This window comes from Consotaella salsifontis (assembly GCF_900167365.1).
Taxonomy (GTDB): Bacteria; Pseudomonadota; Alphaproteobacteria; order Rhizobiales; family Rhizobiaceae; genus Consotaella; species Consotaella salsifontis.
The window spans coordinates 57,672-113,873 of the sequence record NZ_FUXL01000011.1 but is presented as its reverse complement, the minus strand read 5'-3'; the positions used below and the strand labels follow the sequence as shown (position 1 = coordinate 113,873).

At 65.8% G+C, this 56,202-nt stretch carries 55 protein-coding genes, 1 tRNA gene and 1 riboswitch (2 of these 57 running past the window's edge); of the genes, 23 read left to right on the top strand and 33 right to left on the bottom strand.

Annotated elements, in window-relative coordinates; genetic code table 11:
* From B5D38_RS15650 to B5D38_RS15620, 7 genes are all read left to right on the top strand, one after another.
* Positions 1-678: the 3' portion of a cyclopropane fatty acid synthase gene (locus tag B5D38_RS15650; RefSeq protein WP_078709372.1), read on the top strand. It extends 594 nt beyond the left edge of the window; 678 of the gene's 1,272 nt are visible here — the last part of the coding sequence; the start codon falls outside the window, past its left edge; its stop codon occupies positions 676-678.
* Between the two features lie 194 nt (positions 679-872).
* Positions 873-2,360, top strand: a complete 1,488-nt coding sequence (locus tag B5D38_RS15645; RefSeq protein ID WP_078709371.1) for a replicative DNA helicase — start codon at positions 873-875, stop codon at positions 2,358-2,360.
* A 64-nt stretch (positions 2,361-2,424) separates the two neighbouring features.
* Complete coding sequence (gene alr / locus B5D38_RS15640; RefSeq protein ID WP_078709370.1) at positions 2,425-3,567, top strand: alanine racemase; 1,143 nt, start codon at positions 2,425-2,427, stop codon at positions 3,565-3,567.
* An 11-nt stretch (positions 3,568-3,578) separates the two neighbouring features.
* The gene (gene radA, locus B5D38_RS15635) at positions 3,579-4,955 is read left to right on the top strand and encodes a DNA repair protein RadA (RefSeq protein ID WP_078709369.1); all 1,377 of its coding nucleotides are present in this window, start codon (positions 3,579-3,581) and stop codon (positions 4,953-4,955) included.
* A 72-nt stretch (positions 4,956-5,027) separates the two neighbouring features.
* Positions 5,028-5,657: a CvpA family protein gene (locus B5D38_RS15630; protein ID WP_078709368.1), complete on the top strand. Its 630-nt coding sequence runs from the start codon at positions 5,028-5,030 to the stop codon at positions 5,655-5,657.
* Between the two features lie 204 nt (positions 5,658-5,861).
* The gene (purF, locus tag B5D38_RS15625) at positions 5,862-7,319 is read left to right on the top strand and encodes an amidophosphoribosyltransferase (RefSeq protein ID WP_078709367.1); all 1,458 of its coding nucleotides are present in this window, start codon (positions 5,862-5,864) and stop codon (positions 7,317-7,319) included.
* A gap of 2 nt (positions 7,320-7,321) precedes the next feature.
* Positions 7,322-8,062, top strand: coding sequence for an SDR family NAD(P)-dependent oxidoreductase (locus B5D38_RS15620; RefSeq protein WP_078709366.1), 741 nt, complete (start codon positions 7,322-7,324; stop codon positions 8,060-8,062).
* A 69-nt stretch (positions 8,063-8,131) separates the two neighbouring features.
* Here the strand turns inward: B5D38_RS15620 and B5D38_RS15615 are convergent, their stop codons facing one another.
* The 5 genes from B5D38_RS15615 to B5D38_RS15595 all read right to left on the bottom strand — a co-directional run bounded on the left by B5D38_RS15615 (position 8,132) and on the right by B5D38_RS15595 (position 13,800).
* Positions 8,132-8,701 (bottom strand): pyridoxamine 5'-phosphate oxidase family protein, encoded by a 570-nt coding sequence (locus B5D38_RS15615; RefSeq protein ID WP_078709365.1) that lies wholly within the window; start codon positions 8,699-8,701, stop codon positions 8,132-8,134.
* Between the two features lie 45 nt (positions 8,702-8,746).
* Entirely contained in the window at positions 8,747-9,571 is an 825-nt protein-coding gene (locus B5D38_RS15610; protein ID WP_078709397.1) for a CDP-alcohol phosphatidyltransferase family protein, read from the bottom strand.
* Complete coding sequence (locus B5D38_RS15605; RefSeq protein ID WP_078709396.1) at positions 9,571-10,269, bottom strand: phosphatidylserine decarboxylase; 699 nt, start codon at positions 10,267-10,269, stop codon at positions 9,571-9,573. Before B5D38_RS15605 ends, B5D38_RS15610 begins: the two co-directional genes overlap by 1 nt.
* 51 nt (positions 10,270-10,320) lie before the next feature.
* Positions 10,321-12,216, bottom strand: coding sequence for an ABCB family ABC transporter ATP-binding protein/permease (locus tag B5D38_RS15600; RefSeq protein WP_078709364.1), 1,896 nt, complete (start codon positions 12,214-12,216; stop codon positions 10,321-10,323).
* Between the two features lie 84 nt (positions 12,217-12,300).
* A complete protein-coding gene (locus tag B5D38_RS15595) occupies positions 12,301-13,800 on the bottom strand; it encodes a LysM peptidoglycan-binding domain-containing protein (protein WP_116002777.1) in 1,500 nt (499 codons plus the stop codon).
* Between the two features lie 329 nt (positions 13,801-14,129).
* On the opposite strand from B5D38_RS15595, the gene B5D38_RS15590 reads away from it, so the two are divergent.
* Positions 14,130-14,220: transfer RNA gene (locus tag B5D38_RS15590), tRNA-Ser, on the top strand.
* A 94-nt stretch (positions 14,221-14,314) separates the two neighbouring features.
* Here the strand turns inward: B5D38_RS15590 and B5D38_RS15585 are convergent.
* The 17 genes from B5D38_RS15585 to B5D38_RS15505 form a co-directional block, all read right to left on the bottom strand.
* The gene (locus B5D38_RS15585; RefSeq protein WP_078709362.1) at positions 14,315-14,758 is read right to left on the bottom strand and encodes a hypothetical protein; all 444 of its coding nucleotides are present in this window, start codon (positions 14,756-14,758) and stop codon (positions 14,315-14,317) included.
* Positions 14,755-15,345, bottom strand: a complete 591-nt coding sequence (locus tag B5D38_RS15580) for a hypothetical protein (RefSeq protein WP_078709361.1) — start codon at positions 15,343-15,345, stop codon at positions 14,755-14,757. Before B5D38_RS15580 ends, B5D38_RS15585 begins: the two co-directional genes overlap by 4 nt.
* 2 nt (positions 15,346-15,347) lie before the next feature.
* Positions 15,348-16,409 (bottom strand): phage portal protein, encoded by a 1,062-nt coding sequence (locus B5D38_RS15575; protein WP_245319268.1) that lies wholly within the window; start codon positions 16,407-16,409, stop codon positions 15,348-15,350.
* Between the two features lie 34 nt (positions 16,410-16,443).
* Complete coding sequence (locus tag B5D38_RS15570; protein ID WP_078709359.1) at positions 16,444-16,977, bottom strand: hypothetical protein; 534 nt, start codon at positions 16,975-16,977, stop codon at positions 16,444-16,446.
* A complete protein-coding gene (locus B5D38_RS15565; protein WP_078709358.1) occupies positions 16,977-17,591 on the bottom strand; it encodes an HK97 family phage prohead protease in 615 nt (204 codons plus the stop codon). Before B5D38_RS15565 ends, B5D38_RS15570 begins: the two co-directional genes overlap by 1 nt.
* A gap of 1 nt (position 17,592) precedes the next feature.
* Positions 17,593-18,870 (bottom strand): phage major capsid protein, encoded by a 1,278-nt coding sequence (locus B5D38_RS15560; protein WP_078709357.1) that lies wholly within the window; start codon positions 18,868-18,870, stop codon positions 17,593-17,595.
* Entirely contained in the window at positions 18,855-19,169 is a 315-nt protein-coding gene (locus tag B5D38_RS15555; protein ID WP_078709356.1) for an HNH endonuclease, read from the bottom strand. Before B5D38_RS15555 ends, B5D38_RS15560 begins: the two co-directional genes overlap by 16 nt.
* On the bottom strand, positions 19,160-20,674 hold the full coding sequence (locus B5D38_RS15550) for a terminase large subunit domain-containing protein (protein WP_078709355.1): 1,515 nt from the start codon (positions 20,672-20,674) through the stop codon (positions 19,160-19,162). The genes B5D38_RS15555 and B5D38_RS15550 overlap by 10 nt, the downstream gene beginning before the upstream one ends.
* A gap of 94 nt (positions 20,675-20,768) precedes the next feature.
* A complete protein-coding gene (locus B5D38_RS15545; RefSeq protein WP_078709354.1) occupies positions 20,769-21,128 on the bottom strand; it encodes a hypothetical protein in 360 nt (119 codons plus the stop codon).
* Positions 21,129-21,202: 74 nt separating this feature from the next.
* Positions 21,203-21,928: a helix-turn-helix domain-containing protein gene (locus B5D38_RS15540; protein ID WP_078709353.1), complete on the bottom strand. Its 726-nt coding sequence runs from the start codon at positions 21,926-21,928 to the stop codon at positions 21,203-21,205.
* Complete coding sequence (locus tag B5D38_RS15535) at positions 21,925-22,170, bottom strand: hypothetical protein (protein ID WP_078709352.1); 246 nt, start codon at positions 22,168-22,170, stop codon at positions 21,925-21,927. Before B5D38_RS15535 ends, B5D38_RS15540 begins: the two co-directional genes overlap by 4 nt.
* A complete protein-coding gene (locus B5D38_RS15530; RefSeq protein WP_078709351.1) occupies positions 22,167-22,565 on the bottom strand; it encodes a hypothetical protein in 399 nt (132 codons plus the stop codon). Before B5D38_RS15530 ends, B5D38_RS15535 begins: the two co-directional genes overlap by 4 nt.
* Positions 22,562-22,918 carry a hypothetical protein gene (locus tag B5D38_RS22585; RefSeq protein ID WP_245319266.1) on the bottom strand — a complete coding sequence of 119 codons (357 nt, stop codon included), beginning with the start codon at positions 22,916-22,918 and terminating at the stop codon, positions 22,562-22,564. Before B5D38_RS22585 ends, B5D38_RS15530 begins: the two co-directional genes overlap by 4 nt.
* Positions 22,915-23,118 carry a helix-turn-helix transcriptional regulator gene (locus B5D38_RS15520; RefSeq protein ID WP_078709349.1) on the bottom strand — a complete coding sequence of 68 codons (204 nt, stop codon included), beginning with the start codon at positions 23,116-23,118 and terminating at the stop codon, positions 22,915-22,917. The genes B5D38_RS22585 and B5D38_RS15520 overlap by 4 nt, the downstream gene beginning before the upstream one ends.
* Positions 23,119-23,212: 94 nt before the next feature.
* On the bottom strand, positions 23,213-23,956 hold the full coding sequence (locus B5D38_RS15515; RefSeq protein ID WP_078709348.1) for a transcriptional regulator domain-containing protein: 744 nt from the start codon (positions 23,954-23,956) through the stop codon (positions 23,213-23,215).
* Positions 23,953-25,161 (bottom strand): tyrosine-type recombinase/integrase, encoded by a 1,209-nt coding sequence (locus B5D38_RS15510; RefSeq protein ID WP_078709347.1) that lies wholly within the window; start codon positions 25,159-25,161, stop codon positions 23,953-23,955. The genes B5D38_RS15515 and B5D38_RS15510 overlap by 4 nt, the downstream gene beginning before the upstream one ends.
* 189 nt (positions 25,162-25,350) lie before the next feature.
* Positions 25,351-26,385, bottom strand: a complete 1,035-nt coding sequence (locus B5D38_RS15505) for a LacI family DNA-binding transcriptional regulator (protein ID WP_078709346.1) — start codon at positions 26,383-26,385, stop codon at positions 25,351-25,353.
* A 255-nt stretch (positions 26,386-26,640) separates the two neighbouring features.
* On the opposite strand from B5D38_RS15505, the gene B5D38_RS15500 reads away from it, so the two are divergent.
* From B5D38_RS15500 to yicI, 5 genes are all read left to right on the top strand, one after another.
* On the top strand, positions 26,641-27,867 hold the full coding sequence (locus B5D38_RS15500; protein WP_078709345.1) for an ABC transporter substrate-binding protein: 1,227 nt from the start codon (positions 26,641-26,643) through the stop codon (positions 27,865-27,867).
* Positions 27,868-27,970: 103 nt separating this feature from the next.
* Positions 27,971-28,873, top strand: coding sequence for a carbohydrate ABC transporter permease (locus tag B5D38_RS15495; protein ID WP_078709344.1), 903 nt, complete (start codon positions 27,971-27,973; stop codon positions 28,871-28,873).
* Positions 28,870-29,694, top strand: a complete 825-nt coding sequence (locus B5D38_RS15490; RefSeq protein WP_078709343.1) for a carbohydrate ABC transporter permease — start codon at positions 28,870-28,872, stop codon at positions 29,692-29,694. The genes B5D38_RS15495 and B5D38_RS15490 overlap by 4 nt, the downstream gene beginning before the upstream one ends.
* Positions 29,691-30,758, top strand: a complete 1,068-nt coding sequence (locus tag B5D38_RS15485) for an ABC transporter ATP-binding protein (protein WP_078709342.1) — start codon at positions 29,691-29,693, stop codon at positions 30,756-30,758. Before B5D38_RS15490 ends, B5D38_RS15485 begins: the two co-directional genes overlap by 4 nt.
* Positions 30,759-30,953: 195 nt before the next feature.
* On the top strand, positions 30,954-33,272 hold the full coding sequence (gene yicI / locus B5D38_RS15475; RefSeq protein WP_078709340.1) for an alpha-xylosidase: 2,319 nt from the start codon (positions 30,954-30,956) through the stop codon (positions 33,270-33,272).
* 191 nt (positions 33,273-33,463) lie between these two features.
* Here yicI and cysQ read toward each other — a convergent pair whose 3' ends face one another.
* On the bottom strand, positions 33,464-34,291 hold the full coding sequence (gene cysQ / locus B5D38_RS15470; RefSeq protein ID WP_078709339.1) for a 3'(2'),5'-bisphosphate nucleotidase CysQ: 828 nt from the start codon (positions 34,289-34,291) through the stop codon (positions 33,464-33,466).
* A gap of 201 nt (positions 34,292-34,492) precedes the next feature.
* Complete coding sequence (locus B5D38_RS15465) at positions 34,493-34,813, bottom strand: hypothetical protein (RefSeq protein WP_078709338.1); 321 nt, start codon at positions 34,811-34,813, stop codon at positions 34,493-34,495.
* A gap of 428 nt (positions 34,814-35,241) precedes the next feature.
* Here B5D38_RS15465 and B5D38_RS15460 point away from each other — a divergent pair, with 428 nt between their 5' ends.
* On the top strand, positions 35,242-36,018 hold the full coding sequence (locus tag B5D38_RS15460; RefSeq protein ID WP_078709337.1) for an adenosylcobinamide-GDP ribazoletransferase: 777 nt from the start codon (positions 35,242-35,244) through the stop codon (positions 36,016-36,018).
* On the opposite strand, the gene cbiB is transcribed toward B5D38_RS15460, so the two are convergent.
* From cbiB to B5D38_RS15445, 3 genes are read right to left on the bottom strand one after another with little or no spacing between them, the layout of a single operon-like run.
* Positions 36,019-36,993 carry an adenosylcobinamide-phosphate synthase CbiB gene (gene cbiB, locus B5D38_RS15455; RefSeq protein WP_078709336.1) on the bottom strand — a complete coding sequence of 325 codons (975 nt, stop codon included), beginning with the start codon at positions 36,991-36,993 and terminating at the stop codon, positions 36,019-36,021.
* Complete coding sequence (cobD, locus tag B5D38_RS15450) at positions 36,990-38,006, bottom strand: threonine-phosphate decarboxylase CobD (RefSeq protein ID WP_078709335.1); 1,017 nt, start codon at positions 38,004-38,006, stop codon at positions 36,990-36,992. Before cobD ends, cbiB begins: the two co-directional genes overlap by 4 nt.
* The gene (locus B5D38_RS15445; RefSeq protein WP_078709334.1) at positions 38,003-39,298 is read right to left on the bottom strand and encodes a cobyrinic acid a,c-diamide synthase CobB; all 1,296 of its coding nucleotides are present in this window, start codon (positions 39,296-39,298) and stop codon (positions 38,003-38,005) included. Before B5D38_RS15445 ends, cobD begins: the two co-directional genes overlap by 4 nt.
* 59 nt (positions 39,299-39,357) lie before the next feature.
* Here B5D38_RS15445 and B5D38_RS15440 point away from each other — a divergent pair, with 59 nt between their 5' ends.
* Both B5D38_RS15440 and B5D38_RS15435 read left to right on the top strand, forming a co-directional pair.
* Positions 39,358-40,473: a cobalt-precorrin-5B (C(1))-methyltransferase gene (locus B5D38_RS15440; protein ID WP_078709333.1), complete on the top strand. Its 1,116-nt coding sequence runs from the start codon at positions 39,358-39,360 to the stop codon at positions 40,471-40,473.
* The gene (locus tag B5D38_RS15435) at positions 40,460-41,206 is read left to right on the top strand and encodes a cobalt-precorrin-6A reductase (protein ID WP_078709395.1); all 747 of its coding nucleotides are present in this window, start codon (positions 40,460-40,462) and stop codon (positions 41,204-41,206) included. Before B5D38_RS15440 ends, B5D38_RS15435 begins: the two co-directional genes overlap by 14 nt.
* Before the next feature lie 12 nt (positions 41,207-41,218).
* Here the strand turns inward: B5D38_RS15435 and cobM are convergent, their stop codons facing one another.
* Genes cobM through B5D38_RS15405 form a run of 6 tightly spaced genes read right to left on the bottom strand, consistent with a single transcriptional unit; the run spans position 41,219 to position 47,438 of the window.
* The gene (cobM, locus tag B5D38_RS15430; RefSeq protein ID WP_078709332.1) at positions 41,219-41,989 is read right to left on the bottom strand and encodes a precorrin-4 C(11)-methyltransferase; all 771 of its coding nucleotides are present in this window, start codon (positions 41,987-41,989) and stop codon (positions 41,219-41,221) included.
* A complete protein-coding gene (cobJ, locus tag B5D38_RS15425) occupies positions 41,986-43,797 on the bottom strand; it encodes a precorrin-3B C(17)-methyltransferase (RefSeq protein ID WP_078709331.1) in 1,812 nt (603 codons plus the stop codon). The genes cobM and cobJ overlap by 4 nt, the downstream gene beginning before the upstream one ends.
* Entirely contained in the window at positions 43,794-44,486 is a 693-nt protein-coding gene (cobI, locus tag B5D38_RS15420) for a precorrin-2 C(20)-methyltransferase (protein ID WP_078709330.1), read from the bottom strand. The genes cobJ and cobI overlap by 4 nt, the downstream gene beginning before the upstream one ends.
* Positions 44,483-45,697 carry a precorrin-6y C5,15-methyltransferase (decarboxylating) subunit CbiE gene (gene cbiE / locus B5D38_RS15415; RefSeq protein ID WP_078709329.1) on the bottom strand — a complete coding sequence of 405 codons (1,215 nt, stop codon included), beginning with the start codon at positions 45,695-45,697 and terminating at the stop codon, positions 44,483-44,485. Before cbiE ends, cobI begins: the two co-directional genes overlap by 4 nt.
* Entirely contained in the window at positions 45,694-46,368 is a 675-nt protein-coding gene (locus B5D38_RS15410) for a precorrin-8X methylmutase (RefSeq protein ID WP_078709328.1), read from the bottom strand. Before B5D38_RS15410 ends, cbiE begins: the two co-directional genes overlap by 4 nt.
* Positions 46,365-47,438 carry a sirohydrochlorin chelatase gene (locus tag B5D38_RS15405; protein ID WP_078709327.1) on the bottom strand — a complete coding sequence of 358 codons (1,074 nt, stop codon included), beginning with the start codon at positions 47,436-47,438 and terminating at the stop codon, positions 46,365-46,367. The genes B5D38_RS15410 and B5D38_RS15405 overlap by 4 nt, the downstream gene beginning before the upstream one ends.
* 335 nt (positions 47,439-47,773) lie before the next feature.
* Between B5D38_RS15405 and B5D38_RS15400 the strand changes: the two genes are divergently transcribed.
* From B5D38_RS15400 to B5D38_RS15370, 7 genes are all read left to right on the top strand, one after another.
* Positions 47,774-48,085, top strand: coding sequence for an MTH1187 family thiamine-binding protein (locus B5D38_RS15400; RefSeq protein ID WP_078709326.1), 312 nt, complete (start codon positions 47,774-47,776; stop codon positions 48,083-48,085).
* Between the two features lie 47 nt (positions 48,086-48,132).
* A complete protein-coding gene (gene cysG / locus B5D38_RS15395; protein ID WP_078709325.1) occupies positions 48,133-49,677 on the top strand; it encodes a siroheme synthase CysG in 1,545 nt (514 codons plus the stop codon).
* 63 nt (positions 49,678-49,740) lie between these two features.
* Positions 49,741-49,996, top strand: a riboswitch (cobalamin riboswitch).
* Positions 49,997-50,110: 114 nt separating this feature from the next.
* Positions 50,111-50,641 carry a bifunctional adenosylcobinamide kinase/adenosylcobinamide-phosphate guanylyltransferase gene (gene cobU / locus B5D38_RS15390; RefSeq protein WP_078709324.1) on the top strand — a complete coding sequence of 177 codons (531 nt, stop codon included), beginning with the start codon at positions 50,111-50,113 and terminating at the stop codon, positions 50,639-50,641.
* Between the two features lie 2 nt (positions 50,642-50,643).
* Positions 50,644-51,717: a cobalamin biosynthesis protein CobW gene (gene cobW, locus B5D38_RS15385; protein ID WP_078709323.1), complete on the top strand. Its 1,074-nt coding sequence runs from the start codon at positions 50,644-50,646 to the stop codon at positions 51,715-51,717.
* Positions 51,718-51,725: 8 nt separating this feature from the next.
* On the top strand, positions 51,726-55,490 hold the full coding sequence (cobN, locus tag B5D38_RS15380; RefSeq protein ID WP_078709322.1) for a cobaltochelatase subunit CobN: 3,765 nt from the start codon (positions 51,726-51,728) through the stop codon (positions 55,488-55,490).
* Positions 55,487-56,116 (top strand): cob(I)yrinic acid a,c-diamide adenosyltransferase, encoded by a 630-nt coding sequence (gene cobO, locus B5D38_RS15375; RefSeq protein ID WP_078709321.1) that lies wholly within the window; start codon positions 55,487-55,489, stop codon positions 56,114-56,116. Before cobN ends, cobO begins: the two co-directional genes overlap by 4 nt.
* Positions 56,117-56,130: 14 nt before the next feature.
* Positions 56,131-56,202, top strand: the beginning of a protein-coding gene (locus B5D38_RS15370; protein ID WP_078709320.1) for a cobyric acid synthase. 1,386 nt of this gene lie beyond the right edge of the window; 72 of the gene's 1,458 nt are visible here — the first part of the coding sequence; its start codon is at positions 56,131-56,133; its stop codon lies beyond the right edge, outside the window.

Here is a 56,202-nt window from a genome sequence, read left to right as displayed (position 1 = left end):
GCGGACGTGACCGGCGTCACGCTGTCCGACGAGCAGTTCCGCGTCGCGAACCGGCGCGCGGCCGAGGCCGGCCTCGGCGAACACGCGCGCTTCAAGATCGAGGATTACCGCGCGATCACGAGCCCGTTCGATCGTATCGTCTCCGTCGGCATGTTCGAGCATGTCGGCCGCGACTTCTACGACGAGTATTTCGGCCAAGTGGCGCGCCTTTTGAAGGAAGACGGCGTCGCCGTCGTCCATTCCATCGGCCAATTCGATCCGCCGTCGAACACCAATGCGTTCATCGCCAAGTATATTTTCCCCGGCGGCTACATTCCCGCCCTGTCGGAGGTTCTGCCGGCCATCGAGCGCGCGGGGCTCATGGTCACCGATCTCGAGATCCTGCGCCTGCACTACGCCGAGACGCTTCTGGAATGGCGCAAGCGGTTCCTGGCTCATTGGGACGAGGCCAAGGCGATCTATGACGAGCGCTTCTGCCGAATGTGGGAGTTCTATCTCGCCGCGTCCGAAAGCGCCTTCCGCTGGCAGGGGCTGATGGTCTTCCAGGTGCAGCTCGCCAAGCGGGTCGACACGGTGCCACTGACACGCGGCTACATGATGAAGGCGGAGGACGATCTGCGGGCGGTCGATTCGGGGGTGCGCGAGCCGGAGATCAGGATCTGCCACGCGGCCGAGTAGGCTGAGGCATCCACCGAGGCGACAGGTGGCGCCGTTATCCCCGCTGTTAACAGCGGCGCCTGTGACTTCCGGTGGATGACTTCGGGTCGGAGCACGGCTGCCACATTGGGCATCCTGGATGTCGCCATCGTGGCTTGATCGCGTTCGCCCGTCCTATATGACGGTCCCGTTCATCGACGAGGAGACGAGCCGTCATGGCGGATGCGGCGCGCAAAATGGAAGAGGAGGCCACGCTTTATCGCGAGGCCCCCAACAATATCGAAGCGGAGCAGGCGCTCCTCGGCGCCATCCTCGTCAACAACGACGCCTATTACGTCGTTCATGATTTTCTGAAGCCGGATCACTTTTTCGAGCCGCTTCATCGGGAAATCTTCGCCAAGACGAGCGAGATGATCCGGATGGGCAAGATCGCCAATCCGGTGACGATGAAGACGTTCCTGCCGGCGGCCGACCGCGTCGGCGACTTGACCGTCGCGCAATACCTTGCCCGCCTCGCGGCCGAGGCAACGACCATCATCAATGCCGGCGACTATGGTCGGGCGATCTATGATCTGGCGCTCCGCCGCTCGCTGATCCGCATCGGCGAGGACATGGTCAACATCGCCTACGACGCGCCGCTGGACATGGAGCCCAAGTCGCAAATCGAGGATGCGGAGCGGCGGCTGTTCGAGCTGGCGGAAACCGGCCGCTACGATGGCGGCTTCCAGTCCTTCACCGACGCGCTGACCCTCGCCGTCCAGATGGCCACGGCGGCCAAGGACAGGGACGGCGGACTGTCGGGCGTATCCACGGGCATCAATGCCATGGACGCGCGCATGGGCGGGTTGCAGTCGTCGGACCTGATTATCCTCGCCGGCCGCCCCGCCATGGGCAAAACCTCGCTGGCCACCAACATCGCCTTCAACATCGCCAGCGCCTATGAGCCGGCGCAGCAGGCGGACGGCAGCTTCACGGCGAAAAACGGCGGCGTCGTCGGCTTCTTCAGCCTCGAAATGTCGGCCGAACAGCTCGCCACCCGTATCATCTCAGAGCAGACGGAAATCTCTTCCTCCAAGATTCGTCGCGGCGAGATCAACGATTCGGAGCTGGTGAAGCTCATCGCGTGTTCCGAGACGATGCAGAAGATTCCGCTCTACATCGACCAGACCGGCGGCATCTCCATCGCCCAGCTCGCCGCGCGTGCCCGTCGCCTCAAGCGTCAGCGCGGACTCGATGTCATGGTGATCGACTACGTGCAGCTGATGCAGGGTTCGTCCAAGGCCTCGGCGCAGAACCGCGTGCAGGAAATTACTGAGATTACCACCGGCCTCAAGGCTCTTGCCAAGGAGCTGAACGTGCCGATCATCGCGCTCTCCCAGCTTTCGCGACAGGTGGAAGCGCGCGAGGACAAGCGCCCGCAGCTCTCGGACCTTCGCGAATCAGGCTCGATCGAGCAGGACGCCGACGTCGTGCTCTTCGTCTATCGCGAGGAGTATTATCTCCAGAGCCGCGAGCCGAAGTTCGGCACCGACGAACACCTGAAGTGGGAAGCGGAGATGAACGAGGCGCGCGGCAAGGCCGAGGTGATCATCGCCAAGCAGCGCCACGGCCCCACCGGCTCGGCAAAGCTGGCGTTCCAGGCGGAGTACACGCGGTTCACCGATCTTGCCGAGGAAGCCTATCTGCCGGAGCGCTTTGAATGAGGACCGATCAGGTCTAGCTTCGGCGCTTCGAGCCCCAAGTCCGAATTTCGAATCGAAGCCCTCAATGTCCGAGACAGTCCTCTCCGCCGCGGCCGCCGACCGCTCCCGCATGCCTTTCGTCGCCATTGATAGCGATGCGCTGAAGGCCAACTGGCGGCTGCTCGCTTCTCGCGCGCCCGGCGCGCGCACCGGCGCCGCCGTCAAGGCGAATGGCTACGGGCTGGGCGCGGTTCCCGTGGCGAAGGCTCTCTTCGAGGAAGGTTGCCGAGACTTCTTCGTCGCCTGGGCGAGCGAGGGCGCTGCGCTGCGCCAGGAGATCGGCCCCGATGGGCGCATCTTCGTTCTGCAGGGGCTCGATCGCCCTGCCGCCCGGCTTTGCCGCGAGGTTAAGCTCTTCCCGATCCTCGCCAATCCAGACGACGTGGCGCTGTGGGTCGAGAGCGAAACCGGCGCCCCCTCGCCCGCCGGGCTGCAGCTCGAAACCGGCATGAACCGCCTCGGCGTCGAGGAGGCGGATGCGCGGCGCATTGCGGGGCTGACGGCGGACGGCCGCCTGCGCCTCGTCCTCGTCATGAGCCACCTCGCGTCGGCGGACGTGCCGGGCTCACGCCAGAGCCGCGATCAGCTTACGCGCTTCGCCGAGCTATCCGCGCTCTTTCCCGGCGTTGAGCGCTCTCTCGCCAATTCGGCCGGCGTCTTCCTGGGCTCCGATTTCCACTTCAATGTCACGCGTCCGGGCATCGCACTTTACGGGGGCGAAGCGGGCATGGCCGATCAAGGCGCGATCCGCACGGTTGCAACCCTGACCGCCCACGTGCTCCAGGTCCGCACCGCGAAGACGGGAGAGGCCGCCGGCTATGGCGCCGCCGCCGAGCTTTCCCGCAACACCCGCATTGCCACGGTCGGGCTTGGCTATGCCGATGGCTTTCACCGCGCCGCGTCGGGCGCCGGCACGGCCATCCGTCAGCTCGCGGAAGGTCCTTCCGTCTTCGTCGCCGGCCGCCGCGCGCCGATTCTCGGACGCATCTCCATGGATTTGACGCTGATCGACGTCACCGGCCTTCCCGAAGGAGCGGTAAAGCCCGGAGACCCGGTGGAGTTCTTCGGGCAGAACATCTCGATCGATGCCGTTGCCCGCTCGGCCGGCACCATTTCCTACGAGTTGCTGACCGGGCTCGGCACCCGTGTCACGCGCGTCTGGCGCTGAGGGGGATCGGTTTGGCGCGCGGAAAGACCTCCTTCATCTGCCAAAACTGCGGCTCCGTCTATGCCCGATGGCAGGGCCGGTGCGATGCCTGCGGCGAGTGGAACACCATCGTCGAGGAAAGCAGCACCGGTGGTATCGGCGGTGGCCCGCAGCGCACCAAGCGAAAGGGCAAGCCCGCGGCGCTCCTGCCCCTGGCGGGCGAGAGCGAGGAGGCGCCCCGCATCGTCACGGGAATCGATGAGTTCGACAGGGCGACTGGCGGCGGCATCGTGCGCGGCTCGGCGCTGCTCGTCGGCGGCGATCCCGGCATCGGAAAGTCGACGCTGCTGATGCAGGTCTCGGCCGCGCTCGCCCGCCGCAAGCAGTCGGTGATCTACGTCTCGGGCGAAGAGGCGGTGGCGCAGGTCCGGCTGCGGGCGCAGCGCCTCGGCGCGGGCGACACCGGCGTGATGCTGATGGCGGAAACCAATGTCGAGGACATTCTAGCGACGCTGGACACAGGCCGTCGGCCGGACCTTCTCGTCGTCGATTCGATCCAGACGCTCTGGACCGACATGGCCGAATCGGCGCCCGGCACCGTCACCCAGGTCCGCAGCTCCGTTCAGGCGGTCATCCGCTATGCCAAGGCGAGTGGTGCTGCCGTCATCCTCGTGGGCCACGTCACCAAGGAAGGCCAGATCGCCGGCCCGCGCGTGGTCGAGCACATGGTCGACGGCGTCCTCTATTTCGAGGGCGAGGCAGGCCACCACTTCCGCATCCTGCGCACGGTGAAGAACCGCTTCGGTCCGACCGACGAGATCGGCGTTTTCGAGATGTCGGACATCGGGCTGCGCGAGGTGCAGAACCCTTCCGAGCTTTTCCTGGGCGAGCGCAATTCGAGCGCGCCGGGCGCGGCCGTTTTCGCGGGCATCGAGGGCACGCGCCCTGTCCTGGTCGAGATCCAGGCGCTGGTCGCCCCGACGTCTCTCGGCACCCCCCGGCGCGCGGTCGTCGGATGGGATTCGGCGCGCTTGGCCATGGTGCTTGCCGTGCTCGAGGCTCATTGCGGCATCCGACTCGGGCAGCATGACGTCTATTTGAACGTGGCCGGCGGGTTTCGAATCGTTGAACCGGCCGCCGATCTCGCGGTCGCGGCGGCGCTCGTCTCCTCGCTCAGCGGACTTGCCCTTCCGAGCGACAGCGTCTATTTCGGCGAGATCAGCCTCTCGGGGGGCATTCGTGCCGTCGCACACGGAGGTCAGCGTCTCAAGGAAGCGGCAAAACTTGGCTTCCGGCGCGCTGTCCTTCCAGCTGCCGGCCTCGATTTGCCGAAGGATATGGACGTTGCCGCCCAGGCGGTCGAAGCCCTGCCGGCACTGGTGGCGAGCATCGCGGGCAGTGCCGCGTGAAGCTCTTGATTTTCGGCGGCCGTGCGAGTGTAACCGTGCGGTGAAGCAACGTCAGACGAGGTTTCTCGGCGAATGACCGTCACTTTGCTCGATGCGATCCTCATCGCGATCATGTTGGTCTCGGGCCTTCTCGCGATGGTGCGCGGTTTCTCGCGCGAGGTGCTGTCGGTGGTCTCGTGGCTGGCGGCCGCGGCTGCGGCCTTCGTCTTCTACGAGCCCGTGACGCCCTTCGTCGCGCGCTATATCAGCAACGGCACGGTGGCGATGGCCGTCGCGGCGCTCTCGGTCTTCCTGATCACGCTGATCATCGTCTCTTTCATCACGCTGCGGATCGCCGACTTCATCATCGACAGCCGCATCGGCGCGCTCGACCGGGCGCTCGGCTTTCTCTTCGGCGCGGCGCGGGGACTTCTCCTCGTCGTCGTCGCCATGCTGTTCTTTAATTGGCTGGTTCCGGAAAACCAGCCGACCTGGATCGCAAACGCGCAGTCCAAGCCCATGCTCGACGACCTCGGCCAGCAACTGGTGGCCGCGCTTCCGGAAAACCCGGAAAAGGCGATTCTCGGCCATATCCGTGGCGGCGAAGAAGGCGAGCCGAGCACGGTGGAAGGCGCCATCGAAAACGGAGCGGCGATCGACGCCGCGCCGGGCAATGCGCCCGACAGCGAGCCCGACAACTCGGCCGAACCGCCGTCCGATTGACCACTTGGCGGAACGGCCGAGCACTTGCTGATGACGTAAACCGGGCGGGCCCCGGGCATCAGGTGCAGGCCGCCGACAAAGTTGCCGTCTTTTCGCCTTTTCCCCCCATGGAGAAGGAGCGAAAGCCTTGGTTTTTCTTCAGGAATTGCCAAGTGGTGTCCGCAATGATGGTAGAGCGCCCTGCGGCGCGCGAATGGTGAGCTGATGGACGAGACGCCTTTTGGCGACGCCGACTCCCTTCACGAGGAGTGCGGCGTTTTTGGAATTTTCAGACGGACCGACGCGTCGGCTCTCGTCACCCTCGGCCTTCATGCGCTTCAGCATCGGGGACAGGAAGCGGCGGGCATCGTCTCCTTCGACGGCGCCCAGTTCCACATCGAGCGCCACGCCGGGCTTATCGGCGACAACTTCACCAAGCAGGCGGTTCTGGAACGCCTGCCTGGTGATTGCGCTATCGGCCACACCCGCTATTCCACCACCGGCGGCGGCGGCCTGCGCAACGTGCAGCCCTTCTTTGCCGAGCTTTCTGCCGGCGGGTTCGCCGTCGCGCACAACGGCAACATCACCAATGCCCGCACCGTTCAGCGCGATCTTCAGCGTCGCGGCTCGATCTTCTCCTCCACCTCCGACACGGAAACGATCCTGCATCTCGTGGCGACGTCAGGAGCCCGGCGCTTCGTCGACAAGTTCATCGATGCGGTGTCGCGCCTCGAAGGTGCCTTCTCGCTCGTCGGCATGTCGCCCAAGAAGATGGTCGGGGTGCGCGATCCGCTGGGCATCCGCCCCCTGGTGCTCGGCGACCTAGAAGGCTCGCCGATCCTCGCGTCTGAAACCTGCGCCCTCGATATCATCGGCGCCGACTTCGTGCGCGATATCGAGCCCGGCGAGGTGGTCGTGGTGACGGAAGACGGCATCGAGAGCCTGTTTCCATTCCAGGCGCGGCGCCCCCGCTTCTGCATTTTCGAATACGTTTATTTCGCCCGGCCCGATTCCATCGTCGAGGGTCGCAACGTCTATGAGATTCGAAAGCGCATCGGCGCGGAGCTCGCGCGGGAAAGCGGCGTCGAGGCGGATCTCGTGGTTCCGGTGCCCGATTCGGGCGTTCCGGCGGCCATCGGTTACGCTCAGGCGGCGAATCTGCCCTTTGAACTCGGCATCATTCGTAACCACTATGTCGGGCGCACCTTCATTCAGCCGAGCGATGCCATCCGCCATATGGGCGTCAAGCTGAAACACAACGCCAACCGCGAGGTGCTGGAAGGCAAGCGCATCGTTCTGGTGGACGACTCGATCGTGCGCGGCACCACTTCGCAGAAGATCGTGCGCATGGTGCGCGAGGCGGGCGCGAGCGAGGTCCATATGCGCATCGCCAGCCCGCCGACCCGCGCCAGCTGCTTCTACGGCGTCGACACGCCCGAGCAGTCCAAGCTTCTCGCCTCGCACATGAGCGTGGAGGAGATGGCGGAGTTCATTCACGTGGATTCCCTCGCCTTCCTGACGATCGACGGGCTCTATCGCGCCGCCGGAGAGCCCGAGCGCCATCATCTGCAACCGCAGTTCTGCGATGCCTGCTTCACGGGCGACTATCCGACATCGCTCACGGACCACGACGCGAACGGCGACAAGGATCGCGAACTGCCGCTCCTGGGAGGGATCGTTTAGTCATGACCGGACGCCTCGACGGTAGAACCGCCCTTGTCACCGGCGCCTCACGCGGTATCGGTTTTCAGCTCGCGCGGCTTCTCGCCGCCGAGGGCGCGCATGTGATTGCGGTGGCGCGCACCGTGGGTGGGCTCGAGGACCTCGACGACCTCATCAAGGGCGACGGCGGCAGCGCGACGCTGGTGCCGCTCGACCTCAAGGACATGGGCGGGATCGACCGGCTCGGCGGCGCCATCGCGGAGCGCTGGGGAAAGCTCGACATCTTCGTCGGCAATGCCGGGCGGCTCGGCGTTCTGGCGCCCATCGGCCACATCGAGGCGAAGACCTTCGAGGAGGCGATGACGGTCAATGTCACCTCCACATGGCGGATGATCCGCTCGCTCGATCCGCTGCTTCGCCGCTCGGACGCCGGCCGCGCCATCATCATGTCTTCCGGTGCCGCGCATTCCTGCAAGGCGTTCTGGTCGCTCTACGCGGCCAGCAAGGCGGCTGTCGAGGCGCTCGCCCGCTCCTGGGCGGCGGAGACCGAGAACCTGCCGCTCAGGGTGAATTCGGTCAATCCTGGCGCAACACGCACGGCCATGCGCGCGCAGGCCATGCCCGGCGAGGACCCCAAGACTTTGCCGACGGCAAAGGAAGTTGCGGAGAAGATCCTGCCTCTCGCCCTTCCCGACCTTACCGAGACCGGACGCGTTTTCGACGTGCGGCAGAACCGATTTCTCAACTACCACATGCCGGATTGATACCGGCAGGCGTCGTTCGACGATCAATCGAGCGGCGCTTGAGTCTTCTGCAGAACCGAATCCGAACGCTCAGGTGAAAAGATCGGCGGCTTCCGGCATTCCCGTCGGCAGACCGTCGAGACTGACCGAGTTCTTCTCGCGCCGGTATTCGACCAGCCCTTCCTCACCCTTCTTCTCAGCCCAGCGGGTCAGGGTTGGCCGTTCCCCGACATAGTCGAAGAGCGGCACGCCGAAGCCGCAGGACGTGAGCACCAGCTCGACATCGAGCAAGACGATCTGCCGCGCGCCGACAGGCGCCTTGCCGTCGTAATGCTCCGCAAGAAACGCCTCGAAGGCTTCCGAGCCATGGAAGGCGCTTCGCCCCCGACCGTAGAGCCGCAGGATGAGCGGCGCGCCCTCGAACGCGCAGAACATGATGGTGAGGCGGCCATCCGCCTTGAGATGGGCCGAGGTTTCGCTGCCGCTTCCCGTCAGGTCGAGATAGGCGACGCTCCGGTCCGACAGAACGTGAAAGTGCTCCGTCGAGCGCGGCGAGATGTTGATCCGGCTCCCTTCGGCGGCGGACGCCGCGAAGAACATCCTCTGCCGCCGGATGAACTCCCGCCGGCTCTCGTCAATGGTCTCGAAGCGTTTGGCCATCCCTGCCCTTCCCTGATTTTTGCGCCGATCCCGCCCCGCAGTCGGTCAGTAGCCGTGCTCGTGCTCGTGTTCGCGCTCGCGCCGGGCGCGCTCGCGATAGGACCGGACAGAGAAGACGATGGAGATGAAATAGGCGACTGCCGTCGCCGCCAGCGTCTGCCAGAGGAAGCTCATGAGCAACGCGACGTAGAGCACGACGAGCAGAATGAGCGGAACCACCACGTCGCGCCTCAGGCGGATGCCGACGCTCTTGCCGGAAAAGGTCGGCAGGCGGCTCACCATCAACAGACCGATGAAGACGATATAGAGAGCCGAGAGCGTCGCCGTCGCCGGATAATAACCAAGGTCGACGCCCATGAAGCTGAGATACATGGGCAGCATCGCCAGCCCCGCCCCCGCCGGCGCGGGCACACCGACAAAGTAGCCGGTGTGCCATTTCGGCTGGTGCGGATCGTCGAGCATGGTGTTGAACCGCGCCAGACGCAGGGCGCAGGCGGTGGCGTAGAGGAGCGCCGCGATCCAGCCGAGCGACCCCGCCTCCTTTAGCGTGTGGGCGTAGAGCAGCAGACCCGGCGCGATGCCGAAATTGACGATGTCGGCGAGCGAATCCATCTCGGCGCCAAAGCGGCTCTGCCCCTTCAGCAGGCGCGCGATGCGGCCATCGATGCCGTCGAGGGCTGCGGCGCCGAGAACCATGGCGACGGCGATCTCAAAGCGCCCCTCAAAGGCAAGCCGGACGCCCGTCATGCCGGCGCAGATGGCGAGCAGCGTGATGAGATTGGGGATGATGCTGCGGAACGGGATGCGGCGGCGGGCGGACGCGCCCTCGTCCTCGCCGTCGAACGGCGCGAAGGGAGAAGGGCCGGCCATCAGTCGCGCCGCGCGGGCCACGAAACAAGGCCCTCCCCGAATTCCGCGATGACGGTCTCGCCGGCAAATGCGTTCTGGCCTTCGGCGACTCGCGCGACCGCGCCATCAGGTAAATAGACATCGAGGCGCGAGCCGAAGCGGATCAGGCCGAAACGCTCGCCCGCCTCGAGCCGGTCGCCGCTGGCGGACCAGCACACGATACGCCGGGCAATGAGCCCCGCGATCTGAACGACGCCAATCTCTCCCCTCGCCGTTTCCAAAACCAGCGAGTTGCGCTCGTTGTCCTCGCTGGCCTTGTCGAGCTCGGCGTTCCGGAACTGGCCCGCGCGATAAATGATGCGGCTGATCTTTCCGCGCACGGGGCTGCGGTTCACATGGCAGGAGAACACGTCCATGAAGATCGAAATCCGCAGCATCGGCTCGTCGCCGAGATCCAGCTCTCGCGGCGGCAGGACATGACCGACCAGGGAGACGCGGCCGTCGGCCGGGCTCATCACGAGGTGTTCTGCGAGCGGCGTCACCCTTTGGGGGTCGCGGAAGAAATACGCGCACCACAGCGTCAGGATGAATCCGATCCAGAACAGCGGCTGCCACAGGAAGCCGAGCACCACCGACACCACGAAGAAGCCGGCGACGAAAGGCCACCCCGCCCGGTGAACCGGGGCCAGAGCGTTTCGAATGGATGCGAAGATATGCATGGTGTCAGGCATCTCCCTTGCCGGCCTGGACGGGATGAGCGCGCCCCGCGATCAGTTGACTTCCGCCGGCTTGCGCCGTTCGATAGCACCAATCGCATCGGTTTCGCGAGCCCGACGCAGCGCCTCTTCCGCTTCGCTCGCCTCGCGCTGCATCGCCCACATCTCCGCGTAGAGGCCGCCAAGCTCCAAAAGGGTTCGATGATCCCCGCGCTCGACGATCTCGCCGGCCTTGAGCACGATGATCTCGTTGGCATTGACGATGGTGGACAGGCGGTGGGCGATGGTCAGCGTCGTGCGGTTCCTCGACACCAGATCGAGCGCCGACTGAATCTCCTGCTCCGTGTGGGTATCGAGCGCCGACGTCGCCTCGTCCAGCACCAGAATTGGCGGCGCCTTGAGGATGGTGCGAGCGATGGCGACGCGCTGCTTCTCGCCGCCAGAGAGCTTCAGCCCGCGCTCCCCGACCATGGTGTCGAAGCCCAAAGGCAGCGTTTCGATGAAGTCCGAAATCTGCGCCAGTTCGGCGGCTCGCCGCACCTCCTCGTCGCTGGCGTCGGTCCGGCCATAGCGGATATTGTAGGCGATGGTATCGTTGAACAGCACCGTATCCTGCGGCACGATGCCGACCCTCGCGCGCACGCTCTCCTGCGCGACATCGGCGAGATTCTGCCCGTCGACGAGGATGCGCCCGGCGGTGACGTCGTAGAAGCGGAAAAGCAGACGCGAGATGGTCGACTTGCCCGCGCCGGACGGCCCGACAATGGCCACCGAATGGCCCGGCGGCACCTCGAAGGAGATGCCCTTCAGGATCTCACGCTCGGGATCATAGCCGAATCGGACGTCCTCGAAACGAATGGCGCCATCCGTTACCACGAGGTCCGGCGCACCGTCCTTGTCCTTGACCTCCTGCTCGACGTCGAGGAGCGCGAACATCTGCTCGATATCCGTCAGTCCCTGTCGGATCTCTCGATAGATCGAGCCGATGAAATTGAGCGGGATCGAGAGCTGCATCAGCAGCGCGTTGATGAAGACGAAATCGCCGAGGGTCTGCGTGCCCGCTCGAACCTCCAGCGCCGACATCACCATGACCGCCGCCATCCCTAGGCCGAAGATCGCGCCCTGGCCGAAATTGAGCCAGCCGAGCGAGGTCCAGATGCGGATGGCCGCAGCCTCGTAGCGCGCCATGGCACCGTCGAAGCGCTCGACCTCCATCCGCTCATTGCCGAAATACTTGACCGTCTCGAAGTTGAGCAGCGAGTCGATGACCTTGGTGCCTGCATCGTTATCGGAGTCGTTCATCTCGCGGCGGATGGCGATACGCCAGTTGCTGGCCGCCACCGTGAACCAGAGATAAAGGCCGACCGTGACGGCAACGACGACGAAATAGGAGAAGCCGTAGGCAAGGACGAAGATGACCGCGGTGAGCGCGAACTCCAGCAATGTCGGCAGGGTGTTGAGGATGGTGAAGCGGACGATCGCCTCGATCCCCTTGGTGCCGCGATCGATGATGCGCGACAGCCCGCCGGTGCGCCGCTCCAGATGAAAGCGCAGCGACAGCCGGTGCATATGGACGAAGGTCCGGCGGCCGAGCTGGCGCACCGCATGCTGCCCCACACGGGCGAACAGCGCGTCGCGAAGCTGGTTGAGAGCGACCGCGACGACGCGCGCGAAATTATAGGCGACGACCAGCGTCACCGCGCCGGTGATGGCCAAGGGGAGCCAATCGCGCGCCGAATGGGTGCCGTTGAGCGCGTCCGTAGCCCATTTATAGAAGTAGGGGATAAGAACGGTCAGCACCTTGGCGAGCACCAGGAAGACCGAGGCCCACAGCACCCGAGCCTTGAGGTCCGGTCGATCGTCCGGCCACATATAGGGCCAGAGATTTCGCAGCGTGGTGAATGTGCCTCCGCTGTCAGCCGAGACCGTCTTGCGCGGTGGTTTGGTCAATGCCTGCTTCCGTCGACAAAACGGCTTTGGGCGAAGCAGGACCGCTCCGCCTCAAAGCCGCGCCAAAAAGATGTTTGAGTGGCCTCAGTTCACTGCGGCCGCGCGATCTTTCGCTTCCCCCTCGTCCACGGGAAGGCGAAACACCTGGCCGGGGAAGATGCGGTCCGGATCGCGGATCTGATCCCCATTGGCCACATAGATCACGGTATAGCGCCTGCCAAGGCCGTAGGTGTCGCGCGAGATAGCCCAGAGCGTGTCACCCTTGCGAATGATCACGCGTCCGTCCTGGGGCACAAGGGGCGGCTGGCGCAGCACCGCGATGGACTGAGCCGCATCGGAAACCTGCTCGTCCGGCTGGGTCGACGCCCGGTCGTCGCCGCTCGACATGCCGGGCGCCACGGCTGCCGTGTCATGTTCGTTAGGACGGTTGAAGACCACCTCGACGCGAGCGGCGACGGCGCCGTCCTGCCCGATCTGGTCAGCGCGCACCAAATGGTTGCCAACGGGAACGGCAGTCCGTCCGGCAACGAGGAAGCGCCGCTTGGAAGAGGTATGATCCTCGCCCAGCAAGCCGTTGTCGAGATAGACGCGGACGGTCGAGCCATCCTCTGCTGCCCCGGCGACGAACATCTTGTCGCCTTCCACCTCCACCGCCTCCACCATCAGGACGGCGTTGGCCGCGGCAGCATGGGCAGATGCGGGATTGTTGGCAGATCCAGGATTGGACGTCGGCGTTACCAGCGTCGCCGCGCCGATATCCGCGACAGCGGAGTCGGCCGCGCCCTTGGCCAGAGGCGCAGAAGACTCGGCCTCAGCGGTGGTGGCCGCGTCGGGCGAGTTCGACGAAGCCGACGGCTTATCGGACGGCCCGAGACTGGCAACTTTCTCCGCGGGCCCATTCACAGCAGGCACACTGACCAGACGCGAGGGCTGTCCCGGCGCCTCGATCATCGCCAGGAGATCGCTCTCGTGCCCGCGCGGCGGAACGCTGACCACGGCCACGTCATCCGACAGCACCGTCGTTGCGCCATTTTCATCCGCCAAGGCCAGGCGCATCTGGTGCGGCCCCGTCGCCAGAGGCTGATCGAGCACCAGAGCAAAATCCCCGTCGGGCCCGGCCTTGTCGATGGCCAGCGTTCTGCCTTCCTCCACCAGCACGACCGTCGCGCCCGCCGGCGCTCGGCCGGCGATGACCGTCGAGCCATCCGGCTCCACGCGCAGCAGATCAAATCTTGGCTTGGCGCTTCCGCCCGCTTCCGCCCCTTGCGAGGGTAATGGCGGCTTGACCGCCGAGGCCGGCATCGCGTCATTGGGTTTGTCGACAGATTTGTCGACGTCGGCGCTCGAAGCCCCGACGTCGACCTTCGAACTGTCTGCAAGCGAGGCGACATCTGTACCGGACTGGCCGGCCTCAGTGCCAGCCGTTGGCGCGTCAACGCCCGAGGACGCTGCCATTGGCGCGTCGTCCGCGGCCGGCCGCGGCGTGATCGAGTTCCCCCGATCGAGAACGCTCCAATAGCCGGCCAGGACGGCTGCAAGCAGCGCGCATGAGGAAATCAGAGTGGCGGGCAAAGGACGTTTCATGGCAGTCGCTCGCGATCCCGCGGGGCCCCCGGATCATCGGTTTTCCAATGGTTTATCCAAGGACGGCAAGGCAAACAAGTGATCGGCGTCAATTGTGCGGGTTCTGATGCAGACGAGCGAGCCGGAAAAACCTGCGAGCATACCAAGCTTCAGGGGCGCCACGGCGAGCGATGAACTGTCGATCCCTGCGAAGAAAGCCGGAATTTCGGTCCGGTCAGGGCCTCGAGCCGCCGTTTGAAACGCCTGTTTGCCACGAGATCAGCCGAAATCATCGCTCTTGCGGTAAATCTCCTTGAAATCTGGACTTCATCTGGTAGGAGGAACGCACCGGAGAGGTGGCCGAGTGGTCGAAGGCGCTCCCCTGCTAAGGGAGTATACGTCAAAAGCGTATCGTGGGTTCGAATCCCATCCTCTCCGCCAGACCGCTAATGAAATCAATATTTTCCGTGGATGAATTGGCTCGTGCCATAACCGTTGCCATCGCCCGGATTTCCACAGACCAACGCGCCTGGGATCACGCTTCAATCGGCCGCTTCACAGAAGACCCGCCGTCATCGCGCTGACGCTTCGCCTTTGCTCGTTCCTTCGCCCGCCTGCGATGCTCCAGCCGGGCACACTCGGCGCACCGCTTGGTGTCGCGCCGAGTGACACCACGAATCGGCCCGCCGCAGTCGATGCACCGGACGGCTGAAAGCGGTCCCTTCTCCCGAAGCGTCCGGGCCGCCGTTCGGCACGGGATGCAGCAGAACTTGGTGTCGGTCTTCTTGGCACCGACGATCGGCGCGCCGCAGTGCTGGCAGGTCAGCTTCGCGAGCTTGGTTCGAACCTCCTGCTTGTGGAAAGCAGAGATGGAAGCGGCTCGGCACCCGGCGCAGCAGTATTTCTGCCAGACGCTCCGGGCCTCGTAGCCCTTTCCGCACCACGCGCATGTTTCGTCGGCAAGGTCTTCGAGCTTCATCCGCAAGCCCTCCGATCATTGGCAGCGCAGACGTAGCAGCAGAAGCGCTGTTGCTTGCGCTTCGGCTTGAACATGCCGCCGCAGCCCTCGCACCGCCGCGCCGGCTGACGTTCGATCCATGCGGCCTTGTTCGCCTTCCACTGTGAATAGGCTTCTTCGCCCCATCGCTGGCGCTGGCGGTCCATCTTGGCAGCATGGGCGCAAACATCGCTGCACCAAAGCCGGTTCTCTTCGGGGAGCGGCTTGCCACAACGGGCGCACCGCTCGCGAAGGATCGGCAGGGCTCCGGGTTGCGTCCACTCCGGTTGTCCTTCGTACCAGTTCGGGCGCTTCGCCCCCACGATACTCAAAGCCGCCGAGACGACATCGATCGCCGCCGCATCGGCATAAGCCCACTGCCAGCCTTGAAGGCACAAGCTTTGACGAACGCCAGTCCGGCACGGCCCCTCGGCGGCAAAAGGCGTCGGTTCGGCCGCCTGCATGATTTCAGTTAGCTTGTCGATCAGCGCTCGCCGCCGGTCCTTATTGAGCCGCCGAGGTGGCGCCGGCTGGACGCGAATCGAAAGGATCGGGGTTCGCGCCAGCACGATCAGGCCGCCTTGTCATTTTCGCCCCAGTTCACCAGCGTCAGCGCCGCGTTCACGTCGCCTGGCGACAGGCCGGCTTCCTTGGCCTTCGCCAAGGCCTCGACGATGGTCGAGAGTGCGCGCGCCCGGCCGCCGGCGTCGAATGCCTGGACGGGCCGCAGCAGGTCCACCATGACGGCGCTGCCGAGCTTCCGGGTCGCTTCCTCGGCGAGAAGCATGGCGATCGGCTGGAGGGTCCAGCCCGCAAGGTGCCGTTGCGCTTCCCGGACAAGCGGTCCCTGCGCATTCGAGGCGAACAGCGCCGGCAGCACGCCGAAGGCTCCACAGATCGCGTCACGGCTCGCCTGGAGGGTTTCGCCGGCCATGGAGCGCGACAGGTCCGGCGTCACGTCTTGAGGGCGCCAGTCCTGTTGCGGAGCCGGGCCGCCCGCTGCCGTCACGTTGACGGACTCGCGGAGCAGCACGCGCCCGCGTCGGCCGCGAAAGCCGCGTCCCATCGCTTCAAGGTCGGTTTCCTGCGACTCGGGGAAGGGCACGATCTGCGAGCCCAGGGGCGCATTCTCGTAAACCTCGGCGAGCGCCACTTCGATAGCGTTCAACATGCCCGCCGTGAGGCTCGCTCGCCGCAGCGGCGGGGTGCCGTAGTAGGGTGCCACCGGATCGCAGCCGATGCGGATATGCAGCACCTCGCCGGCCAAGGCGGTTTCGTTGCGGCCGCCGCCGGCTTCCGAGACGCTGACACGATAGGCGGTCGGCTTGCCGTTGCGGGTCCGCAAATCCCAATCGGCGCACGGGATCAAGCCGGCGTCGTCAATGAGGAAGACGGCCTCGCCGCGAAGCGCCAGGGAACGGCCGATCAGCGCCAGCGAGTGCCGGTCGATCAGGTCGGTTCCCGACACGTCGGCGAGCGCGAAGCACCCTTCCCACAACGATATGCAGCCTTGCGCGGTGGCGGTCAGCTCGGCGATGCCGGTGCGCCCGGAGATATAGGCTTCCCGCGCCGCCATGATTTCCGCCGTGAAGCCGGACGCCGCCGAGCGCTTTTCATACTGCGAACCGTTCACAGTATGACGCTTTCCGAATAGCCATCCGAGCATGTCAGGCCCTCCGATAGGGGCGCAACAGATCGCCGGCGCCGCTGTTGTTGATGGCCTCGGCGAGCCAGGACGCCGAGCGGTGGTGTGTCAGGGAAATCGAGCCCGCCGAGGTGCTTTCCGAGGTCGCGCCCGCCTTGCCGGGTTTCGCGGCCATGTATTCGGCGAGGCGCCGGAAGGCTTCGGCGACAGCGGCCGGAACGTCGCCGCCGCCAACGGTCCCGGTGAAGCGGTAGGGTCCGCAGCCTGACAGGCAGAAGCCGCCGAAGGGCGACGACGAGAGGGTCACAGTCTCCCACGCCTCGCCGCGCCAAACCTCCATGGTGGCGATCGTCGCGGGCTTGAGCGGCGGTTGCCAACCGCCCGGACCTTCCACGATCCATTCGACGGCTCGCTCGCTCCAGCGGTGCGCGGTGTAGGTTTCCAGGCGCTGCCAGATCATGTCAGCGTCTAGCGCCGCCGCAGCGGCCGACAGCGCCACGGATAGGGTCGGATAGGCGCTCGGCGCGGCTTCGGTCTGGCGTAGCGTGTCCGCCATCACAGCCTCCAGCGATTGAGATGATGGGTCGGAACGATGATGCCGGAGGGCGTCGTCTGCCAGTTGCGGGCCTCGACGGTGGCCTCGTCATAGGCAGGCCGCGTCACGATCGACAGCTCGAATAGGATCGCCTGGAAGATCGTCCGTATCAGCGCGCGGCCGAGGCTCGGCGGTTCTTCCTCGACGGTCTCGGCTTCCTCCAGTGGCACTGCGGCGGGCGGTGGGATGCGGAAGCCCGGCGACAGGCCGAACACCAGCCGGGACGTGATCAGCGCGAACAGGTCTTGGGCATAGGAGGTATCGGCCACCTCGGGCACGATCTCGGCATCGAAGGTCAGGGCCTCCGGCGTGTCGTTGAACACCAGCGTGCCGTTGTTCTTGCTGGCGAGCGGCCTGTCGAAGGAATGCCCGACCAACAGGTGAATGTCGGCGGGCGCCTCCAGGCTGTAGGTGAAGGCGCCAGGCGCGAACTGTTCCTTGCGAGGGCGGCCCGTCCTGCCACCGTCAGACAGCACGGCGCGCTTGTTATAGGGGAATCGCCCCCGGATGCGGCGCCCCCCATTGCGGGAGGCGCGCAGCTCCAGGGTCGATCCTTCAAAGCCGCCCGTCAGCATCTTACGCCGCCAGTTCGAGCTTGATGCCGATGATCAACTGGAGCTGAGACGGCCGCGCCACCGTCACGTCAACCGTGGTCAACGCCGTGATCCGCAGCCCGCCCGACTGAGCGTCCGAATAGGGATCGCGGATCATGTCCACGCCGCCCCATGCGCCGACGAAGATCGGCGAGACGCCGCCCGCCGCCGTGGTCAGCAGGGATTCGGTTTCGAGCGGATCGCCCGTCGGATCGGCCAAGGCGTTCGCGCTCATGGCGATGTTGCCCGCCGGGATGTTGCGGAGCAGCCGATCCCACTCGGTTTCATTCAGCGGCTCGATTGCAGCGCCGTCCAGCACGGCCCACAGCTCGGGACGAATGAGCGCCCGCACGGCAGACGGCGAGCCGGCGGTGTTGCCGGTCATGAACCGCACCACAGCCGAACGGAAGGCGCCCCAGGTCGCGAGGTTCAGCGTGTCATCGGTTGACGTGATGCCGTAGGTCGCCGCCCCGGTGATGACGCCGAGCGGTTCGCCATCCGCCCCGGTGCCGAGGAAGATTGCCCGGTCCAGCTCGGTCGCGATGGCGCCGTTCATGTCGCGGCGAACCGCCTGTTCCAGCGCCGCCCCGGACTGCTTCAGCGTCTTGCGGGTCAGCCGCATCTGAATGCCGAGGTTGTGGTCGGGCTTCATCGGCCGGTCGGTCGTGGTGAAGGCGGTTGGCCCGGCGACGTTCGCGGTCTCGCCGGAGGCCCAGCCCGCCGAAACGGCGCTCGTCACCACCGGCCATTCGATGGCGCCGGAATCGATGTTGATCATCTGCGCACCCATGCGCGCCGCCACGCTGTCGGGGAACAGGCGATCGATGATCGGCCGCGTCTGGATCGGATCGGGCACGCCCGCCGCGACGGTCTCGCCGGCTCGCCTTTCGAGCGCCGCCCACGGCACCGGAACACCGCGATAGCCGCCCTGCGAACGCATCTCCTGCACCACTTCGGCGGTCGCACCGTCGAGCTGCCGCCCTTCGTCCAGGGCAAGCGCCACCTGCCGCAGCTCGAAACGGTTGATCAGCTCGGCGAAGTCGCGCTCCGAACGGGTTTCCAGATCGTCTTTGGCTTCCCGGCGCTCGGCATCCTCGGCGATCAGCGCGCCGCGATACCGGATTTCATTGCTCCGATATTCCGCATCCAGGGTTTCCATCGAGCGGGTTTCATCCTCGCTCGGGTCCGACTTCCCGACCAGCCCCGCAAGGGCCTGACGAATCTCGGACTGTCGCCGAGCGATCTTCACGGATTCAAGCATGGTGGTTCCTTTTCAAGCAGGTCGCGCCAGGCTTTCCTTGCTGGCGACAGGGGGGATATGCCGGTTTCTTCGGCCGTTACTTTCGCGTGACACGACACACACAAGGTCAGCAGGTTTTCGAGGGAATAGGCGAGGTCGGGATGCGTCTTGACGCGCTTGACGTGATGGACTTCGAGCCGGCCAGCGGCGCCGCACTCGGCGCACCGGAAGCCGTCGCGCCGCTTCGCGAGATATCGGACGGCCTTCCATCGCGGGGTGCGATAGATCGCGGCGCCGGCCCGGTCGTAGGTCATGCCCATACCGGCGCCCTCTTCGTTCGGACGGGGCGGGCCGTGCGGCGGGCGCCTTCGGCGACGGCGAGGATGGTGGATGCCGCCGCGTCGATCCTGCCGAGCGAGCGCCCCTTCGCCAACTTCGCGTTCGAAGCCGGATCTATCAAAACGACGGCCTCGCTGAATGCCGAGCGCAGCAGCAGCGAGGGCGTCGTCTTCACCAGCCGGTCGAAGCAGGCGCGCCGGAAACGCTCGATATCCTCCGAACCGTCTTTCCATCCCATGCCGCGCCAGACGATCGGCGCCCGGATGCCGGCCTTATCGATCGCCTCGCCGAGTTCCGCCTGTTTGTAGCGGTCCATGACCAGCGCGGCGATTTGCTCGCCCTCGACATGGCGCATGGCCTCCACCAGCCATTCGGCGACGGGGACGGTCTGAGCGCCGAGGGTGAACAGCTCGCCACGGCCGCGCATCTGGACGTAGCGGTCCTTCACGCCGTCCACCTGTCCGCGATTGAGAAGCGAGGGATGCGAAGGAAACCAGCCGATGGCTTCGAGCCGCCCGCTCTCAAACCAATAGTAGCTCGCCGCCGTCATGCTCGCCGAGCCGCCGAGGTCGATCCCGACAACCACAGGCCCGGCGCGCGGCGGCAGCTCCGACGCTTCGCAGGCGAGCCATTGATCGGTGGTCAGAACAACGTCGCGGTCCTCGCCGGCAACACGCTGATTGAGATTGTAGAGGCGCCAGGAAGTGAGTGCGGAGCCGCCGCGATCGACGGCGCGCCGGGCTTGCGCGGTCAACCATTCGATCGAGGCACCGACGCCATAGGCCGCGCCGGGATTCGCCTTGCGGATTTGCTCCACGTCGTCTGGAGCGCAACCGTCGTCGGCCTTGTGCTCCTGCCGATAGACGCCCGGCTGATCATCGTCCAGCCATCGGGAGAACGGATGCGAATCGTCGGGCGCGCTCGTTGAGATGAGAAGCATCCGGCCGCCACGCTTGCCGCAGCCGGACGAAAGGGCGTGTTCCAACGCATCGCCCTTGTCCCGATCCCAGTTGCCGCGTTCGTCGCAGATAACCAGCGAGGGCGATGTGCCCAGGGCGTTCTTGCCATCGGCCGCCAGAACGCGAATGAGGTGCGGGCCGTCGTCTGACTCGTATTCGATTTCGAGGCGGGGCGCCCGGCGGAAGGTCAACCGCTTCTGCACGTCCTCCGGCAGGGTGCGAGCGAGCCCGGTCACATAGTCCCAGACGATGCGCCCCTGATCTCGCGTCCGCGCGGCGACCAGACATTCCCGCCGAGGCTGCGGGTCGATCTCGCCGAGAAGGTGCCCAAGGGCAACGCCAGCCGTCAGGGCCGACTTTCCGCCGCCCCGCGCCACCGAAAGGACGCCGATCGAAATTCCCTTCGCCAGGGCGCCCCGGAGGAATTGCTTCTGATAGGGTGCGAGCTTCAACGGCTTGCCCGAAAGCGCCCCTGTCGGCACCTCCAGGCCCTCAATGAAGCGGATGGCACGGGTCGCCGGGGTCATGACCACCCCCCGAACCTGCGAGCGAGAAAGAGAAACCCCCGCTCCGCGTGCGCCGTCTCCCCCCAACTGCCCGGCATTGGGACCAGATCGCCCATCAGCGCCTCGCCTGAAGCTCGTAGAGCGCGCCACTGGCATCGCGGGCGGCATTGATCACCTGATAGGTCTCGCCTCCCACGGTCACGCTGTCGGCCTCCGAGGGTGCGATGGCGATGGTGGTGGTGAGGATGATCACGCGAACGTCGCTGATACCGATCAACGCGCCGTCGCGGTCGGCATCCGCGTAGTTCTCCACCCAGCCCTTGCCCACGTAGTCGGCAGTGCCGCCCGATCCGCCATCGGGATCGTAGGGATTTCCCGGCAGGGTGCGCGTCACGACGATATCGCGCGGGACGTTCGCGTCGGTCAGCGCATCCGTCACCAGTTCAGCCAATTCGCCTTCGAGGATTGAACTCATACTCGCCTCGCGTGGCCACTGCGAAGCTTATAGGCTTTTCATCCTATTTTTGCAAGAGAACTAAGATCATAGTCCTATTGGTCCGAGTTCCACTTCGACTCGTATTCCGCCGCTTCGTCGTCCTCATCTCCAGAGGCCGACAGCCACTCTCGCGTTGAAATGTCCGACGCGTCAGACAAAACGCCGCCCGGTATCCTTGAGGTCTTGGTGAGAGTAGCAGAGGTATCATCATCCTCCCTACCGCCCACCCTAGATGGTAATAGTACTGTGTACTCATTTTGGGGACAGTCAGACGCCTGAAAAGGGCCTAAACTGTCCTCATTTTGGGGACAGGTGTCCTTATTTTGGGGGGATGGTGTCCCTATTTTGGGGACAGTTTCCCCTATTTTGGGGACGGGCTTTTTTTCTTGGGCCTGCCACTGCCGATAGTCTCGTGTCGGCTGTTGGCCCATGAAGCCGATCTCGGTCAGACGCCAGCACGTCGCCTTGCCCTGCCCATCAACGCCCAGGTGGCCGACCTCGGTCGGACGAATCCAACCGAAGTCCTGCAACTCCTTGAACCATCTCTCAATGGATGTCGGCCCGGCGCCGAGTTCGTCAGCGGCTCGCCGCACCGATAGGAAAATGCGCCCGTTATTCCGGCCGTTGAAATAGCTCTTGAGGCAGAAATAGAGGCAGCGGGCGCCGTAGCTCATGGCCTTCCAGGCGGGTTCCTTCAGCGTGGCTTTCGCCACGCCGACGAATGCGCCATCAGGAACCGCGTCCCAACTCTCGCGCGTTGCCTTGCCCTTCCGGCTCAAATCGCCCCCCTATTGAGGCCGATTAGCCCTTCATCCGAAAGCCGGCGCCGCTCCCGGTTCAATTCACCCTCGGTCTTCACAAGGATGGTTTGCACCGGATAGCCGCGCCGATGGACGTTCAGCGCGAAGCCCTGTCCGAACGGCTCGAAGGTGAAGTAGCTCTTGTCGCCAATCACCTCTTTCGGATCACAAGGCCGCTCGAAGGGCTTGCGGCCGCGCCGCAGATCGCGAGGGCCGCTCATTCGCCGTCCTCCCGCGAGAGTTCAGCATCGGCCTCGCCATCATCACAAACGCCGATTTCGCCATCCGTCGTCCAACCGAGAGACGGCTCGCCTTCGTCCAGATTCCAGCCGTCGCGCCGCATGGCCTGTTGCTGGTCTATGGCCTCGGTCCAGCCGAGCGAGTGTTCCCGATCCTCGTCCGGTTCGCCCTCGTCTCCGACGTCCTGTTCACGGTCGTCAGTCAGGCGGTCGTTCCAATTCGGCCCGCCGCTTGTCCAGCCGAGATGGGGTTCATCGTCGCCGTTTGATTCAAGGTCAGGGTCGGCGTCGGCCGCGTCCAACAGGGCGATGGCGATCTCGATTGCCGCTTCCAGGCGGGCGCGGCGGTTCTGGTCGGTGTTCGGCGCCACCATCATGCAACCTCCCGATCACGGTCGGCCGCGTGCAACTGGCGATGATGAAGGCGGCACAGCCACCTTACAGCCAGCGGCTTTTCGTAATCCTCGTGGTGGCCGTGGATGACGGCATCGTCTTCGCCGTGAACCGCGCCACAGACTTCGCACGGCCCGCGCTCGATTAAACCTTTGCGGAGCGCGGAGCGCAGTGCGGCGTGCGCCCACATTGCTTTCGGATTAGAGCAATTCCACTTCGCTTGTGGAGAAAGGCGCGGTGCGCTATCGTCCAGGGTATCGATTGCCTTGCCAACGGCTTCGACATCAGCCCCGTCAGCGCCTGCCAGCGCGGCGGGGTTTCTCGTGCAAGAGGTCATGCTGCCCTCCCGCGAGCCGCAGCGATGCGGTCGGCGATCCATTGCTCAACTTCGCTGCGGATGAAGGCAATGCGCTTATCGCCAAGAGGTACAGCAGGCGGAAACTTACCTTGAGCACGCCAACGGTTGATGGCGGTACGGCTGAGAGAAGTCAGCCGGCAGGCATCATTGAGACTGATTAGGTGGGGGGTGTCGGTCATTTGCCGCTCCGTATGTCGAGCGACCTGTTTGACTAAGCCGCTCTAGTTGAACGGCATCATCAATATGCACGGAAATCCTTCTGGTCTTTCCGAGTTAAGCTCGGCACCTATCCCGTAAACGGCACCCTCGCGCATATGCCTCTGCCGCTCGGGACGGTGCCTTCTCCTGACCCGGCCACAAGACTTCACCCATCTCGCGCAAGACAATCGCGGGTTCCTGCTCTTTGGCGTCAATGGCCCTTAGGGCTTCAATTCGGCCGTTGCGGCGCTCCCGTTCCTTCTTAATGGGAGCATCCTCATCGTCGGGATTCTGATAGCGGTATTGCTCATCAAGCAGATACTCGCGCGCCTTCTGCAACTGGAGGTCGATCGGCATTCGCAGATCAAATGTGACGGCCAACTGCCCTTCGTCACGTTCATCATCAACGAAGAAGTTGAAGCCGTCATATTCCTCGAATTTGAGCCACAACTCCTGATCCCCGATAGCAGGATTGAGCAATGAATAGAGCCCATATTTTCCCGGATCGGCTGCCGACACAGTAAATCCGGGTCCTTCGGGATCACTGAAAGCTATGGCGGCTAGGCGTGTCATTTCCTCATCGGAGAAGATCGCTAGTTCCTCTTTCGGAACAATGAGGCCGCTGACAACCGCCTCGGCCAACGCGATCTTGGGAGACCAAACGAATTCCGCGCGGTAGGGCGCGGCAAGAGCCTCAAACTCCGCGCGGTATTCGGGACGGCGGCGCAGAAATTCCCACCGCCACCGATCGTCCGACCATCCGTTGTAATATCCATACTCGTCTAGGTCGCGCCAGGGCGGAGTTCCCCACTCGTTCATGCTGAGACCCTCCGCATGGCAACAACACTCCCGCTGCTACCGGCCACGCAATAGTCTGCCCAAGCGTCCATCAGCTTGCGTCGTTTGTCGAGGGCATCGCCGCGCCGATAGGCCCGTTCCACTGCATTGCCGACATGGTGCGCCAGCGACCATTCGGCGATCTCGCGAGGATAGTCGGTTTCCTCGCCGGCCCAATCCCTGAACATCGAGCGCAGTCCGTGAAGGGTTGCCGTCTTGTCGGGAGAGGCGAGCCGCAACGCCTTGGTCATCGCCGTGTCGGATATCGGCCGCCCGTCAACGCCTCCGCCGAAGATCAGGTCGCCCGTCGCCCGCTGTCGCATGGCTTCCACGATGGCGAGCGCCCGGTCGGACAGCGGCACCACGTGTTCCTTGCCCGCCTTCATCCGCTCGCCGGGAACGGTCCAGGTTTTCGCGTCCACGTCGATCTCGGCGAAGGTTGCGCCTCGCACTTCGCCAGTCCTCGCGGCGGTCAAGGTGATGAACTCCACAGCGCGCGCCGCCGTGCCTGAACTCTCCCGCAGCTTCGCCATCATCTTCGCCGCCTCGGCATATGCGAGCGCCGCGTGGTGCCCCCGCTGGAGCTTCTTGCGGGCGGGCATCACCTTGTCGAGAAGCCCTTTCCATCGCGCCGGATTGCCCGCCGTGCGCCAGCCATGGGCGATGCCGTAGTCAATAACGGCCTGGATGCGGGAGCGCAGCCGATCGGCTGTCTCTGGCCGCTTCTGCCAGTGAGGCAGCAGGCATTCTTTCACGTCGCCGATGACGATGCCGGCGATCGGGAGCGGGTGCAGCGGCTTGGCATACTCGCGCAAGGTCATCTCCCATTGCGCGCGGTGCTTGTCGTTGGTCCAGTCGGCCGCCTTCGCTTCAAGCAGAGATTCCATGCAGTCGGCGAAGGTCACGACGCGAGCCGGTTTCCGCTCTGTCTTCGGGTCATCGCCCCGCGCCAGCTTTGCACGGATGGCGTCGGCCTTCTCCCGCGCCAGCGCCAGCGAGACGGGAGCCGTTCCTTGCCCGTAGCCGCCGAGGCCGATCTCGGTGCGCTGGCCGTGGCGCTTGAAGATGAAGAACCACTGCCGGGAGCCGCCCTTGCGGATGCGGATGAAAAGCCCGTCGCCATCGCTGTAGATGCCAGGTTTGTCGAGCTTGCGGAGGTTGGACTCCGACAACTTGTGGCGCCCCATTTTCCTCGCCTGTTGCCATAACCGTAAAAGCGACATTACGGGCTATATTGGCAACTTCAAGCACTTATTGACAGAAAAGACGGCAGAAACGGCGGAGAGGCGGTCATCCTCTCCGCCATGCCCTTCACGGCCTCGACGATCTTTGCGCTCCATGACTGAGGTGCCGCCTGTTCGGCGAACCGGGCGCAATTACACCGAGATGGGAGGATCGCTCTCCCCTTCGACCAGCTCGAGCGGCCAGATTTTGCGGCGCGGAGCGTCGGGATAAAGAGGGGAAAACGCCGGAATCGTTGACAGAAGCGTTTCGCCGAGCTGAACCCCAAGCTCTTTCAGCCGCACGCGAAAGCACGTCAGGCGGGGCAGCAGAAAGCGCCCGACGGGGCTCTCGCGTTCAGCGATGACGGCGAGATCCGGCCCGGGCCGCAGCCCCGCCTCGCCCAGGCGCCTATAGAGACCGACCGACATCAACTCTGCGATCAGCAGGATAGCCGTGGGCCGATTCTCCAGATGCAGGATCCGATCGGCGACATCATAGCCGCCTTCCTCGCTGGTTTCGGCCAGAAAGACGATCTCGGGGTCGTAGGGTAAGCCGTGCGCCTCCAGCGCCTCGGTGTAGCCTTGCATGAAGATGCTCCCGAGATGGACGTCATTGGTCGGGGCAGCCACCGCAATCCGCCTATGTCCATTGGCGACGAGCCTTTCGACCGAGTGCAGAGCGATGCCTCTGAAATCAAGGTCGATCCACGGGCTGCCCGCACCGGATTGGCTGCGACCGAGCGAAACGAAGGGAACGCCAGCCTTTTGCAGGAAATCGAGGCGGGGATCGATGGTGCGAGTCGCGGTGACCACCAGAGCGTCGACAATGCGCCGTGCGACCATCCGCCTCAAATAGGCGTCAGGGTCCTCTCCGCTCGAACACAAGAGCACCACAAGATCGAGCCCGTGCCGCGCCAGAACCGCCTGCAGGCCATCGATGACACCCGGAAAGAAGTTGTCGTTGTTGGCGCCGAGATTGACGCCCTGCGTCATGATCAGGCCGACCGTGTTGGTCGTGCCCTGACGCAGCGCCCGGCCCGACTGGTTGGGCACGTAACCCAGGGCTTCCGCTGCCTCAAGCACGCGACGTCGCGTCTCGGGATTGACATCCGCCTTGCCGTTTAGCGCCCGAGACACTGTGCCGATCGAAATCTGCAAATGGTCGGCAAGCTGTCGGATGCCCTTCATGTCGGTCCCTCGTTGGCGGCCCCAAGAACCCCTATTGACACCTATACCCCTCCGAGATTAGCGTCGTAAACGTTTACGGAGGGTCGTATTCGACACTCGGTGAGAAAGACAGATCGACCGCTTATCGGAATTAGTCCTTCAGGCGGTTCATGAATTCGTGTGCCTTTGGAAGAGGACCCGGGGCAGGCGGCAATATCACGTCGGGATTCGGCACTGCGACCGTAACCGGCGCCTTAATTCGTGAGGAGGATTTTCATGCAACGCATCTTGCCGATAGCCTCGGCCGCCGTCATGGGACTCGCCCTTGCACTGCCAAGCGCGGCTCGGGCACAGGATCCGGTGACCATCACGATCTGGACGGTGGACAAGACCGGTCAGCCGACGCCAGACTTGGCTCGCGAGTTCGACGAGAGCGAGCCCGACATTAACGTCGTCTATCGAGAAGTGCCATTTGCAGATCTGATGAGCGAGGCGCTGCGCGCCTTCTCCATCGGCAAAGCGCCCGACATCTTCGCGGTCGACAATCCCGACACGGCGATGCTGGCCGCCAATGGGGCGCTGCTCGACCTGACTGATATGATCGCCAAATCCGACGCCATCAAGGTCGAGAACTATTTCGACGGCCCGATGGAGTCGGCGACCTGGGACGGACACATCTACGGTGTCCCGAAGGCAACCAACACCATCGCGCTCTACTACAACAAGGACATGTTCAAGGAAGCCGGCATCAAAGAGCCGCCGCGCACCTGGGACGAGTTGATCGAGGACGCCCGCAAACTCAACAAGCCGGACAAGGGCGTCTACGGCGTCGCCTTCTCGGCCAAGGCCAGCGAGGAAGGCACCTTCCAGTTCCTGCCCTTCGTGCAGATGGCTGGGGGAAGCTACGACCACATCAACTCCGAGGGCGGAGTGAAGGCGCTGACCTTCTTCAAGACACTGCTCGACGAGGGGCTTGCCTCTCCCGACACGGTCAGCCGCACCCAGTGGGCCTCCACCGCCACCTTCAACGCCGGCAATGCGGCCATGGCGATCTCCGGGCCGTGGGAACTCAATCGAATGGCCGACGAGGCGGATTTCGACTGGGGCGTCGCGCTCCTGCCGGTTCCGGAAGAAGGGGCCCAGCGCTCGTCCGCCATGGGCGACTACAACTGGGTGATCTTCAAGACAACCAAGCACCCCGAGGCCGCCTTCAAGGCACTGGAGTTCTTCGCCAATCAGGACAAGGACCTGTTCCAGCGCTTCGGCCAGTTGCCCGCGCGTCGCGACATCGACATTCCACCCACCGGCAACGACAAGAAGGACGCGGCCCTTCAGGTCTTCCTCGAGCAGATGAAGTACGCCAAGCCGCGCGGACCGCATCCGGAGTGGCCCAAGATCTCGAAGGCGATCCAGACAGCCCTCCAGGCAGCCCTCGCCGGCGGCGCGACGCCGCAGGAGGCCCTGGACCAAGCCGCCAAGACGATCGACGGCATCATCGACTGACAGGGCCCTTCCTGTCCGGTAGTTCCAACCCGCGCCTCGTGGAGAGGCGCGGGAGCGGCCTCACTTGGCCGTTTCACCGGGCATGGATCAGCGGAGCATACATATGCGCAATGGTCTCTCCACCTTCTGGGATGGCCGCGGCTTCGACCTTCTCCTCGTCGGCATCCCCCTCGCCTTCCTGATCGCCATCTCCGGCTCAGCCCTCGTCTACAACGTGGTGATGAGCTTCCAGGAAGTTGGCATGTTCACCCTCGGCTCGTTCGTGCGCCCGTTCGCGGGCCTCAAGAACTACGCGGAGGTGCTTTCCGATCCGCAGACGTGGCCGATCCTCGGCAACACGGCGATCTTCGTCGTCGGATCGCTCTCCGGCCAGTTCATCGTCGGCTTCGCGCTCGCCCTGTTCTTCGGGCTGAAGTTCCCCGGCAGCACCTATCTGCGCGGGCTGTTCCTGGTTTCCTGGGTGATGCCCGGCCTCGTCACCGGCGCCCTTTGGAGCTGGCTGCTGGCCGGTGACTTCGGTGTCGTCAACTTCTTCCTGCGGTCCCTCGGCATCATCAACGAGAACATCTTCTGGCGCTCCGATCCCGCCTTCGCCTTGTGGAGCGTCGTCATTGCCAACATCTGGTTTGGCACGTCGTTCAACATGATCCTCCTGTCTGTGGGCCTGGCCTCGATCCCCGAGGATCTATACGAGGCCGCCAGTCTCGACGGGGCGAACGTCTTCCAGCGCTTCTTCACCATCACCTTGCCGATGATGCGCTCGACCATCGGGGCGCTGCTGTCGCTGGGTCTGATCTTCACCCTACAGCAGTTCGACCTCTTCGCCGCGCTCACCGACGGCGGCCCCAACAACGCATCGAACGTGGCGCAATATTGGGCCTGGCAGCTCTCCTTCCGCGAATACGACTTCGCGCGGGGCGCCACCGTCTCCGTCATGATGATCATCGTCGTCATCGCCGCCGCGCTCTTCTACGTCCGCTCGACACGCCATGAGGTGCGAGGATGACACGCGTCCGCAACGTTCTCCTGATCGCTGTCGCGCTCATCCTGGCGGCGATCTATCTCTTCCCGCTGTACTGGATGTACGTCACCGCGCTGAAGACCTCGACGGCGATGTTCGCCAGCCCGCCGATCTTCGCGCCGCGGAACCCGCAATGGGGCATCTTCGCCAGCGTATGGCAGGAACGTCATATGGCGGGCTATCTGTGGAACTCGCTGGTGATCGCGACGAGCGCCGTGGTGCTGATCGCCATTTTGGGCGTCGGCTGCGCCTATGTGCTGGCCCGCTACCGCAGCGTATGGGTCGACGCCGGCCTGTTTCTCGTCCTGATGCTGCAGGTATTGCCGGCCTCGCTGATGGTCACGCCGATCTTCGTCGGCTTCTCCCAGCTCGGCCTGCTCGACTATCCGCGTCTTGCCACCGTTCTCGCCATCACCGCCAAGGCGATGCCGTTCTTCGTGGTGCTGGTGCGCGCCACATTCATGAGCGTGCCGATGGAACTGGAGGAAGCCGCGCTTGTCGACGGCAACTCACGCGTCGGCGCCTTCTTCCATATCGTTCTGCCGCTGGCCCGCAACGGCATTCTGGTGAGCGCCACTCTCATCTTCATGCAGGCTTTCGGCGAGTTCGTCTATTCGAAGTCGCTGATCCAGGAAGTCGGATTGCAGCCGGCGAGTGTCGGTCTCAACACCTTCATGGGGCCGAACTCCGTCGATTGGAACCGGATCATGGGCTACGCCTCGATCTACGTCACTCCGATCCTCGGCATCTTCGTCCTGCTCCAGCGCAAGATCGTCTCCGGCCTGACCTCAGGAGCCCTCAAATGACCGCCCAGATCGAATTCGTCGACGTTCAGAAATACTACGGCACCTATCACGCCCTGAAATCGATCAACCTCACCGTGGAGAAGGGCAGTTTCGTCGCCCTTGTCGGGCCGTCGGGTTGTGGCAAGACGACCTTGCTGCGCTCGCTGGCCGGATTGGAGAAAATATCAGGTGGCGAAATCCGCATTGTCGGCGAGCGCATGAACGATGTGCCACCGCGAAAGCGCGACATCGCCATGGTGTTCCAGAGCTACGCGCTCTATCCCCACATGACGGTGGAGCAGAACCTCACCTATAGCCTGCGCATTCGCGGCATGAAGAAGAAGGAAGCACGGAAGGCGGCCGAAGACGTGGCGGCCACGACGGAGCTGTCGCATCTGCTCAAGCGTTATCCCCGCGAGCTTTCGGGCGGTCAGCGCCAACGCGTCGCCATGAGCCGCGCGATCATCCGCGATCCAAAGGCCTTTCTGTTCGACGAGCCATTGTCGAATCTCGACGCGGCGCTTCGCGTCCACATGCGCAAGGAAATCCGCACCTTGCACGAACGGCTCGGGGCCACCTCGGTCTACGTCACCCACGATCAGATCGAGGCCATGACCATGGCGGACCGGGTCGTCCTGATGAAGGAGGGTCGGATCGAACAGCAGGGGGCGCCGCTGGAGCTCTACGACCGGCCGATCAACCGCTTCGTGGCGGGGTTCATCGGCTCACCGGCCATGAATTTCGTGCCGGCCACGGTCGGGGCGGACGGCCAGAGCCTGGTGCTCGATCTGCCGGGCAACCAGACGCTGCCATATCCCGGCCGGCTGGAGCCAAGTCGGCGCGTCGTCGCAGGTCTTCGGCCCGAGCATTTGGTACCGGCCTCCGGCACCGACGCGCTGATCAGGTTGCCCTTGCGGGGCGCGGAAGCGACGGGCGCGACGACCTTCCTCTTCACGGAATCAGACCCGGAGCTCGCTGTCGTTCTCAATGGGCGCAACACCATCAAGGTAGGCGAGGAGCTAGGCCTCATGATCGATCCCGCGCTCATCCATCTCTTCGACGAAAAGACCGGCGAGCGCCTTTAGCGCACCGGCCCGTTCGTTTGCTCCCATCGAATGCGCTCCGGCGCGAACGAACCGCGCCGCACGCCACCAAAGGTTTGATTCCAAAACATCTTCGGGGCGACCTCATCCGCCCCTGACGCAGCATCGCGGTCAGCGACGACCGGGCGCCGGCAAGGCCAGCTGCGCCATTTCCACCCGACACCGAGGATGAACATCATGAAATTCGCCGACGGTAACTGGCAAGTACCCGCCAACCTGTCCATTCTGCATCCCGTGCATCTCTTTCGCGCCGAAGTCAGGGACGATGCGCTCGTCCTCCACGCTCCAAGCTGGGACGCGCGCGAGCGCGGCGCCCAGATCAATACCAAGATCTTCACCATCCGCATCTTTTCGCCGATGGAGGGCATCCTTGGTGTCCGCATCGACCATTTCCAGGGCGTTCTGGACAAGGGGCCGCATTTCGAGCTCAGCCCGGAGGAGGGCTTCAAGCCGACAGTCGAGGAAGGGCCGGAGCATTTTTCGATCACCTCGGGCAACCTTACGGCGCGCGTTGCCAAGGAAGGCCCGTGGAAGCTGGAGTTCCTTCGCGACGGACAACCGCTGACGGCCAGCGGGCTCAAGTCGACCGGCTATGCCCTGGACAGCAACCAGGACGGCCGCCCCTATCTCTTCGAGCGCCTCGACCTCGGCGTCGGCGGGCTCGTCTACGGCCTGGGTGAACGCTTCACCGCCTTCGTCAAGAACGGCCAGAGCGTCGACATCTGGAACCGCGACGGCGGCGCCAATACCGATCAGGCCTATAAGAACATCCCGTTCTTCCTGACCAATCGGGGTTGGGGCGTCTTCGTCAACAATCCGGGCAAGGTGGAGTTCGAGATTGGATCGGAAAAGGTCTCCAAGGCGCAGTTCTCGGTGCCCGGCGAGAGCCTGGAATACTACGTCATCGACGGTCCGCAGCCCAAGGGCGTGCTCGACCGCTACACGAGGCTGACCGGGCGCCCTGCCCTGCCCGCGCCGTGGTCCTTCGGTCTTTGGCTGACCACCTCTTTCACCACCGACTACGACGAGGCGACCGTCACCAGTTTCCTCGACGGCATGGCGGAGCGCGACATCCCGCTCCACGTCTTCCACTTCGACTGCTTCTGGATGCGCGCCCTGCATTGGTGCGATTTCGAGTGGGACCCCGAGATGTTCCCCGATCCCGAGGCGATGCTCGCCCGCTACAAGGCGCGGGGGCTGAAGATCTGCGTCTGGATCAACCCTTACATCTCCCAGCTTTCGAAGCTCTTCGAAGAGGGCAAGGAGAACGGCTATCTCATCAAGCGGCCAGACGGCTCGGTCTGGCAATGGGATCGCTGGCAGCCGGGCCAGGCGGTGGTCGACTTCACCAACCCCGCCGCATGCGAATGGTACGCCGGTTATCTGAAGCGCCTCGTCGCCATGGGCGTCGATTGCTTCAAGACGGATTTCGGCGAACGCATTCCCACCGACGTCGCCTATTTCGACGGCTCCGATCCGGAGACCATGCACAACTACTACGCCTATCTCTACAACAAGGTGACCTACGAGGCGCTGGAAGATGCCAAGGGCAAGGGCGAGGCTGTCGTTTTCGCCCGTTCGGCGACAGTCGGCGGACAAAAGTTCCCGGTTCACTGGGGCGGCGACTGCTATTCCGACTTCGAGTCCATGGCCGAATCCCTGCGCGGCGGGCTGTCGCTCGGTCTGTCCGGCTTCGGGTTCTGGAGCCACGACATCGGCGGCTTCGAGTTCACGGCGGCGGCCGACGTCTACAAGCGTTGGTGCGCCTTCGGCTTGATGTCGAGCCACAGCCGACTGCACGGCTCGAAGTCCTACCGCGTTCCCTGGCTCTACGACGACGAAGCCTCGGATGTGCTGCGCCACTTCGTCAAGCTGAAGTGCCGGCTGATGCCCTATCTGTTCGCGACCGCCTGCGAGGCGCCGCACACCGGCCTGCCCGCCATGCGGGCGATGCTCCTGGAGTTCCCCGACGATCCGGCCTGCGAAACCCTGGATCGGCAGTACATGCTCGGCGAATCGCTGATGGTCGCGCCGGTTCTGCAAGCTTCCGGCGAGGTGGACTTCTATCTGCCCGAAGGCCGCTGGACCCAACTTGTCACCGGCGAGGTGGTCGAGGGAGGACGCTGGCGCCGCGAAACCCACGATTTCATGAGCCTGCCGCTCTACGTCAGGCCGAATTCGCTTCTGGCGTGGGGCGCGAACGACACCCAGCCGGACTATGATTACGTTGACGGCACGACCTTCCTGCTCTTCGAACTGGAGGATGGACACAGCGCCACGGCTTGCGTCCACGCACCGAACGGCGACCTTCTCCAGCAGCTGACCGTGTCGCGCGTCGACAAGGTTCTAACCGTGGAGGGGTCGCATGATCGGCCGTGGAAACTGCGGCTGACGGGGGTCCACGAGGCAACGTCGTCTGAACCGGGCGTGACCACTGCCGATTCGCCGAGCGGACTGGAAATTTCAGGTAGCGGCCGGGTTCAGATTACCCTTTGACCAGTGCCTAGACGGCCCTCGGGGGACGCGCCCGCGTCCCCCGAGATTCATTCCGCCGAAAGAGCCAATCACGGCCCCCCGGTTCACGGCAATGTCTCCGCCATCGCGTCCTGCGAAAGGTTTTCCTTAGCGACGCCCGACCCGGCGCAATGCGCCGTCGTTTCCCGGCGTGCTCCCCTGTCGATGTGAATTCAAGCACCGGCGCGTCGGGCGGAAGGAGCTCTCCTGCGCAATCCGGGATCGCCCCACGCGACGAACCAGGGGTTTGCGAAGTCGCAGTCGTCGGACTGTCCACGTTTGCCATAAGTGAGCGGCGCGCCATCCAGCGTCGCCACCATCCCGTCAGCGGCCCTCAAAATCGCATCGCCCGCAGCCGTATCCCACTCCATGGTCCGTCCCAGGCGAGGATAGACGTCAGCCGCCCCCTCGGCGATCAGGCAGAACTTCAACGAGGAGCCTAGGCTGGTGAAGCGCTCAATGTCGAAGCGCTGGAGCCAGCCTATGGTTTGGGGCGAGCCATGGCTGCGACTACCGATGGCGACGATCGCCTCCGGTGCCTCGCGCACGTGAATTCGCTGACTCGGCCCGGGAACGCCGCCTGTCGAGACCCATGCCTTGCAGGCACCTTCGTGCGGCGCCCCTGCGTAGAGCAGCCCGAGCGCGGGGGCATAGACGACGCCGGCCACCGGCTCGCCGTTCTCGATAAGCGCGATGTTGACAGTGAACTCGCCGTTGCGGTTGATGAACTCCCTGGTACCGTCGAGAGGATCGACCAGGAAGAAGAGCTCGCAGGTGGCGGGAACAAGCCCGGTAGCGGCGGCCTCCTCGGCAACGACGGGAATATCGGGCGCCGAACGCCTCAGGCCTTCCAGGATCACGGCCTCGCAGCAGATATCGGCTTCCGTCACCGGCGAGCCATCCGCCTTGCGCTCCACCGCTCCGCCCTCTTCGTAGACGCGCATCACCTCGCGTCCTCCGCGAAGGGCGATCTCGATCATCTCAGCCAATCGCGCGCGCATCACCCGGCAACTCCCATGCCAAGCCTGCTGCCATTCGACCGGCGAAAGGTCAATCGCCAAACACAGCGGACGTCACGCCTGACGGCGCTTACGTCTTCGGCAGAGCGTGGCGCCTCGCCTCGGCGAAGCGGGCTAGCGGGACCTACGACGTCCGTCGCACCGGCCCATGGGGCGGCCGGCACGAAAGGCGAAGCTGCTCACTCAGGCAAAATTCTCCTTGAGACGCGCGATGACATCTTCCATCGCCCGGCTCTGGCGGAAGAGCGTCTCCGTCCGGGTGACCGCGGCTTGGCACTCTGCACTGGTGTCGACTTCCCCGGCTGAATTTCCGGCGAGATAGGCGGACGTGGGCTCCAAGTCCTGAAGGCGCCTCCGCAGCCCCTCGTATTCCTGAGAAATCTCGGCCAAGTTGGTCTGGAGAACGGCCAACATCGTCGACAGACGACGCTCGTCCGTCGACGCGTCTCGCGATTGGGAGCGAAATCGCGGAGCCTTCTGGCGGCTAAACGGGAAAAGGGCCATGACCGTTCTCAATTTTCCATCAGCGGTTCGCAGCCTACCCAGTCGGAAGCGATCAAGCCAGTGCCCCGGGTGCTCGACGGTTTGGAGCCGTTCCTGTTGCGGCTAATGCCGACCAAGACAGCACGCGGCCCACTGCGAACACGTTCAACACTTGCCTCAAATTCGAACCAAGCCGCATCATCGCGACGACTCGCAAGCGCCGTGTGGCCAATGTCGCCGCAACGACGACCCGATGGGGGCTCCATTCCGTTTCCTGAATGAAATGCATGAGCGGTGGGCAAGCCCATCGCTCTCTCGCCGTCTGGGATCAGCTTCCTTCCAGGCGAAGGTGTGGCCGTGGTAGCGTTCCGTTGCCTGCGGCGCGCGAGTCGCTCCGAGCGCCCGCCGCCCAACCTGCCCCATGGCCTCACAGCACCCTAACGCCTGTCATGCTTCACCCGACGCTTCGGTCTCTCGCCTTTCTGACGCGGCTGCCACCTTCGAAATCGTCGTTTTTCGGCGAGCATCGCCTGGGCGACGATATCGCCGCCTTCCCCCTGGCGGGCCTTGTCGCCGCGGCCCCCTCGGCGCTGATCCTTCTTCTCGCCGGTTGGACGGACCTCTCGCCGCTGGCGGGAACGACGCTCGCTATCGCCGCGATGGTGTGGGTGACGGGGGCTCTTCACGAAGACGGCCTCGGCGACGTCGCCGACGGCCTCGGGGGCCACCGCCCCGCCGAGCGCGCGCTCGCGATCATGAAGGACAGCCGCGTCGGCTCCTATGGCGCGCTGGCGCTCATCCTCTCAATTCTCTGCAGGATCGCCTTTCTGTCGGATGTCGCGGCCGCTGCGCCGGCCGGCGTCGCGATACTCTATCTCGGCATCGCGGCCTTCAGCCGGGGCGTGATGGCCTGGATGTGGGCCAGCCTGCCCTCGGCCGATCCCGGCGGGCTTGCCGATTCCGCCGGCCAGCCGTCGCGACGCGGCGCCTGCGCATCCCTTGCCCTCGGTCTCGCCCTCTATGTGGCGGCGGTTCTTCTGGGCACGCCAAGCTGGCAGGTAGCCCTTCTCGCGCTGGCGGTCCCGCTCATCCTCGCAGCGGCGGTATTCCTGTGGTTCGCGGCGATGCTGAAGCGGCGTCTCGGAGGACAAACGGGCGACGCGCTCGGCGCGACCCAGCAGCTCACGGAAATCGCCCTGCTCCTGGGCCTCGCGGCCATGCTCTGATCAGAGCGCCGCAAAAAGAAGAGCGAATGTCGCCAAGGCAAGAAGTGTCGAGAAGCGAGAGAGCAAGCGCAGCGCCGCCCTTATGTCCTCAACCCATGCGTTCCTTCGTCCCTCCGCGTTGATCAAGGGGGCGGCAACCTCCAGTTCCCCGTAGCGGCGCGGACCACCGAGCGCGAGATCGAGGGCACCCGCCACCGCGCCCTCCGGCCAACCGGCATTGGGCGAGCGGTGCGCCGGCGCGTCCTTCGCGGCCACTCTCAAGGCTCGCCGGAACGCCTCCGCTCCTCCCTCAGGCAACGCGGCCACGGCGAAGAAGAGCGCGGAGAGGCGAGCCGCCGGCCAGTTCGCCAGATCGTCGAGCCTTGCGGCGGCCCATCCGAAGGCGCGATGGCGCTCATTCATATGGCCGATCATGGAATCGGCGGTGTTGAGAGCCTTGTAGGCAAGGATGCCGGGAAGGCCCAGCAGGAGATACCAGAGCCAGGGCGCGGCGACGCCATCCGATGCGTTCTCGGCAAGGCTCTCGATCGCTGCGCGGCAGACGCCCGCCTCGTCCAGCTGGTCGGGATCGCGTCCGACGATCATCGAGACCGCGCGGCGCCCGGCGGCAAGTCCGTCCCCCTCCAGGGCATCCGCCACGCGCGCCACATGGTCGGCAAGGCTCTTCTGGGCCAGGAAGACCGCGACCACAATCGCCTCCAGGCAGAGGCCCAGCCAGCCCGCCGCCGCCAAGACGCCATGGAGCGCCGCGCCGGCCAATGCCACGCCCGAGAGCAGAAGCGCGACGGCCAGCACTCCGAGAATTCGCCGGCGGCGGAAGGAATCCTCTCGCCGATTCCAGGCGCGGTCGAGCAGGCCGATGAGTCGCCCGATCCAGACCACCGGATGCGGCAGACGGCGCCACAGCCAGTCGGGATCGCCGACCAGCCGGTCGAGGACGAGCGCGGCGAGCAGAATGGCTAGGTGGGCGGTCACGCCGTCACCTCGGTGAGTGCCTCGCGCAAGGCCGTTTCAAGGCGCGCAGCCTCATCCGCGCTGCATGGATTGCCGATCCTCAGCCAATCAGCGCGATAGGAGAAGGGTCGCGTCAGAAGATGTCGGCGGCATAACGCGTCGAACAACAGGTGAGCGCTGTCATGGCGAACGAGCGCGAACAACGCCGTCTCGCCAACGATCTCGCATCCTGCCGCCTGAAGGGCGCTACGCCGCAGCGCCGCCTGACGAGCGATCGCACACCGCAGTCCTTCGATCACAGCACGATCTGACATGAGATTCGCCGCTATGGCCAGCGCCGGACCTGAGACGGCCCATGGGCCGAGACGGGCAGCGAGCGTTTCGGCAAGGCCTAGCGTCGTGAGCGCAAAGCCCAGCCGCAGCCCGGCCAGCCCGAAGAACTTGCCGAAGGAGCGGTGGACCAGCAGCCCCGCGCGTCCCGAAAACGGCGCAAGACTCACCGCCGGATCGGCATCGGCAAAGGCTTCGTCGACGACAAGAAGGCCACCGCGTCCCGCCATGCGCTCGGCCACCGCGAGGAGAGCCGTGCGGGAACACCGCCGGCCATCGGGGTTGTTGGGATTGATCACGATGGCAAGCATCGCCGTTTCGGAAATCCCGTCGAGTGAACCGATTTCCCTCACCCGATGGCCCGCTGCCGCAAGGGCGCGGGCGTGTTCGCTATAGGTCGGGCCGACAACGGCGGCCTCGCATGGCGCGAAAAGCAAGGGAAGCTGAGTGATCAGCATCTGCGAGCCCGGCGCGGCAACGATCCCCGCCGCTTCCGGCGCGCCATAGAAGCGCCGCGCGGCAGCAAGCAGACCAGCCTCATCTACCCGCTCAGGCAGGCGCGTCCAGGCGTCTGCCTGAATGGCGGGAAGCGGCGGCGGCGCCGGGTTGATGCCGGTCGAAAGGTCCAGCCAGTCGGCGCGCGGGCCGCCGAAGCGCGCCACCGCGACGTCGAGAGCGCCGCCATGTTCACAAGGATCGTTCAAGGCTCTGTCCGGTCGATGACGTGAAGATAGGAGCCAGCAACATTGCCGACGCGAAGGCCGCAGTGTTCCAATGGCTCACCCCGCGCGTCCTCGGCCTCGAAAAGCGGCTCGCCCGGCCCCTCGCGAACCACGGTGGAATAGTGAAACTCGTGGCCGCGCAAGGTCCCTCCCCAGGGAAATCCGGAAAGCGCCCTGATCCGTCGGTAGCCGAGGTGGCGCTTTCGCTGCCTAAAGCTCGTCTCCACGGGAAGAAGACCGAGCATGGCGTGGGAGCAACCGTCGGCATCCTCTATCGCCTCGCCCAGCACCATGTAGCCGCCGCACTCGCCATAGACGGCGACGCCGCGATCCGCCGCTTGCCTCATGCCGGCGATGAAGCAGCTTGCCGCCGCCAACCGGCCGGCATGAAGCTCGGGATAGCCGCCAGGCAGAAAAACCGCGTCCGCCGCAGGGTCAGGCGCTTCGTCCGCCAGCGGCGAGAAGAAGGAGAGTGCAGCGCTCTCCGCCCGCCATCCGGAAAGGATGTGCGGATAGGCGAAGGCGAAGGCTTCGTCCCGCGCGACAGCGATGCGCGCGGCCAACGGCGGCAGCCGCGCGGCGGTGGCGCGCGTCGTTTCTCCCGGTCGCGCGAGGCCGGCCAGTCGATCCAGATCGAGCCCGTCTGCGGCCCAGTCTGCCGCCCGCTCGATGAAATCCTCGAGTCCCGTGTGTTCACCCGCCTGGACGAGGCCGAGATGGCGCTCGGGCAGGGCAAGGTCGGCGCGCGGCGGCAGCACGCCAAGCGCCCTCATGCCGATCGGCGCGAGAGCCTCACGCAGCAGCATGGCATGGCGCGGGCTTGCCACGCGATTGAGGATGACGCCAGCGATCGACACCTCCGGCCGATGGTCGCGAAAGCCGCGTACGAGAGCCGCGATGGAGTGGGACTGGCGCGCACAATCGACGACGAGGATGACATCGAGGCCGAGCAGCGCCGCAAGATCGGCCGCCGAGCCCGAGCCGTCGGCCGCGCCATCGAAGAGCCCCATCATGCCTTCGACAACAAAGGCATCGGCCTTCTCCGCCGCCTCGGATGCCAGGGTGGCAAGAAGAGCGGGGCGCATCGCCCAGGGATCGAGGTTGACGCAAGGCCGCCCGCTCGCCGCTTCGTGGAAGGCGGGATCGATATAGTCCGGCCCGGCCTTGGCAGGCGCGATGGCGACGCCCCTTCGCCGAAGCGCGCGCAAAAGGCCGAGCGTGACGGTGGTCTTGCCGGAGCCGGAAGCAGGCGCGGCGATCAGAAGGCCGCTCATGGGCGCAAGCCTCGCTTCCCGCTCTTCCGGCCGGCGTCCGCCCGCCCTATAAGCCGGGAATGGGTTCCGAGCGCCATTTTGCCCCCGACCAGACGAACGGCACGGCGCTGCGCCGCGGCTGGACGACGGGCGCTTGCGCCACCGCCGCGACAAGGGCGGCGCTCACGGCGCTCCTTTCCGGCGAGTTTCCCGATCCGGTGTCGATCCTTCTGCCCAAGGGGGAGACACCCTCCTTCACGCTCAATCGTCACGCGCTGGACGATGGACGCGCCATGGCGGCCATCATCAAGGATGCGGGCGACGATCCCGACGTCACGCACCTCGCCGAAATCGTCGTGACCGTCTCGTTTGCCGAAGCGGGCGCCGGCATCGTGTTTCGCGCTGGAGCGGGCGTCGGAACGGTGACGCGGCCCGGATTGCCGCTGGAGCCGGGCGAGCCGGCCATCAACCCGGTGCCGCGCCGCATGATGCGGGAGGTCGTCGAGGAACTCAGCGCGGCCCACGGCCGGCCGTCGGATTTCATCATCGAAATCGGCGTGACTGAGGGCGAGGAGATCGCGCGCCACACCTGGAACCCGCGCCTCGGCATCGTCGGCGGGCTCTCCATTCTGGGCACGACGGGGATCGTTCATCCCTTCTCCTGTTCGGCCTGGATTGCTTCGATCCATCGCGGCATCGACGTGGCCTCGGCGGCCGGGCTTCGCCATGTGGTCGGCGCCACCGGCTCCACTAGCGAGGGCACGGCGCGCGCACTCTATCCCGCCCTTCCCGAGATCGCCTATCTCGACATGGGCGATTTTGCCGGCGCTGTCCTCAAATATCTGCGGCGGCATCCGGTGGAAAAGCTGACGCTGGCGGGAGGCTTCGCCAAGCTGACGAAGCTGGCGCAGGGCGCGATGGACCTTCATTCCGGCCGCAGCCAGGTGGATTTCGCCTTTCTTGCCGGGCTGATCCGAAACATCGATGAGGAGGCCGGCACCCTGCTCGGTGAAAGGGTGCTCGCCGCCAACACGGCGCTGGAGGTGCTGACGCTCGCGAGAAGCCATGGGCTCGACCTCGCCTCGGCCGTCGCCCGCGCCGCCCAGGCCGTCGCCCGCGACAAGCTCGCGCCGGTGCCCATCGAGGTCGAGGTGGTCGTGACGGACCGTGGGGGAGATCTCCTTGCCCGCGTCTGAGACCATCCTCGTTCTCGGGGGAACTGCCGAGGCGAACGCGCTCGTCCCTCTGATCTTCAAGAATCGGCCAGGCGCGCGGCTGATCCTGTCGCTCGCCGGACGCACGAAGATGCCGACGCTTTCGGCCGTCGAAACGCGCATCGGCGGCTTCGGCGGCGCGGAGGGCCTCTCGGTGTATCTCGAGACCGAGCACGTGACGCGCCTCATCGACGCGACCCACCCCTTCGCCGCCACCATTTCGGCGAACGCCGCGCTTGCTGCTAACGAGGCACGCGTGCCCCACATCGCCCTCGTCCGTCCGCCGTGGGAGCCGATGGACGGCGACCGATGGCGATCGGTCGCCAGCGTCGAGGAGGCGCGCGACAGCATTCCCACCGGCGAGACCGTTTTCCTCGCCCTCGGCAGCCAGCACATCGCACCTTTCGCCGAGCGGCCAGACCTGAAGCTCGTGCTGCGCATGGTGGAGGCACCCAGAGCGCCCTTCGGCTGCGACGCGAAAATCATCCTCGGGCGTCCCTCCCCCCGCGAGGAGGACGAGGCGGAAGTCCTGCGGAGTCTCGGGGTGGAGCGCCTCGTCTGCCGCAACTCCGGCGGACGCATCTCATATGCGAAAGTCGCCGCCGCCCGCTCACTCGGCGTTCCCGTCATCATAATCGAACGGCCGGCGCCGCCACCCGCGCCGCTCGCCACCTCGGTCGCGGAGGTGCTGGCTTGGCTGGAGGGCGGCGTCTGAGCGGCCTTCGCGTCAGCCGCGCCGCTTGGGCCGAAGCACATGGACGTGGCTGGCATCGTAGAGCTTGGAATCGATGAACTCGGTCGCGCCCAATCCCCGGCCGACGAAGATCAGCGCCGTGCGCGTCAGCTTCGCCTCCCGCGCCTTTTCGTAAAGCGTCGACAGGGTGGCGTGGATCAGCGCCTGATCCGGCCAGCCGATGCGATAGGCAATGACGGCGGGGCAATCCGGGCCATAGGCAGGAAGAGGCGAGAGCTCCCGCTCGATATGGCGGATGTTGCGCACCGAAAGGTGGATCGCCAGCGTCGCGCCGCTTCTGCCGAGCGTCGACAGTTCCTCTCCCTCCGGCATCGCCGAGGATTGCATGGCCGTGCGCGTCAGGATCACCGTCTGGCAGACCTCCGGCACGGTGAGTTCCTTGGCCATCGCGGCAGCGGCGGCGGCAAAGGCCGGCACGCCGGGCGTGACGTCATAGGGAATGGCGAGCACATCGAGCCGGCGCATCTGCTCGGCGATCGCGCCATAGATGGACGGATCGCCCGAATGGACGCGGGCAACATCCACGCCCTTTGCATGAGCCGCCTCCATCTCGGCGATGATCTCGTCGAGGTGAAGAGGCGCGGTATCGATCACGCGCGCGCCTTGCGGCGCTTCCGCCACCACGGCCTCCGGCACCAGCGAGCCGGCATAGAGGCAGATGGGGCAGGATTGGATGATCCTCAGCCCGCGCACGGTGATGAGGTCGGGCGCGCCCGGCCCCGCGCCGATGAAATGAACCGTCATGCGCTCTTCCCCGTCATCCCGCTTCCCACCTTGCCGGCATAGCCGCGCGGCGTATAGGCCCAGCGGCGTCCATCGCCCGTCGTGACAACCCGCGTCTCAGACGAGCCGACGACAACCACCGTCAGCATGTCGACATCGTCCACGTTCAGCGCTTCGAGCGGCACGATGCGCACACGCTCGCCCTCGCGACCGAGATTGGTGGCGAGGATCACCGGCGTCTCCGGCGGGCGATGGGCGAGGAGCACATCCCGCGCGAAGGCGAGCTGACCGCGCCGACGCCGGGAGACGGGGTTGTAGAAGGCGATGACGAAATCCGCTTCGGCCGCCGCGCGCACGCGGCGCTCAATGTCGGGCCATGGCGTGAGGAGGTCGGAGAGCGAAATGGTGCAGAAGTCGTGGCCGAGCGGCGCGCCGGCCCGCGCCGCCGCCGCCTGAAGCGCGGAGATGCCCGGCGAGACGGCGATCTCGATGCGCCGCGCGGCATCCGACACGCCGCCCTTGTCGATCAGCTCGAAGACCAGCGTCGCCATCGCATAGATGCCGGCATCGCCCGAACAGACGAGGGCGACCTCGCGGCCCTCCCCGGCGAGTTCCATGGCGTGGCGCACCCGCGCCTCTTCCGCGCCGAGGTCGAAATCATGGCGCGTCTTGCCGTCTGCCAGCGGCCCCAGAAGATCGAGATAAAGCCGGTATCCGACGAGGTCGCTTGCCCTCTCCAGCATGCGGCTCACCTCCGGCGAGCGCCATGCCTCGCTGCCGGGCCCAATGCCGACTACAAAAAGGTGGCCCCGCGCCCGGCCGATTTCAGCGGCGATGGGCGAAGGCGCTTCGGCGAGCGCGGCGGTGACGCGCTTTGCCTTTCGCTTGGGAGCCACCAGCCGCCCGTCAGGCCCGGCGGCGGCAAGCGCGGCGCCCTCCGCGACGCCATGGCAGCCCGTCTCGGCAAAAACGATGTCGGAAGGGTTGGCGAGGCGATCACGCTCCACCTCCAGCCTCGCCGCGTCGAAAAAGCGGGCCGGCACGCCAAAATGATTGGCGACGGCATGGACGGCCGCCTCATCCGCCTTGAGGTCGAGCGAGAAGACGCCGGCGAGCGAGAGCGGGCTGCGGCCCGCCTCGGCGAGAACCTCCGTTGCCAGTGTCACCGCCTCCTCGGCCGGTGCGCCCCGCTCGGCGCCGATGCCGAGCGCCAGCGTCGCGGGGCGGTAGAGAAGCTCGCCCTCGTGCGGCGGACGCGCCTCGGCGGTGATGGCCAGACGCACCGCGCCGTCCTCAGAGATCGGAAGCGCCGAAGCGGCGAGCCAGGGAGCCTCTCCCTCGACGCGCGCGCTCGCCCCGGCGACGAGCGCCGCCATTGCGCCCTTGGCGTCTTCAGGGTTCTCCAGGCGATAACCGGTGGGCGGCGCATCGAGCGCGACGCCGAAGCGCAAATCGCCCGCCGTCGTCACCGCTGCGAAGGCGCCGAGCGCCGCCGCGATCTGCCGCGCCAGCTCATTCGCCCCGTGGTGGCCACCGAGCAGCGGCACGACCGCAGAGCCATCTTCGGCCACGGCAAGAACGGGCGGCTCCACGTGCTTGTCGGCAAGCATCGGCGCGAGGATTCGGATGACGGCCCCCGATGCCATGAGGGCGACGATGGGGCGTCTCTCGGCGAAGAGAGACCTTAGATGCGGCCCGACCGCCTCGAAGGCGCGGTCGGGCGAGGCGACACGCGCGGCGAGGCCATGGACCGCACCGCCGGTCGCTTCGGCGATGCGGCGGGCGAGCGGCATGGCCTGATCGGTAAGGATGACGATGGCGGGCTTCATCGCTTGAGTTCCCGTCGCCCGAGGATCAGCGAGAAATAAGGTGCCGGTTCTTGCGCCTCTGCGAGCGGCGCGACCTTTTCCTCGGCCAGCGTCACGCGCTCGAGATAGACGCAGCCGGACGCCAGCCCGAGGTGGTTCAGCAGCGCGCGCACCCTCGGCAGATGGCGGCCGACCTTCATGAAGGCGAAGGCGGTCGCGTGCTCCAGCAGCGCCGCGATCTCCTCGTCGGAAAGCGTCGCCGAAATGACGGTCAGCGTTTCGCCGCGCAAGGCAAGGGGCATCCGGGCAGCGGCGGCGCCCGCCATGACGGAGGAAATTCCCGGCACGATCTCGACCGGAAAGCGGTCGCGCAGACGCTCCAGCACATACATGAAGGTGCCGTAGAACAGCGGATCGCCCTCGCAGAGAAAGGCGACGTTCTCGCCGCTGTCCAGTACGGCCGCGATCCTCTCGGCGGCCTCTTCATAGATTCCTTGCGCCGGTGCGGGATCGACCCGCATCGGGATGACGACGGCAATCTCGCGCTTGCCTGTCAGGCGGGGAGCGACGATGGCCCGAGCAAAGCTCTCCCCCCTGTCGGGCGCAGGGTAAGCCACCACCGGGACCGACGAAAGAAGCCGCGCCGCCTTCAACGTCAAAAGCTCGGGATCGCCCGGCCCGAGGCCGAGGCCGTAAAGCGTGCCGCTCACGCGTCCGCCTCCTTCGTCAGAAACCAATGGGTGACGGGCATCGCGGGCTTCCAGCCGCGATAGGGACCGACCGGCGCCGCGTACGCCACCGATACTCGCGAAAGCTCGCCGCCGAGCCGCGCGTGAAGGGCAAGCAGCAGCGCCTCCGATTCCAAGGTCACGGCATGAGCGACGAGCCGGCCGCCACAGGGGAGCACCGCCAGGGCTGCGTCAACGGTTTCGTTCGTCAGGCCGCCGCCGATGAAAACAGCGTCCGGCCGAGGAAGGCCCGCGAGCACCGCCGGCGCCTCGCCGTCGATGATCGTGATGCCACGCGCGAGCAGGCGGCGCGCGTTGTCGGCGATCATCGACCGCCTTTCCGGCCGCGGCTCCAGGGCGAAGGCGCGGGCACCGGGCGCTCCCCGCACCCATTCCACCGAGATCGAGCCGCATCCGGCGCCGATGTCCCACAGCGTCTCGCCCGCCGCCGGCCGGAGCGCGGCGAGAGCGACGGCCCGAAGGACGCGCTTGGTCATCTTGCCGTCGTGGACGAAGGCGTCGTCCGGCAGCCCCGCGCCGCGCGCGAACCATCGAGCGCCCGACGACAGCGCGCAGTCGATCGCGACGACGTTGAGGTCCGCGATATCGCCGAGAGAAAAATCGTCCGCGTGCGCCGAGCGCACCCGCTCCTTCGCGCCGCCGAGATGCTCGAGCACCACCAGACGGCTTGCGGAAAAGCCGCGCTCGGCCAAGTGCCGCGCCAGCATGGCGGGCGTCGCGCCATTTTCCGAAAGGACCAGCAGCCTCGCGCCGGGAGCGAGCGCGCTATCCACCGCATCGAGCGGCCTGCCATGAACCGTCAGCGTCGAGACATCCTGAAGCGCCCAGCCGAGCCGCGCCGCCGCCAGGGAAAACGCGGAAGGGGCCGGGATCACCCGTATCTCCTCGATCGGGAAATGCCGGGCGAGGGTCGCGCCTACGCCGAACCACATGGGATCGCCGCTCGCGAGCACGACGACCGGCCGGCCGCGCCGAGCCTCGATCTCCGGCACCGTGGCGGCAAGCGGTGAGCCCCAGGCGATGCGCTCGCCCCGGATATCGGCCCCGAGCATCGCCAGATGCCGCGCCCCGCCAACGATCGCTTCGGCGTGCGCCAAGCACCGCCGGGCCTCGGGCGTCAGCGTTTCCAGCCCGCCGTCGCCGATGCCGATAATCGTCAGCCACGCCGTCATGCGCCCGCGCCCTTTGCCATCAGGGAGAGCGCGTTGACGGCCGCGGCGGCGAGCGCGCTGCCGCCACGGCGCCCGAAGAGCGTGACGAAGGGAACGCCGAAGGAATGGCCCGCGAGCGCCGCCTTCGATTCCGCCGCGCCGACGAAGCCCACGGGAAAGCCGAGGATGAGCGCCGGGCGCGGCGCGCCGTCCCTCAGGCGCTCCAGAAGATGGAAGAGCGCCGTCGGCGCATTGCCAATGGCGATCACGGCGCCGGCCAGATCGTCTCCCCAAAGCTCGACCTGCGCGGCCGACCGCGTCGTGCGCAATGCCGTCGCTCGCTCGGCGACGCCTGCGTCATTGAGCCGGCAGATGACGTCGTTTCCCGCCGGCAGATGCCGCCGGATGATGCCGTGTGCCACCATTTCCGCGTCGCAGAAGATGGCCGCCCCGGCGCGGAGGGCCGCGATGCCTCTCTCGACAGCCCCGGCGGAGACGGCGAGATCGGCGGTAATGTCGGTCATCCCGCAGGCATGGATGAGACGAATGGCCAGCGGCCGCGCCTCTTCAGGCACGCGAGCAAGATCGGCTTCCGCCTCGATGATGCGGAAGCTCGCCTCGTAGATCGCGGCCGGGTCGCGCTCATACTCCATCAAGGGAGGCGACCCACCGTCGTGCGCGGCCGGGATCATCGCTTCGTCAACGAGCGCGGCCCCAGCGGATGGTCGGCATGGGGATAGGGATGGTGATGGTGGTCATGACCATGATCATGGTGGTGATCGTGGTCATGCCCCTCGCCATGATCGTGGTGATGATGATCGTGATCATCGTCGTGATGATGATGGTGGTGCGTGTGCCCGTCATCGCTGTGATGATGATGGTGGGCCTCGCCGGTGCCGATGCCTTCCACATGGTGGTGGTGGCTCTCCTGCGGCAGCCCGACCTCCGCCTCGAAACCGAGAACCTGCTCGCGATACTTGCACATCTGGCAATTCATCACGTTGGCGCCGGCCAGGATTTCCTCGAGGCGCTCCGCGAAGGTGTCGATGACCAGCGGATGGTCGTTGAGATAGCCGGCCTTGAGGAAGGTGATGTCGGGATGCTCGGCGGCGACGCGGTCGGTGTGCTCATAGACGCGCCGAACCAGGATGCCGGTGAACAGGAAATAGGGGAAGACGACGACGCGCTTGTAGCCGAGCCGCGCCACATGCTCGAGCCCCGGCTTGACCAGCGGAAAGGTGACGCCTGAATAGACGGTCTCGGCCCAGGCGAAGCCGAGCCCTTCCCAGAGCATCCGCGTGACCTTGGCGACGTTGGAATTCGCGTCCGGGTCGGAGGAGCCGCGCCCCACGACCACGAGCAGGCTGTCGTGAAGCGGCTCGCCGTCCCGCCATCCGGCAGTCCGAAGACACTCGCGGATGCGCTCGCCCGCCGCGCGGATCATCTTGAGGTCGACGCCGAGCTCGCGCCCGTAGCGGATCGACACACCGTTTTGCGCGGCATAGGTGTTGAGGACGGAGGGAATGTCGTTCTTGGCGTGGCCGGCGGCAAAGAGCATGCCCGGCAGGGCAAGAATATCCCTCGCCCCCTTCTCGCGCAGCTTGTCCAGCCCGTTGCGGATCACCGGCTGGGCGAATTCCAGATAGCCGTATTCCACCGCCCAATCAGGCAGGCGATCCCGCAACCGTTCCGCCAGGACCGCAAACTCCCTCACGGCCGCCTCGTCGCGGCTGCCGTGACCGCAGAGCATCAGCGCCTTCATTCCCATCTCCAACTCGCAATGCGGAAAGCCTGAAGTGGCAAAATGGGCCGCCCCAGCCTTCTCGCGTTCAAATCACGCCGGAGAGATGTGGGCCGCTCTTGAGCGGGCAATCCGTCCGACAGCACCGTCTTGGTCCCCTGATTGGGTCGACCGCACCGGAATCATTTTCAGCCCGTCCAGCAGGCACCGTCACGACACTCGACCCATGCCGGATGGCATAAGGAGTCGGAATCCCAACATGACCCGGATAGAACAGCCCCTCCACCGGTGCAAGCCTGATAGGCTTTGCAGGTAACGGGGGAATGCCGCACTATGGCAGCGAAAGGAGACATTCGATGGTCCTTCTGGAATTCGCCATGTACCCCATCAGCAAGGGGGAGAGCCTCAGCGCCTATGTCGCCCGCACCCTCGACATCATCGACAAGAGCGGCGTCACCTACCGCCTGACGCCAATGGGCACGATCCTCGAGGGGGAGTGGAACGAAGTGATGGCCGTCGTCACCGAGTGCTTCGAGGCGATGCGCGCGGAGTGCCCACGCGTCGAGGTGGCGCTGAAGGTGGACTATCGGGAGGGCACGGAAAGCCGGCTCGAAAGCAAGATCACCTCGGTGGAGCATCTCCTCGGCCGCAAGATGAAGACGGTCTGACGCCGGCTCTTGCGCCGTCCGCCGGAACGTGCGTCCTAGGGCCGATCATGAACCACCCTTCCGACTCCCCCGAACGCTCCCTCCGATCCGTCGCTTTGGACGTCGTTCCCGCCGATGGCGCGCCCGCGCGCCCGGCGAAGACCGGACCGCTCGCGACCCTGCCGGTCTTTCTCGACCTTGCGGGACGCGAGGCGCTCGTTGCCGGGGGAACCGCCGCGGCGGCATGGAAGGCGGAGCTGCTGGCAGCGGCGGGGGCTCATGTTCTCCTCCTGGCGCCACTTTTCGAACTTGGGGAGGAAGCGCGCGAGCTGCTGACCTGCGGGCCGGCCGCCGGGCGCATCGACTACGCCGACGAGCGCTGGAGCGCGGAGCGCTTCGCGGGCATGGCGATTGCCGTGTGCGACGCCGATTCGGAGGACGAGGCGGAAGCCTTCGCCGCCGAATCGCGGCGCCACGGCGTGCCGGTCAACGTCATCGGCCGCCCACGCTGGTGTGATTTCCGCTTTGGATCGATCGTCAACCGCTCGCCGGTGGTGATCGGCATCTCCACCGATGGCGCGGCCCCGATTCTCGGCCAGGCGATCCGCCGCCGGATCGAGACGCTGCTGCCGCCTGCCCTCGCCGGCTGGGCGCGCCTTGCGGCAAAGCTGCGTCCCGACGTTCTCAAGAATCTCGCCCATGGCGGACGCCGCGCCGCCTTCTGGGACCGCTTCGCCGACCGCACCTTCAGCGCGCACACGCCGGACGCGGGCGATGAAACAGACGCCCGACGACTCCTCGACGCCCTCTCCCGCTCACCCGCCGCCGGCGGCAGCGTCACACTGGTCGGCGCTGGCCCCGGCGAAGCCGAGCTGTTGACCCTGAAGGCGGTGCGCGCCCTCCAGGCGGCCGACGTCATCCTCTTCGACGATCTCGTCTCGGACGATGTTCTGGAGTTGGCGCGCCGCGAGGCACGGCGGCTGTTGGTCGGCAAGCGGGCGGAACGTGAGAGCCACCGCCAGGAAGACATCAACGCCCTGATGATCCAGCTGGCGCAGGCGGGCCGCCATGTCGTGCGGCTGAAATCCGGCGACGTTTCGGTATTCGGCAGGGCGGGCGAGGAAATCGCCGCGCTGGAAGCGGCGGGAATCGAGGTGCGGATCGTGCCGGGAATCACGGCTGCCTCGGCGCTGGCCGCCGGCTTCGGCATATCCCTGACTCACCGTGATTGCGCGCGGGAGTTGCGCTTCGTCACCGGCCACTCGAGGAAAGGCCGCCTGCCGGAAGACCTCGATTGGCGGGCGCTCGCGGACCCTTGTGCCACGACGATCTACTACATGGGCGGGCGGGTCGCGGGGCAGATCGCCGAGCAACTGATCCGCCACGGCCTGCCGCCCGAAACGCCGGTCGCAGTCGCGGCCAACGTCTCCCGGCCGGACGAGACCCGCGCCGCCGGCCGGCTCGACACACTTGCCGATGTCGTCGCCTCGGTCGGCCTCGACCGTCCCATTCTGATCGGCATCGGCCGCGTCTTTGAGCAGGCGGCAAGGCGGGCGTCGTCGTCCGATTCCTCGCCTTCCGATCGCATGAAGGCCGACGCTTCCATCCAATGAGCCGCCGCATCATGGCGGCAAGGCCCCTATAGCGGCTGTGATTGACACGCCCTCCCGCGTGCTTATGCTTCGGCCCCGGATGGTCCCGGCCGGTTTCCGGTTCGGGTGAAAAGGGAATGCGAAGGGCGCGTTGCGCCTTGATCGCAGCCGACCCCGCGACTGTAGAGCGGCGAGGCTTCCCCCACTGTCATTCCACGGCGGACCCATTCCGGGCGCCGAAGACGACAGGAAACGCCACTGAGGCCGAAAGGCTTCGGGAAGGCAGGGGGATGACCGACGACCCGCGAGCCAGGAGACCTGCCATCCGATCATGGCCGCGAGGCCGTCACGGAGGTTGATGATGAACTGGATTCTGGGATTGCGCCCGCGCCCGCCCGGCGCGCGCCACCGTCTTTCGACACGGCCGCATCGCCCGCGTACCTGAGACGGTTCGATGAACGGAAAAGCGGAGCCTGCCGGAGCCGTTCTGGTTCTCGGCGGCGCGCGTTCGGGCAAGAGCGCCTTCGCCGAACGGCGGATCGAGGAGATCGGCCGGCCGGCACGCTATGTCGCGACGGCCGAGATATGGGACGAGGAGATGCGCGAGCGCATCGCGCGTCACCGCGCGCGGCGGGGCCCTCTCTGGTCGACAGTCGAGGCGCCGCTCGACCTTGTCGGCGCGCTTGAGGAAGCTCCCGCCGACATGGCGATCCTCGTCGACTGTCTGACGCTCTGGCTGACGAACCTCATGCTGGCTGAGCGCGACATCGGGGCCGAGAGCCGCCGCCTGACCGAGTGGCTGTCGCGTCCGCGCGAAGCCCGCGTTTTTCTCGTCGCCAACGAGGTCGGCCTCGGCATCGTGCCGGACAACGCCCTCGCCCGAGCCTTTCGCGACCACGCCGGACGGCTCAACCAAGCCGTCGCGGCCATCGCAACGGAAGTCCATTTTCTCGCGGCAGGCCTGCCGCTTCGCCTGAAGGGTTGAACATGCTGGGACAGAAGATCCCCACCACCGTCGTCACCGGATTTCTCGGCGCCGGCAAGACGACGCTGATCCGCCATATGCTCGGCGAGGCGAAGGGGCGCAGGATCGCCCTTATCATCAACGAATTCGGCGATCTCGGCGTCGATGGAGGCATCCTGAAGGGCTGCGGCCTGGAGGCCTGCACCGAGGACGACGTCATCGAGCTGACCAATGGCTGCATCTGCTGCACGGTCGCCGATGATTTCATCCCCACGATGACGAAGCTTCTCGCCCGCGAGGAGCGGCCGGACCATATCGTCATCGAGACGTCGGGCCTTGCCTTGCCCCAGCCGCTGGTCGCCGCCTTCAACTGGCCGGAGATCAAGGCCGAGGTGACGGTCGACGGTGTCGTGACGGTGATCGACGCGGCGGCGGTGGCCGAAGGCCGCTTTGCCGACGACGAGGAGAAAATCGCCGCCGAGCGCGCCGCCGACGCCTCCATCGACCATGACAATCCGCTGGAAGAGCTGTTCGAGGACCAGATCCGCGCCGCCGATCTCATCGTCCTCAACAAAGCTGATCTCATCGACGGCACGACGCTGGAGCGCGTGACGGAGGAAGTGGCGCAGGCGAGCCTGCCGGCGGTGAAGGTGGTGGCGGCGCGCGGCGGCGTTCTGCCCATCGACGTGCTCCTCGGCCTGAACTCGGCGACGGAAGACCTGATCGCGGACCGCAAGTCGCATCACGAGATGGAGCACGAGGGCGAAGGGCACGCGCACGACCACGACGAGTTCGAGAGCTTCGTCGTTTCCGGCGGGCCTCTCGCCGACCCGGACGGGCTGAAAAATGCGCTGAAGGCGGTCATCGAGCGGCACGATATTCTGCGCCTCAAGGGGTTCGCCGAGGTGCCGGGCAAGGCGATGCGCCTTGTCATTCAGGCCGTCGGCCAGCGCATCGAGACCTATTTCGACCGACCCTTCACACCCGGTGAGGCGCGGGGCACACGCCTCGTCGTCATCGGTCTCCATGACGGGCTCGACGAGACGGCCATCGAGAAGGAGCTTCTCGCCGTCATCGCCGGCAACGCCGAAGGGTAGGAGCGGCGGTGCATCTCCTCCTGGCGCAAAAGGGCTCCATCGCGGACGGGCGCGAGGCGGTCGATCTCGGCCAGTCGCCCGCCCCACTCATCGTGCTTTCGGCGGCCGACACGGAAATCGCGTCGCTCGCGGCGGCGCGGCGGCGGCTTGGCAATGCGGCGCCCGAGATGCGGCTTGCGAACCTTCTGCGCCTGTCCCACCCCATGTCGGTCGACACCTATGTCGAGCGCACCCTGCGCCGCGCGCGCCTCGTCGTGGTCCGGCTTCTCGGCGGACGGGCCTATTGGCCCTACGGCCTCGACGCGCTCCATGGCGCCGCGCGGCAGGCGGGCGCGCACTTTCTCGCCCTGCCAGGAGACGACAGGCCCGATCCGGGGCTCGATCCGTTCTCGACGCTCCCGCCGGAGCAGCGCGACCGGCTCTGGCGCTATCTCATCGAGGGCGGCACCGACAACGCCGAGAACTTTCTCCTTGCCGCCCGCGCGATCATGGAGGGTGGCGACTGGCCGGCGGAGCCGCGCCCGCTCCTGAAGGCGGGGCGGCTCGATCGCCCCGGCAGCGCCCCCGAAGGGCGAGGGCGCCCTCTCGCCGCCATCGTCTTTTATCGCGCGCTGGTCCAGAGCGGGCAGACGGAGCCGGTCGAGGCGCTGGCGAAGGCTCTCGAAGCCGAGGGAGTGGATGCGCTCCCGGTTTTCGTTTCCTCGCTGAAGGACCCGGTTTCCATCGAAACCGTGCGTCATCTCTTCGCCTCCCGCTCGCCCGACGTGGTGATCAACCTCACCGGCTTCGCTGTTTCCTCTCCCGGTTCGGAGCGCCGGCCGACTGTCCTTGAGGAAGGCGGCGCGCTCGTGCTCCAGGCGGTGCTTTCGAGCGGCGCGCAGGAGCAATGGGAAGCGGCGAGCCAGGGCCTCTCGGGCCGTGATCTCGCCATGAGCGTCGCCCTGCCCGAGGTTGACGGGCGCGTGCTGTCGCGCGCCATCGCCTTCAAGAACGCCGGCGAATGGGACGAGGATTGCCAGACCGATATCGTCGCCCATCGCAGCGTCCCGGACCGCGTGGCCTTCGCAGCCAAGCTCGCGGCGCGCTGGGCGCGCCTGCGGCGCAAGGAGAACCGCGACAAGCGCATCGCCGTCCTTCTCGCCAACTATCCCAACCGCGACGGGCGGATCGGCAATGGCGTCGGGCTCGACACGCCGGCCGGCACCATCGAGGTGCTGAAGGCGATGGCGGCGGCGGGCTATGACGTTCGAGAGATACCCGAGACTGGCAATGCGCTGATCGAGCATCTCCAGGCGGGCACCACCAATCAGGGGACGGGTCGCCGCGAGGTGCGCGAGACGTTTTCGCTTGCCGCCTATCGCGCCTTCTTCGACGCTCTGCCGGGGGAAGTGCGACAGGCCATCACCGAGCGCTGGGGAGAGCCCGAAGCCGATCCGTTCTTCCTTGCCGACCGGAGTGCCTTCGCCCTGCCGCTCTCGCGCTTCGGCAGCGTCCTCGTCGGCATCCAGCCGGCGCGCGGCTACAACATCGACCCGAAAGACAGCTATCATTCGCCGGACCTCGTGACGCCGCACAACTATCTCGCGGCCTATGCCTTCCTGCGCAGCAACTTCGATGCCGACGCCATCGTCCACATGGGCAAGCACGGAAATCTCGAATGGCTTCCCGGCAAGGCGCTGGCGCTCTCCTCCGCCTGCTACCCGGAGGCGATTCTCGGCCCGATCCCGAATCTCTATCCGTTCATCGTCAACGATCCCGGCGAGGGCACCCAGGCGAAGCGACGCACCAGCGCCGTCATCATCGACCATCTGACCCCGCCCCTCACCCGCGCCGAGAGCTACGGCCCGCTGAAGGATCTCGAGGCGCTGGTGGACGAGTATTACGAGGCACTCGGCACCGATCCGCGCCGCCTGACGCTTCTCAAGGACCAGATCCTCGACCTCGTGCGCGACATCGGGCTCGACCATGACGCTGGCATCGTCAAGGAGGACGAGGAGGAGACGGCGCTTCAAAAGCTCGACGCCTATCTCTGCGAACTCAAGGAGATGCAGATCCGCGACGGGCTGCACATTTTCGGCCGCGCCCCCGAGGGCAGGCTGCTCGCGGACCTCGTCACCGCCCTCGCCCGCCTGCCGCGTGGAAGCGAGGCGGGGAACGGCTCGCTGCACCGGGCGATCGCGAGCGATCTGGGGCTTTCCTTCGACCCGCTCGACTGCGACATGGCGGCGCCGTGGGGCGGCGCTCGTCCCCACGTTCTCCACAGTCTTTCCACAGCCCCTTGGCGCACCCATGGCGACACGGTGGAACGCATCGAGCTGCTGGCCACGAGCCTCGTCAGCGGCGAGACGAAAGCGGATATCCACTGGTCATCCACAGCTGCGGTGCTGGAGGAGATCGAGACGAGGCTGAAGCCCGCCGTCACCGGCTCCGGTCCGGCCGAGATTGAGGGCCTTCTGACCGGTCTTTCCGGTCGTTTCGTGCCGCCGGGTCCGTCCGGCGCGCCTACGCGCGGGCGCCCGGACGTGCTGCCGACGGGGCGAAACTTCTATTCGGTCGACACCCGCGCCGTGCCGACGCCCGCCGCCTTCACCCTTGGCAAGAAGTCGGCCGAACTCCTCGTACGCCGTCATCTTCAGGACCATGGCGAATGGCCGACCTCCATCGGCCTGACCGTCTGGGGCACCTCCAACATGCGCACAGGCGGCGACGACATCGCGCAGGCCCTGGCGCTGATCGGCGTCAAACCGACCTGGGATTCCGCCTCGCGCCGCGTCACCGGCTTCGAGATCGTGCCCCTCGCGGCGCTTGGCCGGCCGCGCGTCGACGTGACGCTGCGCGTCTCCGGCTTCTTCCGCGACGCCTTTCCCGACCAGGTCGCCCTCTTCGATCGCGCCGCCCGCGCCGTCGGCGCCCTGGAGGAGGACGCGGCGGACAACCCCATCGCGGTCCGGATGCGGGCGGAGGCGAAGGAGCTTCAGGCCAAGGGCGCCAGCGAGGCGGAGGCCGAAAGGCGCGCCGGCTTCCGTGTCTTCGGCTCAAAGCCCGGGGCCTACGGCGCTGGACTTCAGGCACTGATCGACGAGAAAGGCTGGGAGAGCACCGCCGATCTCGCCGAGGCCTATCTCGTCTGGGGCTCCTACGCCTATGGCGCCGAGGCCGAGGGAGAAGCCGACCGCGAGACGTTCGAGACCCGGATCGGCGGCATCGAGGCCGTCGTCCAGAACCAGGACAACCGCGAGCACGACCTCCTCGATTCCGACGACTACTACCAGTTCGAGGGAGGGATGACGGCGGCCGTCGCCCACGTCTCCGGCACGCAGCCAAAAATCTACCACAACGACCATTCGCGGCCCGAGCGCCCCGTGGTGCGAACGCTGGAGGAAGAGATCGGCCGCGTGGTTCGGGCGCGCGTGGTCAATCCGAAATGGATCGCCGGCGTCATGCGCCACGGCTACAAGGGCGCCTTCGAAATGACCGCAACGGTGGACTATATGTTCGCCTTCGCCGCGACGACGGGCGCCGTCTCCGATCATCATTTCGAGGCTGTCTATCGGGCTTATCTGCTTGACGACGGCGTTCGCGACTTCCTCATGGAGAACAATCCGGCGGCGTTCGAGGAAATGCGTGATCGTCTGGCCGAAGCAATTGAACGCGGGCTCTGGTCGCCGCGTTCGAACTCCGTCCTGGCGGAGCTCAAGGGCCGCGACTGGCGCGCCGTGCCCCGCCCCAACCGACACGAAGACAAGGCGCTGGGCGCCAAGGAGGAACGATGAGCGAGGGAAAGCCGCCTCTTACCGAAGACGAACTCAACGCCCGCCACGCCGAGAAGATGGCGAAGAAGAAGCAGGCCCGCGACAAGATCCTCGCCACCAAGACCATCGAGAAGGGCCTTCTCATCGTCCATACCGGCAAGGGCAAGGGCAAATCGACGGCCGCTTTCGGGCTCGTCTTCCGCGCGCTCGGCAACGGCATGAAGGTCGCCATCGTCCAGTTCGTCAAGGGCAAGTGGGAGACGGGTGAGCGAAAGGCGCTGGAGCGCTTTTCGGACGAGGTGACGATCTCGGCGATGGGCGACGGCTTCACCTGGGAAACGCAGGACCGCCAGCGCGACATCGCCGCCGCCAAGGCAGCCTGGGAGCGCGCCAAGGCGCTGATCATGGACGAGACCCATGACATGGTGGTCCTCGACGAACTCAACATCGTGCTGCGCTACGACTATCTCGATATCGCAGAGGTGCTGGAGGCGCTCGCGAAGAAGCCGGAGATGAAGCACGTCGTCATCACCGGGCGCAACGCCAAGGACGAGTTGATCGAGGCCGCAGACCTCGTCACCGAGATGACGATGATCAAGCATCCCTTCCGCTCCGGCGTGAAGGCGCAAAAGGGCATCGAGTGGTAAGAACGCCCGCCCTCATGCTCCAGGGCACAGGCTCGGACGTCGGCAAGAGCATTCTTGCCGCCGGCCTCTGCCGCCTGTTCACCCGG

Coding starts and splice junctions, on each gene's coding strand:
- B5D38_RS15620 (WP_078709366.1), top strand. CDS start 7,322: ATGACCGGACGCCTCGACGGTAGAACCGCCCTTGTCACCGGCGCCTCA.
- alr (WP_078709370.1), top strand. CDS start 2,425: ATGTCCGAGACAGTCCTCTCCGCCGCGGCCGCCGACCGCTCCCGCATG.
- B5D38_RS15500 (WP_078709345.1), top strand. CDS start 26,641: ATGCAACGCATCTTGCCGATAGCCTCGGCCGCCGTCATGGGACTCGCC.
- cobM (WP_078709332.1), bottom strand. CDS start 41,989: ATGACGGTTCATTTCATCGGCGCGGGGCCGGGCGCGCCCGACCTCATC.
- B5D38_RS15410 (WP_078709328.1), bottom strand. CDS start 46,368: ATGATCCCGGCCGCGCACGACGGTGGGTCGCCTCCCTTGATGGAGTAT.
- B5D38_RS15485 (WP_078709342.1), top strand. CDS start 29,691: ATGACCGCCCAGATCGAATTCGTCGACGTTCAGAAATACTACGGCACC.
- B5D38_RS15515 (WP_078709348.1), bottom strand. CDS start 23,956: ATGAACGAGTGGGGAACTCCGCCCTGGCGCGACCTAGACGAGTATGGA.
- B5D38_RS15495 (WP_078709344.1), top strand. CDS start 27,971: ATGCGCAATGGTCTCTCCACCTTCTGGGATGGCCGCGGCTTCGACCTT.
- B5D38_RS15440 (WP_078709333.1), top strand. CDS start 39,358: ATGGGTTCCGAGCGCCATTTTGCCCCCGACCAGACGAACGGCACGGCG.
- cobO (WP_078709321.1), top strand. CDS start 55,487: ATGAGCGAGGGAAAGCCGCCTCTTACCGAAGACGAACTCAACGCCCGC.
- B5D38_RS15535 (WP_078709352.1), bottom strand. CDS start 22,170: ATGAGCGGCCCTCGCGATCTGCGGCGCGGCCGCAAGCCCTTCGAGCGG.
- cysQ (WP_078709339.1), bottom strand. CDS start 34,291: ATGCGCGCGCGATTGGCTGAGATGATCGAGATCGCCCTTCGCGGAGGA.
- B5D38_RS15630 (WP_078709368.1), top strand. CDS start 5,028: ATGACCGTCACTTTGCTCGATGCGATCCTCATCGCGATCATGTTGGTC.
- B5D38_RS15405 (WP_078709327.1), bottom strand. CDS start 47,438: ATGAAGGCGCTGATGCTCTGCGGTCACGGCAGCCGCGACGAGGCGGCC.
- B5D38_RS15505 (WP_078709346.1), bottom strand. CDS start 26,385: ATGAAGGGCATCCGACAGCTTGCCGACCATTTGCAGATTTCGATCGGC.
- B5D38_RS15545 (WP_078709354.1), bottom strand. CDS start 21,128: ATGAGTTCAATCCTCGAAGGCGAATTGGCTGAACTGGTGACGGATGCG.
- B5D38_RS15610 (WP_078709397.1), bottom strand. CDS start 9,571: ATGGCCGGCCCTTCTCCCTTCGCGCCGTTCGACGGCGAGGACGAGGGC.
- B5D38_RS15465 (WP_078709338.1), bottom strand. CDS start 34,813: ATGGCCCTTTTCCCGTTTAGCCGCCAGAAGGCTCCGCGATTTCGCTCC.
- B5D38_RS15510 (WP_078709347.1), bottom strand. CDS start 25,161: ATGGGGCGCCACAAGTTGTCGGAGTCCAACCTCCGCAAGCTCGACAAA.
- B5D38_RS15520 (WP_078709349.1), bottom strand. CDS start 23,118: ATGACCGACACCCCCCACCTAATCAGTCTCAATGATGCCTGCCGGCTG.
- B5D38_RS15530 (WP_078709351.1), bottom strand. CDS start 22,565: ATGATGGTGGCGCCGAACACCGACCAGAACCGCCGCGCCCGCCTGGAA.
- B5D38_RS15565 (WP_078709358.1), bottom strand. CDS start 17,591: ATGCTGACGGGCGGCTTTGAAGGATCGACCCTGGAGCTGCGCGCCTCC.
- purF (WP_078709367.1), top strand. CDS start 5,862: ATGGACGAGACGCCTTTTGGCGACGCCGACTCCCTTCACGAGGAGTGC.
- B5D38_RS15615 (WP_078709365.1), bottom strand. CDS start 8,701: ATGGCCAAACGCTTCGAGACCATTGACGAGAGCCGGCGGGAGTTCATC.
- B5D38_RS15585 (WP_078709362.1), bottom strand. CDS start 14,758: ATGAAGCTCGAAGACCTTGCCGACGAAACATGCGCGTGGTGCGGAAAG.
- B5D38_RS15645 (WP_078709371.1), top strand. CDS start 873: ATGGCGGATGCGGCGCGCAAAATGGAAGAGGAGGCCACGCTTTATCGC.
- B5D38_RS15560 (WP_078709357.1), bottom strand. CDS start 18,870: ATGCTTGAATCCGTGAAGATCGCTCGGCGACAGTCCGAGATTCGTCAG.
- B5D38_RS15550 (WP_078709355.1), bottom strand. CDS start 20,674: ATGACCCCGGCGACCCGTGCCATCCGCTTCATTGAGGGCCTGGAGGTG.
- B5D38_RS15490 (WP_078709343.1), top strand. CDS start 28,870: ATGACACGCGTCCGCAACGTTCTCCTGATCGCTGTCGCGCTCATCCTG.
- B5D38_RS15460 (WP_078709337.1), top strand. CDS start 35,242: ATGCTTCACCCGACGCTTCGGTCTCTCGCCTTTCTGACGCGGCTGCCA.
- B5D38_RS15400 (WP_078709326.1), top strand. CDS start 47,774: ATGGTCCTTCTGGAATTCGCCATGTACCCCATCAGCAAGGGGGAGAGC.
- B5D38_RS15605 (WP_078709396.1), bottom strand. CDS start 10,269: ATGCATATCTTCGCATCCATTCGAAACGCTCTGGCCCCGGTTCACCGG.
- B5D38_RS15595 (WP_116002777.1), bottom strand. CDS start 13,800: ATGAAACGTCCTTTGCCCGCCACTCTGATTTCCTCATGCGCGCTGCTT.
- B5D38_RS15555 (WP_078709356.1), bottom strand. CDS start 19,169: ATGGGCATGACCTACGACCGGGCCGGCGCCGCGATCTATCGCACCCCG.
- B5D38_RS15570 (WP_078709359.1), bottom strand. CDS start 16,977: ATGGCGGACACGCTACGCCAGACCGAAGCCGCGCCGAGCGCCTATCCG.
- B5D38_RS15445 (WP_078709334.1), bottom strand. CDS start 39,298: ATGAGCGGCCTTCTGATCGCCGCGCCTGCTTCCGGCTCCGGCAAGACC.
- cbiE (WP_078709329.1), bottom strand. CDS start 45,697: ATGACGGCGTGGCTGACGATTATCGGCATCGGCGACGGCGGGCTGGAA.
- cobW (WP_078709323.1), top strand. CDS start 50,644: ATGCTGGGACAGAAGATCCCCACCACCGTCGTCACCGGATTTCTCGGC.
- cobJ (WP_078709331.1), bottom strand. CDS start 43,797: ATGAAGCCCGCCATCGTCATCCTTACCGATCAGGCCATGCCGCTCGCC.
- cysG (WP_078709325.1), top strand. CDS start 48,133: ATGAACCACCCTTCCGACTCCCCCGAACGCTCCCTCCGATCCGTCGCT.
- cobU (WP_078709324.1), top strand. CDS start 50,111: ATGAACGGAAAAGCGGAGCCTGCCGGAGCCGTTCTGGTTCTCGGCGGC.
- yicI (WP_078709340.1), top strand. CDS start 30,954: ATGAAATTCGCCGACGGTAACTGGCAAGTACCCGCCAACCTGTCCATT.
- B5D38_RS22585 (WP_245319266.1), bottom strand. CDS start 22,918: ATGACCTCTTGCACGAGAAACCCCGCCGCGCTGGCAGGCGCTGACGGG.